At 38.3% G+C, this 49,934-nt stretch carries 46 protein-coding genes, 1 pseudogene and 2 other annotated features (1 of these 49 only partly in view); of the genes and pseudogenes, 4 read left to right on the plus strand and 43 right to left on the minus strand.

Annotated elements, in window-relative coordinates; genetic code table 11:
• The 5 genes from CWR48_RS09650 to CWR48_RS09670 form a co-directional block, all read right to left on the minus strand.
• Positions 1-334, minus strand: partial view of an adenine phosphoribosyltransferase gene (locus CWR48_RS09650; RefSeq protein WP_115773019.1) — the 5' portion only. The gene continues 182 nt to the left of window position 1, outside the view; only the first 334 of its 516 coding nucleotides appear in the window; its start codon is at positions 332-334; its stop codon lies beyond the left edge, outside the window.
• Positions 324-2,636, minus strand: coding sequence for a single-stranded-DNA-specific exonuclease RecJ (gene recJ, locus CWR48_RS09655; RefSeq protein ID WP_115773020.1), 2,313 nt, complete (start codon positions 2,634-2,636; stop codon positions 324-326). The genes CWR48_RS09650 and recJ overlap by 11 nt, the downstream gene beginning before the upstream one ends.
• Before the next feature lie 85 nt (positions 2,637-2,721).
• Positions 2,722-3,039: a LapA family protein gene (locus CWR48_RS09660; RefSeq protein WP_115773021.1), complete on the minus strand. Its 318-nt coding sequence runs from the start codon at positions 3,037-3,039 to the stop codon at positions 2,722-2,724.
• Positions 3,040-3,177: 138 nt separating this feature from the next.
• Entirely contained in the window at positions 3,178-5,433 is a 2,256-nt protein-coding gene (gene secDF / locus CWR48_RS09665) for a protein translocase subunit SecDF (protein WP_115773022.1), read from the minus strand.
• A 48-nt stretch (positions 5,434-5,481) separates the two neighbouring features.
• Positions 5,482-5,775, minus strand: coding sequence for a post-transcriptional regulator (locus CWR48_RS09670; RefSeq protein WP_115773023.1), 294 nt, complete (start codon positions 5,773-5,775; stop codon positions 5,482-5,484).
• Positions 5,776-5,885: 110 nt separating this feature from the next.
• On the opposite strand from CWR48_RS09670, the gene spoVB reads away from it, so the two are divergent.
• Together spoVB and CWR48_RS09680 are read left to right on the plus strand one after the other, a co-directional pair.
• Positions 5,886-7,439, plus strand: coding sequence for a stage V sporulation protein B (gene spoVB / locus CWR48_RS09675; protein WP_115773024.1), 1,554 nt, complete (start codon positions 5,886-5,888; stop codon positions 7,437-7,439).
• A gap of 94 nt (positions 7,440-7,533) precedes the next feature.
• A complete protein-coding gene (locus CWR48_RS09680) occupies positions 7,534-7,914 on the plus strand; it encodes a TIGR04086 family membrane protein (protein ID WP_115773025.1) in 381 nt (126 codons plus the stop codon).
• 402 nt (positions 7,915-8,316) lie between these two features.
• On the opposite strand, the gene yajC is transcribed toward CWR48_RS09680, so the two are convergent.
• From yajC to CWR48_RS09805, 25 genes and pseudogenes are all read right to left on the minus strand, one after another.
• Entirely contained in the window at positions 8,317-8,577 is a 261-nt protein-coding gene (gene yajC / locus CWR48_RS09685; protein ID WP_115773026.1) for a preprotein translocase subunit YajC, read from the minus strand.
• Between the two features lie 102 nt (positions 8,578-8,679).
• Positions 8,680-9,822: a tRNA guanosine(34) transglycosylase Tgt gene (gene tgt / locus CWR48_RS09690; RefSeq protein ID WP_115773027.1), complete on the minus strand. Its 1,143-nt coding sequence runs from the start codon at positions 9,820-9,822 to the stop codon at positions 8,680-8,682.
• A gap of 25 nt (positions 9,823-9,847) precedes the next feature.
• Positions 9,848-10,876 (minus strand): tRNA preQ1(34) S-adenosylmethionine ribosyltransferase-isomerase QueA, encoded by a 1,029-nt coding sequence (gene queA / locus CWR48_RS09695; RefSeq protein WP_115773028.1) that lies wholly within the window; start codon positions 10,874-10,876, stop codon positions 9,848-9,850.
• Between the two features lie 21 nt (positions 10,877-10,897).
• Positions 10,898-11,089 carry a DUF2905 family protein gene (locus tag CWR48_RS09700; RefSeq protein WP_170140734.1) on the minus strand — a complete coding sequence of 64 codons (192 nt, stop codon included), beginning with the start codon at positions 11,087-11,089 and terminating at the stop codon, positions 10,898-10,900.
• Positions 11,090-11,094: 5 nt separating this feature from the next.
• Positions 11,095-12,096, minus strand: a complete 1,002-nt coding sequence (ruvB, locus tag CWR48_RS09705) for a Holliday junction branch migration DNA helicase RuvB (protein ID WP_115773030.1) — start codon at positions 12,094-12,096, stop codon at positions 11,095-11,097.
• Between the two features lie 18 nt (positions 12,097-12,114).
• Positions 12,115-12,726, minus strand: a complete 612-nt coding sequence (gene ruvA, locus CWR48_RS09710) for a Holliday junction branch migration protein RuvA (RefSeq protein ID WP_115773031.1) — start codon at positions 12,724-12,726, stop codon at positions 12,115-12,117.
• Positions 12,727-12,994: 268 nt separating this feature from the next.
• Positions 12,995-13,726 carry a YebC/PmpR family DNA-binding transcriptional regulator gene (locus CWR48_RS09715; RefSeq protein ID WP_115773032.1) on the minus strand — a complete coding sequence of 244 codons (732 nt, stop codon included), beginning with the start codon at positions 13,724-13,726 and terminating at the stop codon, positions 12,995-12,997.
• A gap of 223 nt (positions 13,727-13,949) precedes the next feature.
• Positions 13,950-15,023 (minus strand): SafA/ExsA family spore coat assembly protein, encoded by a 1,074-nt coding sequence (safA, locus tag CWR48_RS09720; RefSeq protein WP_170140735.1) that lies wholly within the window; start codon positions 15,021-15,023, stop codon positions 13,950-13,952.
• Positions 15,024-15,184: 161 nt separating this feature from the next.
• A complete protein-coding gene (gene pheA / locus CWR48_RS09725; RefSeq protein WP_115773034.1) occupies positions 15,185-16,036 on the minus strand; it encodes a prephenate dehydratase in 852 nt (283 codons plus the stop codon).
• Between the two features lie 251 nt (positions 16,037-16,287).
• Positions 16,288-17,568: a GTPase ObgE gene (gene obgE, locus CWR48_RS09730; protein ID WP_115773035.1), complete on the minus strand. Its 1,281-nt coding sequence runs from the start codon at positions 17,566-17,568 to the stop codon at positions 16,288-16,290.
• 14 nt (positions 17,569-17,582) lie between these two features.
• Positions 17,583-18,110 carry a Spo0B domain-containing protein gene (locus tag CWR48_RS09735; protein WP_170140736.1) on the minus strand — a complete coding sequence of 176 codons (528 nt, stop codon included), beginning with the start codon at positions 18,108-18,110 and terminating at the stop codon, positions 17,583-17,585.
• Positions 18,111-18,290: 180 nt separating this feature from the next.
• On the minus strand, positions 18,291-18,581 hold the full coding sequence (rpmA, locus tag CWR48_RS09740) for a 50S ribosomal protein L27 (RefSeq protein ID WP_115773037.1): 291 nt from the start codon (positions 18,579-18,581) through the stop codon (positions 18,291-18,293).
• Positions 18,582-18,594: 13 nt separating this feature from the next.
• Positions 18,595-18,924 (minus strand): ribosomal-processing cysteine protease Prp, encoded by a 330-nt coding sequence (locus CWR48_RS09745; protein ID WP_115773038.1) that lies wholly within the window; start codon positions 18,922-18,924, stop codon positions 18,595-18,597.
• A gap of 11 nt (positions 18,925-18,935) precedes the next feature.
• Positions 18,936-19,244, minus strand: coding sequence for a 50S ribosomal protein L21 (gene rplU, locus CWR48_RS09750; protein ID WP_115773039.1), 309 nt, complete (start codon positions 19,242-19,244; stop codon positions 18,936-18,938).
• A 13-nt stretch (positions 19,245-19,257) separates the two neighbouring features.
• Positions 19,258-19,334 (minus strand) — a sequence feature (ribosomal protein L21 leader region).
• Between the two features lie 70 nt (positions 19,335-19,404).
• Positions 19,405-20,268: a M50 family metallopeptidase gene (locus CWR48_RS09755; protein ID WP_115773040.1), complete on the minus strand. Its 864-nt coding sequence runs from the start codon at positions 20,266-20,268 to the stop codon at positions 19,405-19,407.
• Positions 20,255-21,022 carry a M23 family metallopeptidase gene (locus CWR48_RS09760; RefSeq protein ID WP_115773041.1) on the minus strand — a complete coding sequence of 256 codons (768 nt, stop codon included), beginning with the start codon at positions 21,020-21,022 and terminating at the stop codon, positions 20,255-20,257. The genes CWR48_RS09755 and CWR48_RS09760 overlap by 14 nt, the downstream gene beginning before the upstream one ends.
• A 366-nt stretch (positions 21,023-21,388) precedes the next feature.
• Entirely contained in the window at positions 21,389-22,189 is an 801-nt protein-coding gene (minD, locus tag CWR48_RS09765; RefSeq protein ID WP_115773042.1) for a septum site-determining protein MinD, read from the minus strand.
• The gene (minC, locus tag CWR48_RS09770) at positions 22,182-22,868 is read right to left on the minus strand and encodes a septum site-determining protein MinC (RefSeq protein ID WP_115773043.1); all 687 of its coding nucleotides are present in this window, start codon (positions 22,866-22,868) and stop codon (positions 22,182-22,184) included. The genes minD and minC overlap by 8 nt, the downstream gene beginning before the upstream one ends.
• Positions 22,869-22,962: 94 nt before the next feature.
• Complete coding sequence (mreD, locus tag CWR48_RS09775) at positions 22,963-23,487, minus strand: rod shape-determining protein MreD (protein WP_115773044.1); 525 nt, start codon at positions 23,485-23,487, stop codon at positions 22,963-22,965.
• Positions 23,487-24,362, minus strand: a complete 876-nt coding sequence (gene mreC / locus CWR48_RS09780; RefSeq protein ID WP_115773045.1) for a rod shape-determining protein MreC — start codon at positions 24,360-24,362, stop codon at positions 23,487-23,489. Before mreC ends, mreD begins: the two co-directional genes overlap by 1 nt.
• 12 nt (positions 24,363-24,374) lie before the next feature.
• Positions 24,375-25,415 carry a rod shape-determining protein gene (locus CWR48_RS09785; protein WP_115773046.1) on the minus strand — a complete coding sequence of 347 codons (1,041 nt, stop codon included), beginning with the start codon at positions 25,413-25,415 and terminating at the stop codon, positions 24,375-24,377.
• 234 nt (positions 25,416-25,649) lie between these two features.
• Positions 25,650-25,796: pseudogene (locus CWR48_RS09790) on the minus strand (JAB domain-containing protein); the annotation flags it as partial.
• Positions 25,797-26,630: 834 nt separating this feature from the next.
• A complete protein-coding gene (radC, locus tag CWR48_RS09795) occupies positions 26,631-27,188 on the minus strand; it encodes a RadC family protein (RefSeq protein WP_115773048.1) in 558 nt (185 codons plus the stop codon).
• A gap of 663 nt (positions 27,189-27,851) precedes the next feature.
• Positions 27,852-28,751 carry an SPOR domain-containing protein gene (locus tag CWR48_RS09800; protein ID WP_115773049.1) on the minus strand — a complete coding sequence of 300 codons (900 nt, stop codon included), beginning with the start codon at positions 28,749-28,751 and terminating at the stop codon, positions 27,852-27,854.
• A gap of 150 nt (positions 28,752-28,901) precedes the next feature.
• Positions 28,902-31,547: a valine--tRNA ligase gene (locus tag CWR48_RS09805; protein WP_115773050.1), complete on the minus strand. Its 2,646-nt coding sequence runs from the start codon at positions 31,545-31,547 to the stop codon at positions 28,902-28,904.
• 50 nt (positions 31,548-31,597) lie between these two features.
• Positions 31,598-31,826: a binding site (T-box leader), on the minus strand.
• 153 nt (positions 31,827-31,979) lie between these two features.
• On the opposite strand from CWR48_RS09805, the gene CWR48_RS09810 reads away from it, so the two are divergent.
• Positions 31,980-32,168 carry a hypothetical protein gene (locus CWR48_RS09810; RefSeq protein ID WP_115773051.1) on the plus strand — a complete coding sequence of 63 codons (189 nt, stop codon included), beginning with the start codon at positions 31,980-31,982 and terminating at the stop codon, positions 32,166-32,168.
• Here the strand turns inward: CWR48_RS09810 and CWR48_RS09815 are convergent, their stop codons facing one another.
• The 8 genes from CWR48_RS09815 to hemA all read right to left on the minus strand — a co-directional run bounded on the left by CWR48_RS09815 (position 32,169) and on the right by hemA (position 41,083).
• Positions 32,169-33,173, minus strand: a complete 1,005-nt coding sequence (locus CWR48_RS09815; protein WP_115773052.1) for a protein kinase family protein — start codon at positions 33,171-33,173, stop codon at positions 32,169-32,171. It abuts the gene before it with no gap.
• A gap of 66 nt (positions 33,174-33,239) precedes the next feature.
• Entirely contained in the window at positions 33,240-34,439 is a 1,200-nt protein-coding gene (locus CWR48_RS09820) for a LysM peptidoglycan-binding domain-containing protein (protein ID WP_115773053.1), read from the minus strand.
• Positions 34,440-34,865: 426 nt separating this feature from the next.
• The gene (gene hemL, locus CWR48_RS09825; protein WP_115773054.1) at positions 34,866-36,155 is read right to left on the minus strand and encodes a glutamate-1-semialdehyde 2,1-aminomutase; all 1,290 of its coding nucleotides are present in this window, start codon (positions 36,153-36,155) and stop codon (positions 34,866-34,868) included.
• A gap of 18 nt (positions 36,156-36,173) precedes the next feature.
• The gene (gene hemB, locus CWR48_RS09830) at positions 36,174-37,160 is read right to left on the minus strand and encodes a porphobilinogen synthase (RefSeq protein WP_115773055.1); all 987 of its coding nucleotides are present in this window, start codon (positions 37,158-37,160) and stop codon (positions 36,174-36,176) included.
• A 14-nt stretch (positions 37,161-37,174) separates the two neighbouring features.
• The gene (locus CWR48_RS09835; protein WP_115773056.1) at positions 37,175-37,936 is read right to left on the minus strand and encodes a uroporphyrinogen-III synthase; all 762 of its coding nucleotides are present in this window, start codon (positions 37,934-37,936) and stop codon (positions 37,175-37,177) included.
• Entirely contained in the window at positions 37,936-38,865 is a 930-nt protein-coding gene (gene hemC / locus CWR48_RS09840) for a hydroxymethylbilane synthase (protein ID WP_115773057.1), read from the minus strand. Before hemC ends, CWR48_RS09835 begins: the two co-directional genes overlap by 1 nt.
• An 11-nt stretch (positions 38,866-38,876) precedes the next feature.
• Complete coding sequence (locus tag CWR48_RS09845; protein ID WP_115773058.1) at positions 38,877-39,695, minus strand: cytochrome C assembly family protein; 819 nt, start codon at positions 39,693-39,695, stop codon at positions 38,877-38,879.
• Between the two features lie 14 nt (positions 39,696-39,709).
• Positions 39,710-41,083, minus strand: coding sequence for a glutamyl-tRNA reductase (gene hemA / locus CWR48_RS09850; protein WP_115773059.1), 1,374 nt, complete (start codon positions 41,081-41,083; stop codon positions 39,710-39,712).
• A 614-nt stretch (positions 41,084-41,697) separates the two neighbouring features.
• Here hemA and CWR48_RS09855 point away from each other — a divergent pair.
• Positions 41,698-42,180: a LiaI-LiaF-like domain-containing protein gene (locus CWR48_RS09855; protein ID WP_115773060.1), complete on the plus strand. Its 483-nt coding sequence runs from the start codon at positions 41,698-41,700 to the stop codon at positions 42,178-42,180.
• 126 nt (positions 42,181-42,306) lie between these two features.
• Here the strand turns inward: CWR48_RS09855 and yihA are convergent, their stop codons facing one another.
• The 5 genes from yihA to CWR48_RS09880 all read right to left on the minus strand — a co-directional run bounded on the left by yihA (position 42,307) and on the right by CWR48_RS09880 (position 49,713).
• The gene (yihA, locus tag CWR48_RS09860; protein ID WP_115773061.1) at positions 42,307-42,888 is read right to left on the minus strand and encodes a ribosome biogenesis GTP-binding protein YihA/YsxC; all 582 of its coding nucleotides are present in this window, start codon (positions 42,886-42,888) and stop codon (positions 42,307-42,309) included.
• A gap of 7 nt (positions 42,889-42,895) precedes the next feature.
• Positions 42,896-45,211, minus strand: a complete 2,316-nt coding sequence (gene lon / locus CWR48_RS09865; RefSeq protein ID WP_115773062.1) for an endopeptidase La — start codon at positions 45,209-45,211, stop codon at positions 42,896-42,898.
• A 399-nt stretch (positions 45,212-45,610) separates the two neighbouring features.
• A complete protein-coding gene (gene clpX, locus CWR48_RS09870) occupies positions 45,611-46,885 on the minus strand; it encodes an ATP-dependent protease ATP-binding subunit ClpX (protein ID WP_115773063.1) in 1,275 nt (424 codons plus the stop codon).
• A gap of 381 nt (positions 46,886-47,266) precedes the next feature.
• Positions 47,267-48,556, minus strand: a complete 1,290-nt coding sequence (gene tig, locus CWR48_RS09875; RefSeq protein WP_115773064.1) for a trigger factor — start codon at positions 48,554-48,556, stop codon at positions 47,267-47,269.
• A gap of 176 nt (positions 48,557-48,732) precedes the next feature.
• A complete protein-coding gene (locus CWR48_RS09880) occupies positions 48,733-49,713 on the minus strand; it encodes a tetratricopeptide repeat protein (RefSeq protein WP_115773065.1) in 981 nt (326 codons plus the stop codon).
• Between the last annotated feature and the right edge of the window lie 221 nt (positions 49,714-49,934).

The raw sequence follows: 49,934 nt of genomic DNA on the forward strand, positions 1-49,934 counted from the left end.
GTCCAGGTCTAATCGCATCCTTATGAATGGTTAATACGTTCTTACCATATTCCAAGCCGTAATCGACTTTGATAACTTCACGAGGAAGTTTTCCTTCCTTTCTCACCGGCGCAAAGCCGACTCCTAATGCGTAGGAAACCGGACAGCCGACAATAAATCCACGTGCTTCTGGTCCAACAACTATATCGATTTGCTTTTCTTCCGCAAATTCAACAATCTCATCCACTGCAGATTTGAATGCTTTCCCATCATTCATTAGTGGAGTAATATCTTTAAAGCTAATTCCTTCCTTTGGATAATTTTCCACGATTTCAATATATTGATTATAATCCATTTATTTCTTCCTCCTTAGGTATTTCCACACGGTTCATACAATCCTCGAACCACGTTTTCAGTTGTTCATAATTAGAGTAATACAAGTCTTTTTCAACTTTTATTTGGTTTACACGCGCTTGATAGGAAGGGGATTCACTTAAATCCTTTTTATCTGGACTAGGGTTAACATGTACAACGCCATTTTCTATTTTAACAAATCCCAATTCGAAAAACACTTTTGAGATAAAGATGATTCGTTCCTTCGTCCAGCCTTTTGCATTCATAATCGTCTGAATTTCCTGCCTCAAATTTAACACCTTACGTTTACGCACGAGTGCATAAAACCAAATAAATTCTTCCCTCGCTGGAAAGGCGGTTAAATATGCGCTGTGATCAATATGGAAGCATGCATGTATATTGTTTGGTTCCGTTTTTTGAACAATTTGCTTTAATAACCCTACATCCACTGGTAAATCATATATATATAATACATCTGTCTTCTCAAGTTCTTCTATCTCCACTTCATAGGAGATTTGGACTGCTGATTCGTGAGCAGGCATTATTTCATTTGCAAGCACTGCAATGGTCTCATTTATATAAGGAAGAATTTCAACTTGCTTCTTGCCTCGCTGATCATGTAATTGCCATTCTTCTATCTTCATATCCTTCAAGACGAGCTGTGCTTTTCGCTTACCATTCCATTCATTTATGCCTAATTCGCCGACTAATGTCAGTGGTGTATGGGGAGTAATATAGGAATATAAGTCACCCATGCCAAAGCCAATTCCCTCAACCTGCACATCCTCTTCATTAAATAATAATTTCAGATGATTTTTCTTCGCACCAATTTGCCGTGCATCTGCTGGTATTTCCTTAATTGCAAAGTTTGGCTTCGGGTTTTTCATTCCAAATGGTGCCAAGCGATTAATTTCATCGACAAGATTATCGTTTATATCGGTTAATTTTAATATAGCATTTATTTCAATTACTTGCCTAAAATCATCTGCTGTAAGTGCATCATGAATAAATTCGTTTAAGCTTTCTTGAATAATGGGGATATTCTCAGCTGGTAAAGTCATCCCTGCAGCTTGTGCATGACCACCAAAATGCGTAAAAAAGTCGCGTACCTTCATGCAATTCTTAAACAGGTCAAATGCGGGAATACTTCTTGCAGAACCTTTTACCTCTCCAGTTCCCGCTTTTTCTGTTAAGACGATTGCTGGACGATCATACTTCCGTACTAATTTGGATGCAACGATCCCAAGCACCCCTTCATTCCAGCCCGCCTTTTGGACGATGATAACCCCATTAGGATGGCCTTGTACCATCTGCTCTGCTTCTTTTACTATTTGGTTTACAATTTCTTGTCTCTTTACATTAATTCCTTGAATTTCTATAGCCATTTCATCTGCTAGAATTGGATCATCTGTCATCAATAGCTGGACAGCAAGATCTGCGTCCTGTAATCTACCTACAGCATTTAACCGTGGTCCAATCAGAAATCCTACATCCTCTTCGGTCACATTTCCCTCGATTTTACAAACCGCCTTTAATGCACGAATTCCTGGATTTTTTGTAATGGTGAGGGCGTGGAGCCCATAATATGCGAAGATTCGATTCTCGTCTACTAGTGGTACCATATCGGCTATCGTGCCAATTGCGACAAGATCGAGTAAATGCTTGGGAAAATAGCCTAATAATTGCTCTGCAAATTTAAATGCAACCCCTACACCTGCAAGCTCGTCAAATGGATAATCTGGTGAGCATTTTGGATGAAGAATTGCATATGCATCAGGTAATTCAACTTGGACTTCATGGTGATCGGTAATGATTAAATCGATCCCGAGTTGTTTGGCGATTGTCGCTTCATCTACAGCGGCAATTCCATTGTCAACCGTTACTATAACCGAATAGCCATTTTCATGTGCATCACGGAATGCTGCCTCATTTGGCCCATATCCTTCCGTAAACCGATTTGGAATATAATAATCACAATCTGCCCCTAATTCCTCCAACGTCTTAAGCATTACAGTCGTCGAGCTGACCCCATCAGCATCATAATCACCAAAAACAAGAATCTTCTCCTTCGATGCAATTGCCTGATGCACTCGATCTGCTGCCTTTTCAATCGAAGTAATCGTTATTGGATTATGTAAATTTTTAATATCAGGTGATAGAAATTGATTCGCTGCTTCTACAGTTGTAATCCCTCTTTGAACAAGTAGTTCTCCGATTACAGGAGTTACTCCTGGCAGTTCATTTATTAATGCTTCATTATTATGAAAATCCCTATATTGCCACTTTGCTTTACTTTGTAACATATATTCACCCCTGACCAATCTATTATACTAGAGAGTATCAGGGGTAGCAAATGAATGTATTTTAAAATAATTCATGCATTCCTTCTTAGCTCATTTGATTACTATCTGCTGGATTTACATCGATTGCCTCGATTATTCCGTTTTCCTCCAACTGTTTACGCATTTGGTTATTTTCTGCTTTCAACAGCTTAATCATCTTTTGCAACTGATAAACTTTTACAATTCCCGCTGCGGCGGTTATAATGCCGCCCATCAATACAGAGAATAAGATAACTAAAATAAGTGGAGATTCTCCTGACCAAAAAATATAATCGACTTCTACTGATTCAACGTTCATCACAGCAAAAACTGCGACAATAATCACTAACACAATAGCTAGAATAACATAGGTTTGACCTTTCATCGGACTTCCTCCTCTTTCTCTGTTTTTTTAGGGTCTTTATGATTTATTAGTTATAGTAGGATGCATTCCTTTTTCTATTTTATTTAAACAAAAAGATAGCCCCTTGTCACGCTTCTATCATAACAAGGAGCTTTCTTATTAAACCTGTGGACCATCGATCCGTTTCTTCGCCTTATATACGATTGGATTACTCTCAATCGTTCTACCGCGCCATACTAGCCATATTTGTGGTGCTACCATTAGGGATGAATAGACCCCAATTACGAGCCCAATCAACATGGCAAATGCAAATCCAGTAATCGCTGGTGCTCCCGCAAATAGAAAGACAACCACACCAAATATTGTTGTAATGGCAGTATTCATCGTTCTCGTAATCGATTGGACGACACTGCGGTTGACAATCGTCTCTAATTGTTTAAATGTTGTAATCCGTTTTTCTTTTCGTAAATTCTCCCGAAGTCGGTCAAAGATTACGACGGTATTGTTAATCGTATTCCCTACAATAGTCAGAATTGCAGAAACGATGATTAAATCAAATTCCAACTGGGTAATGCTGAATACCGCTAAGATGATAAAGGCATCATGGAATAGCGTAATGACCGATGTAACTGCTGCATAAAATTCAAAACGAATCGTCACATAGATGATCATAAACACCGCTGCAATTGCAACAGCATAGACCGCATTTTTCACTAATTCCTGACCAACAATCGGTGATACAACACTAACGGTTGGCTGATTACCATATTTTTCATTAAAATACTGTTGCACATCTTTTACATCTGTGTCAGAAAGCACCGTTGAAAATCGTGTGACAGCAATATTATTATTATCACCTGATAATACGATTGATTCCGGTTCGATTGAAAGATCAAGGAATCCAGCTTCAACTTCTTCTGCAGTTAAACTAGAATCCGATACAACTTCAATTCTCGATCCACTTGTGAAGTCAACCCCAGGATTAAATTGTAAGAATAAAATAGAAATGGCACCTAGAATGACCATAATGCTAGTAATGGAAAAGAACTTCTTTCGGTGCTTCGTAATATTCCACGTACGATTAAATACTTTTGGTTCAACAATGCTTGTATCTGCAATATCTCGAATATCAGCAAGCTTCACTGCAAACCACGTTTTCCGCTTGTTTAGCCATCCACTATGCACCCATAGTCCTAATAATAATCTAGTACCATAAATATTCGTAATAAAGCTTACAAGGATACTAATGATTAACATAGTCGCAAACCCTTTGACAGAGCTTGTCCCGAAAATAAATAAAACACCCGCAGCGATTAATGATGTAATATTAGAATCTAAGATCGCGCTAAAGGAGCTTTTCGAACCTGCTGTAAAGGAAGCTTTAATTGATTTACCAAGCCTTATCTCCTCTTTGATTCTTTCAAAGGTAATAACGTTTGCATCTACAGCCATCCCTACCCCAAGGATTAACCCAGCAATTCCCGAAAGTGTTAAGACTCCGTTCATTAATTGATAAACTAGTAGAACTAAGTATACATAGAAAATCAAATTAATCACGGCGATTAAGCCTTGGAATCGGTAAACAACTAACATGAAGAGAATAATAAATGCAATTCCAATTGCACCTGCGATCATCGTTTGATCTAGTGCTTGTTCCCCAAACTGAGCACCAACGGAATTAGAATAGATTTCTGTCATATGTACTGGAAGTGATCCAGAATTAATGATATCCGCTAATTGTTTTGCCGACTCGACAGTGAAATTACCGCTAATCATGACATTCGATGTATTAAGTGTCTCCGATACACGTGGTGCGGAAACAAACTTAGGTTCTGCTTTCGCTACTTCTGTTGCAAAAGAGTCCCCCTCTTTAAAGTCCATCCAAATGACGAGAAGGTTATTCGGCTCCCCCATTGCTGCAATTTTACTTGTAACATCAGCAAATTTGGCGGCATCCTTCAATTGAAGGGAAACGATTGGTGCATTTGTATTCGGATCGAAATCCTGTGATGCAGCACCTTCCTTAATATCTGAGCCATTTAACAATTCATTATCGTTAACATCACGGAAGGAAAGCTGTGCAGAGGTTGCCAGCATATCTCTCGCATCTGCTTGGTTGTCAACGCCTGCAAGCTCGACACGAATTCGATTCTCCCCTTCGATATTGATTACCGCTTCACTGATTCCCAATCGATTGACACGGTCATTTAACGTCTGTACCGTACCTTCTAATAATGATCTGGAAATCTGCTGATTTTCATCGACTGGTGTTACTTCGTATAAAATTTCAAATCCACCTTGTAAATCCAATCCTAAATTAATATTTTTTGCTACACCTGTTACCGTTAATCCAATAGTTCCTAAAAATACAATTACGATTAGGAAAAAGGCAGTAATTCTACCTTTGCTTTTCATCTACTGATTGCCTCCCTTAAGATGTCGGGTAATATATGTATGTATTTACTATGCTTCACTTCTACCTGTTAATGCTGCAATCGAAGCCATTAAGTCCTCGTTTTGGTAGGACTGAATCGTTAAGTAACTCAAATATATTCCTGAACCTAAATGAAAAATATCCTGTACAATTTCATGAATCCGTTTTTCCGGATCTCCCTTCCAAACCTTCTCGACGAGACATGACCATACATTTCCCGCAGTTGCTTGTGAATAACCCATCATTTGGAGTTCCGTTGCTTTACTGATCAATACTGGTTCCACCATCGCTTTCCACTCATTACATCGTTGAATAATCGCCATATTCCCCCTCCTATTCTCGGAGTTTTATTTGCTTGTCATGCTTGACCCACTACTTTGCATATATATCATTGTATAGCAATTTTTATTTTTTGAGAAGGTAGTTGACAAAAATGACGAAACAAACATTTCTGCAAGGCGCACTTATCCTAATATTTGCCGGAATGATTACACGCTTTCTTGGGTTTATCAATCGAATTGTTGTCGCAAGATTGATGGGTGAAGAAGGTATTGGAATTTATATGATGGCCCTTCCGACGCTTTTCCTAGTCATTGCTCTAACCCAGCTTGGTCTACCTGTCGCCATTTCTAAACGGGTTGCAGAGGCAGACGCAATGAACAACCAAGCGAAAGTGAAACAGATACTCATTGTTTCTTTAATCCTTACAGGTATTTCAAGCGTGATATTTACCACTGCGATGATTATTGCTGTTCCATTTATCGCAACAACATTATTAAACGATGACCGTACTTTGCTTCCTTTATTAGCAATAAGTCCGATCGTCCCAATCATCGCCATTTCCTCCGTACTCCGCGGATATTTTCAAGGAAAGCAAAATATGAAGCCACAAAGCTATTCCCAGGTGCTTGAACAAATCGTTCGAATTACCTGTGTCGCCTTTTTTGTAAATCTTCTGCTTCCTTTTGGATTAGAATATGCAGCTGCCGGTGCAATGTTTAGCGTTATTCTTGGTGAATTCGCCTCATTATTATACATGATTCTGTCATTTAGACGGAACAAAAAGATAAAAATCAGGAAGAACTTTTTTGCCTATCTCAAATCGAGTCAGACAACATTAAGGGAATTGCTTTCCATTGCACTCCCAAGTACAGGGAGTCGACTCGTTGGTTCGTTTTCTAATTTCCTTGAACCGATCTTAGTCGCACAAAGCTTGAGTATTGCAGGTTTCTCAAGTATCATCGCCACAAGGCTTTACGGGGAACTCACAGGTTATGTACTTCCATTACTTTTTCTACCTACATTCATTACCCATTCCCTATCGATTGCACTCGTTCCATCGATTGCTGAAGCCGATGCAAAGAGGCAGGAACAGTTAATTCACTACCGGATCCACCAATCCATTCGCATTTCCTTTGCTTCTGGTGCGATTGCAACAATCGTCATCTTCCTATTTTCTAGCGAGTTATTAACGTACATGTATGGAACAGACAATGCGAGTAAATATTTAATTTTGATGGCGCCCTTTTATATTTTACTGTATATCCAGGCACCACTTCAAGCAACATTACAGGCACTTGACCTTGCAAGACCAGCCATGTGGAACAGCTTAATCGGAGCATTTATGAAATTATTCATCCTCTTTTTTCTAGCATCAAATGCAAGCTTCGGCATTATGGGTGTTGCAATTGCGATGATTGTAGGCGTTGTTCTCGTAACACTGCTGCATTTAGCAACATTAAAGAAAGCAATTCAATATGCTATTCCATTAAAAGATATTTGTAAAATGATCTTCTTATTAGTTTCTACATGGGGAATTGGTGTTTTCCTAAGAGATTATTACCATACTCTACAAGCTAATATTTTCATATTTCTCCTAATCTTACTCGCGCTTATTGTTATCTATATTATTATTCTACTTTTATTAAAATTTATTACGAAAGACGAATTAAAGCAGATCCCATTCCTGCAAAAATTTGTTTCTTAGTTCTGAAGTTAATATTATCTTTAAAAACCTTCTATTTTAGATGCTGATGAATAAACTGTTAATAATCATGGACAAACATAAGGGAGGAATCGCAATGCAAAAACAGCTCTTCACTGCTTTATTGTATGGATGGATTGTTGTGTTTAGCTTAATTTTACTTTCAAGCATTATTCTTGCGTTATTATTTCGGTTTACAGCATTTGATGAAAATTCTTTATCATGGATTGCACTTACCATTGGATTTATAACATTATTTATTGGTGGATTCATTGCTGGGGCAAAAGGAAAAATGAAAGGTTGGATTATTGGTGGGCTGATAGGATTAGGCTTTACCCTTTTTACATTTTTAGTGCAATATTTAGGCTACCAGCATGGATTCTCAATGGAACAAACACTCACCCACTTAGGCTACATGGTCGCAGCAGTTATCGGCAGTGTAATCGGAGTGAATATCTTTGGAGCACATAATAAATAATATGGTTACTTTCTGAAAGATTTTGCTATTATCATGGGTGGTTAACTATTATTTTATAAAAAGTGCGGACTAGAGGCGACGTTGATTTCCGCTCTGGACAGTCACTTTCCGCGGGCAACGGCCAAGAGAGAGCGAAATGTTCTCTCATCCTATTTAGAAATGATTACATGAAAATAATTGCTCATTCCCAGCGAAGTGTATTTTCGGAGCGATTGGTCTAAGAGCACTCATCTCGTCCAGGGTAGTCCGCACTTTACATCAATAGTGACTAACAATACAAAACGAACAAACAAAAAAGAAGTTAATATCGATGTATTAACTTCTTTTTCTGGTCAACTATGTACTTTATTACCTAAATAAATGACTTTAGTTAGGTAATACACACTTCCCTTTATTTCATTACTACTGTTTGTTTACGTCACGGACTGCAGAACGATCAAACGTTAGTTTTGAACCACCTTCTGTAATCAAAACGACTGTACTTTCGTCAACTGCATGTACTGTTCCGTGTAAACCACCAATCGTTACGATAGTATCGCCCTTTTGTAGGCTACTTTGCATTTCTCTTACTTGCTTTTGACGTTTTTGTTGCGGACGAATAAGCAAGAAGTAGAAAATCACAAACATCAAGATAATTGGTGCTAATGAGATTAACATTTCCATCTAAATTCACCTCCTTTTTAGAAAACGTGGCGCACGCCTTAGCTGCACTTAAGTAGTAAGAAAATTATCATTATTTCTTAACTACCAAATAAAACATATCCTTTAAAAATTCTTAGCATCGGGTTTATTCAAACCATATTGTTCAAAGAATTCCTCTTTAAAGTCGCCAAGTCGATCTTCTTTTATTGCAGCTCGAACTTGCTCCATTAATTTTACCAGAAAATGCAGGTTATGATAAGTGGTAAGTCTAAATCCGAATGTTTCATTACATCTTATTAAGTGACGGATATATGCACGCGTATAATTTTTACATACATGACAATCACAGTTTTCATCGATTGGGCTAAAATCACGTGCATATTTCGCATTACGAACAACGAGACGACCATTCGATGTCATACATGTTCCATTGCGCGCAATTCTTGTTGGCAGTACACAATCAAACATGTCAATGCCCCGAATTGCACCATCAATTAAGGAATCCGGTGAGCCAACTCCCATTAAATATCTTGGTTTATTTGTAGGAAGTAATGGTGTTGTATGCTCTAACATCCGGTTCATAATATCCTTTGGCTCACCAACAGATAATCCACCAATTGCATAGCCTGGGAAATCAAGCGATACAAGGTCTCTTGCGCTTTGCGTCCGTAAATCTTCAAACTCTCCACCTTGAACAATCCCGAATAGACCTTGGACATCTTTACGATCATGGGCTGCTAAACAGCGTTCAGCCCACCTTGATGTTCTTTCCACAGATGCTTTCATATAATCATGGGTTGCAGGGAAGGGTGGACATTCATCAAACGCCATCATAATATCAGATCCTAATGCATTTTGAATTTGCATCGCTTTTTCTGGTGATAAAAAAAGCTTATCCCCATTTAGATGATTACGGAAATGTACCCCTTCCTCTGTAATCTCGCGCATATCGCTCAAACTAAATACTTGGAAGCCACCGGAATCGGTTAAAATAGCACCATCCCAGTTCATGAATTTATGCAGACCCCCTGCTTCACGGATAATATCCTCGCCAGGCCGCAGCCATAAATGATACGTATTGGAAAGAATAATCCGTGCATCCATCGAGTGCAGATCCTCTGGACTCATTGTTTTCACGGTTGCTAAAGTTCCAACAGGCATAAATGTTGGTGTATCAAATGATCCATGGGGAGTGTGCACTCGGCCAAGTCTTGCCCCTGTCTGTTTATCTGTTTTAATTAACTCATAGGTTATTGGTATTGTCATCTTTATTTTTCCTCTGCTTTCATTTCTATATGATTAACATTGCATCGCCAAAACTAAAGAAGCGATATTTCTCGTTTACTGCTTCCTTATATGCATGTAGTATTGTTTCACGGTCTACTAACGCACTCACAAGCATAATCAGCGTTGATTTTGGTAAATGAAAATTCGTGATTAGACCATCAATTGCTTTAAATTCATATGGCGGATAAATAAAAATATTCGTCCAGCCACTGGATTCCGTGAATGTTCCTTGATTATCTCTTGCAATTGTTTCAAGGGTTCTCGTTGAAGTCGTCCCAACAGAAATAATTCTACCCCCAGATGCCTTCGTTTGATTCAGGAGCTCCGCTGTTTCCTTTGTCATTTGGTAAAATTCGGAATGCATCTCATGGTCTTCAATTGTATCGACACTAACTGGACGGAATGTTCCGAGTCCAACATGAAGCGTAATAAATGCAATGTTGACGCCCATTTCCTTTATTTCTGCTAATAATTCATTGGTGAAATGCAATCCCGCTGTTGGCGCCGCAGCTGATCCTTCTTCTCTTGCATAAACCGTTTGATATCGTTCTTTTTCTGGTAATTGTTCTTTAATATAAGGAGGTAGCGGCATTTCCCCCAATTGATCGAGTATTTCGTAAAAAATGCCTTCATAGGAAAACTCCAGCACTCGACCACCATGATCCTTGAAATCTTTACAAACCGCAGTGAGTTTCCCATCACCAAACACTAATTCTGTGCCAACCTTAACCTTCTTCGCTGGCTTGGTCAATACTTCCCATGTATCGTTTTCCTCTTGACGGAGGAGTAAAACCTCAATCTTCGCTCCTGTATCCTTCTTAACACCATACAATCTTGCTGGCAGCACACGTGTATCATTTAATACTAAAGTGTCCCCTGCCTGCAAATACTGCATTACATCAGGAAAATGCTTATTAGCAATTTCCTTTGTTTCTCTATCGATTACCATTAAACGTGATGCAGTTCGATCCTTTAATGGGGTTTGTGCAATTAGTTCCTCTGGTAAATGATAATCAAAATCTTCTATATTCATTATAAATCGCCTAACCTTTCTTTATTTAAACCTACCAATAATGGCAAAAATAATCGTTAAAATAATACTAACAATGATCGATGTCATAAGTGGAAAATGAATCGAGGCATTGCCAATTTTAAAGCTAAAATCTCCAGGTAATCTGCCAATAAACGTCCAGATAACACCAATGATTAAAAAAATAATTCCAACAATGATGAAGAGTTTTCCCATGTCCATTATTCTTCTTGCCTATTGATTCCAAAATGTGCATATGCTTTCGGTGTAACAATTCTTCCTCTTGGCGTTCGCTGGATAAAGCCAAGCTGCAGAAGAAATGGCTCATACACATCCTCAATCGTTTGCGAATCCTCACCTATTGTTGCTGCAATTGTATCAAGACCAACTGGACCACCATTAAACCCTTCGATCATCCCTAATAGTAAGCGGTGATCGGTATGATCCAGACCTGCATCATCGACTTGCAGCATTTTTAATGCAAGGCTTGTCGTTTCTAAACTAATTTCTGCCTCTCCTTTTACTTGAGAGATATCACGAATTCGTTTTAATAAACGGTTAGCGATCCTAGGGGTCCCCCTAGAACGGCGAGCAACCTCTAATGCCGCTTCTTTTGTTATAGGCATTTCAAAAATATCTGCCGTTCGTTCGACGATTGCACATAAATCCTTTGTTTCATAAAACTCGAGCCTGCTCATTACTCCGAACCGATCGCGCAGTGGCGCCGACAATAATCCGGCACGTGTTGTTGCGCCAACTAGTGTAAATGGCGGCAAATCGATTCGAACCGATCGTGCACTTGGGCCTGTACCAATAACAATATCTAGAAAAAAGTCTTCCATTGCCGGATATAATACTTCCTCAACATTACGTGGAATGCGGTGGACTTCATCGATAAACAATACATCACCAGGTTCTAACGAGGATAGAATTGCAGCTAAATCACCTGCACGTTCAATTGCTGGACCTGATGTTGAACGAAATTGCACTCCCATTTCATTGGCGATGATTGCTGCGAGCGTTGTTTTCCCTAGCCCTGGTGGTCCATATAAGAGAACATGATCCAATGGTTCTTCGCGCATTTTCGCTGCTTGAATAAAGATTTTTAAGTTTTCCTTTACCTTATGTTGTCCGATATATTGATTTAATGTTGTGGGACGAAGGCTAAGCTCAATTGTAGCATCTTCGTTTTGCAATTCTCCTGTTACCATCCGCTCATCCATTGTTAACGTCCCCTCTTCTTATTTTTTCATTAATAGTGCTAATGCGTTCTTGATGATTTCATCTGTATTTTGGATATCCATTGCTTGTAGTTTTGGAATAACTGCTTTTATTTCACGATCCATGTATCCTAAAGCTTTCAGCGCTTCCTGTGCATCAGCAATTGCGAATGTATTGTAGTGGTCAGTTGATGGTGTATTATCTTGATTCTGGTCCATCGAGATTGATAGCTCCATCACTAATTTACCTTTTAAATCTAAAATAATTTGTCTCGCTGTCTTTTTACCAACACCAGGGAAGCTCGTAAGGAATTTATCATCTTCCCGTTCTACAGCCGAAACAAAGCCTGGAATATCAACAGATGCTAATATTGCTAGCGCACCCTTTGGCCCAATTCCAGAAACAGAGATCAATTTTTTAAATAAATATTTTTCATCCTCGTTCTTGAAACCGTATAAAACCAAGGTATCTTCTCGAACGTATTGATATGTATTTATCAAAACTTCCTCATTTAATTTTGATTGAAATGCAAAGGGATTTGCACAAATCAGTTCATAGCCAACGCCATGAACGTCTAGGATTAAGGATTCATCTTGAATGTTTGTAAGAATTCCTTTTATATACGCAATCATGTAAATAATACCTCCCATAGTTTAACATATTTTAGGTGAAAATAATAAAGTGAGCCATTATTTCTATTATCAAAGCTTGTCTGAAGTAATCAATGGTAATACAGCCAAGCAACTGCCCCAAAAAGTACACTTTACTTTCCGTGGTTTTTGGGGCGGTTGACTTCAAGCCCTACATTCAATAGCCAATCTGATTCTAAAGCGGGAAAACTTCTATTTCTACAGAAATAGAAGTTTCGATTTTGCAATATCTAATCCCCTTTGAATCAACTCATAAAGTAGATTCTAAATTATGATGGATGTCCTGAACATCTTCATTCTCTTCAAGTGTATCAATTAGCTGCTGCATTTTCTCTTCATCATCTTCAGAAACGGTATTATAATTTTGTGGAATTAACGTTACTTCACTTTCTTCGATTGAATAACCATCTTCTGTTAGTTGGTCAACCGCTTCTTGGAAAGCATCTGGTGTTGTGAAAATTTCATAAACACCAGTATCGGCTGTAATGTCCTCTGCTCCTGCTTCTAATGCTGCAAGTGTAAGCTCCTCTTCATCGATTAAGCCTTCTTCGTCTGTAATGACAATATACCCTTTCCGATCGAACATAAAAGATACACTGCCGTTTTCTCCTAAATTGCCATCATTTTTCTTGAATGCGTGTCTTACTTCCGCTGCTGTCCGATTCTTATTATCGGTTAAAACATTCACGATTACTGCAACCCCACCAGGTCCATATCCTTCATACGTTAGCTCCTCATAGTTTGCACCATCTAATGTTCCGGTTGCTTTCTTTATTGCACGCTCAATATTATCATTTGGCATATTATCTGCCTTCGCTTTATCAATTACCAGGCGGAGAGTAGCATTCGTTGTCGCATCCCCTCCACTCTCCTTTGCTGCTTTAAATATTGCTTTTGCATGACGCATAAAGATCTTCCCTCGTTTTGCATCCTGTGCGCCTTTTCTTTTTTGGATATTATGCCATTTAGAATGACCAGCCACAAAACATTCTCCTTTTTAATAAACTTAGTTGCATGTGAATAGCTAAAAATCTCCTACACTACTATATCAAATCCCATACGTTTAGAAAACCTTACTGTTACCAAGATGTTATATGGGAATTTCCGTCACATTTATTTGAAGTACACTACCCTTTATCATACCATAAGTTGTCCTCATTAAGGATAGAAAAAGAGACGATTCAAGTATCGTCTCCTTTTCCTTACTATTGCTCTTCCATTTCATCTTCATCTTCACGCATTGACATTGCTCCAGGATATGAAGGTGGTGTTGGATAAGAAAAATTTGCATCTCGCTGCATGCCAAATTGACCAGGGAACATTTGCTGTGTATTTAATACCGGCTGGTGATGAAACTCTGGATATGGCATTTGTCCTTGATACATTTGTTGTTCTGCTGCATAAGGGCTAACAGGTGTATTTGAACCACCACAGCCACAATCATTATCTTGCGGCATTTGCATTGCTGGCATTTGCATCGCTGGGAACATGTGATGATGCATCGGATGTGGTTGCATACACCCTTCAAGCATTATAGGATATGGGAAACATGGGTTAAAGTTTTGAACGCAGCAAGGATTCATTGGTTGATGATAAATCGGCATTGGCATTGGCATTGGCATCTGTGCTGGCATCGGCATTGGTATCGGCGCTGGCATTGGCATCGGCTTTGGCATCGGCGCTGGCATTGGCATCGGCGCTGGCATTGGCATCGGCGCTGGCATCGGCTTTGCTACTGGTGGTTGAACGGCTGGCTGAACCGCCTTCTCAACTGGTTTCGGCACTGGCTTTGGCACTGGTTTTGGTGCAGGCTTTGCTACGGGTTTTTCCTTCACATGTTCCTTTTTCTTCTCTTCTTTTGGATGATAATGATGAACAGGCATTGGTGGAAAATTAATCGTCGTATAGTTTTGGAAATCCTGCTCCATCACTGGCATTTGAATGATTGGTTGTAGTGGCATCTGCGGTACATGTTGAACTGGAACTTCGTGCTTGACTACGACATGTTCCTTATTATCATCCTCATGTATCACTGGCATTGCTTTTGGAGATGTTTCCTTGTATGGATGTTTCACCGTTTCTTTCGGTGTTTCCTTTACGTGCACTGTTTCTTTTTTTACAGTCTTCGTTGTACCCGGAATTTTTATTTTCATTCCTGGCATAATCATATCTGGACTGGCCAATTGTGAATTAAGATGTTTCAATTCTTCAAAATTTACATCATATTTTTTGGAAAGTTCCCATAGTGTGTCACCTTTTTGAACGATGTGTATTTTCAAAACGAACCGAACTCCTTTCATTACAAATTACTGGGCTAATTACTCTATATCAACATATGCAACGAAAAGATAAAAGTTGCCCGATTCGTAAAACAAACGTCACGACAGGTTAAAATATGGACATGAAAAACCGGCTCTAATTTAAACTAGAGCCGGTTTCCTTAAATATTTAAATGATATACGGGATATGTACCAAGAATGTCAACACTGCATCCCAATGCTTCTAACTCCTGCTTAACGCCCGGGAATAGTACATCATCATAGGTCTGGTCAACATCAATAATAAAGAAGTAATTTCCCAATCCCGTTTTCGTTGGTCGGGATTCAATCTTAGATAGGTTCATTTTCCGCCATGCAAATGCCGAGAGAATCTGATGCAGTGCACCAGACTTATCGCTTGGTAATGTAATCATCATGGTTGTTCGTTCTAATTTTGCTGGATGATTTATCGAAACAACTGATCGATCCTGTGCAAGTACTAGAAACCTTGTATGATTATTTGGATAGTCATGGATATTTTCCTTAACAATTTGCAACCCATATTCTTTCGCTGCAATAATATTGCCAATTGCAGCAATTGGCTCCTTGCTTTCACTTACTAATTCGGCAGCTTTCCCAGTTGAAGATGAAAATTGAATGTTTGCATCTGGCAAATGCTGATGAATAAATTGATGGCATTGTGCAATTGCATGGCTGTGCGAATGAACCTCTTTCAACGTACTTAATTCGCCAGAGAAATCTTTTCGAACTAATAAATGCTGTTGAATTGGTACAACAATTTCAGCTACTACTGGTAGTCGCACTTGATGCACAAGATAATCAACCGTTAGCTGTACGGTACCTTCGATCGCATTCTCCAATGGAACGACACCAATCTCAATTTTCCCTTGATCTACCGCGTCAATACATTCTGGAATTGTTGTAAAACTTCGTCTTTCCTCATCATTAAAAGCAGTATCAACCGCAAGTTTTGTAAATGTTCCTTTTGGTCCTAGATAGCCTATTGTTTTCATCATGTCTCCCCCTGTTGTACCTATACAAAAGCACTTTATATTTATAAGAATTAGGAAAGTATAAAAATTTCCAATTTAAATTTTTGTGAAAAGAGAAGCCACGTCCAGCTCCAGTGCCCCTAGCGAGACTTCCCTCACCTTCGTACGATATGTCTACATCGATTTGCTTACGCTCATCGTGTTTCCTTTATCTCCTTTGGTTCAGTCGAGTCCGTCCACAGCTCAAATGGCATTTACGCCTTTGTTCTCGATTATTCAACAAATTCAAACTCATATTCTAATAGTCGAACGGTGTCTCCATCCTTCGCACCGCGTTTTCGTAATTCGTCATCTATACCCATGCCACGGAGTTGACGTGAGAAACGACGGATTGCACCGTCACTGGAGAAGTTTGTCATCTTAAATAGTTTTTCTACTTTGGCACCATAAATCACAAACGCACCATCTGGGTCTCTTGTAATATCAAAAGGAGCGTCCTCTTTTTGGTAACGATAAACAACTTCTTCATCCGTATCTTCAATCTCTGGAGCAATTTTTGGTATGGCATCTAATAAATCCGCAATCGCAAATAAAATGTCGCGTAACCCTTCTCTTGTTAGAGCAGAAATTTCATAAACAGGGATATCCTCTGTTAATTTTTCTTTAAATGCTACCAAGTTTTCTTCTGCACCAGGCATATCCATCTTATTTGCCGCAATGATTTGCGGACGTTTCAATAGCATTGGATCGAATTCCTCTAGTTCCTTATTGATTTTTTGAAAATCATCATAAGGATCCCTAGCTTCCATGCTTGCCATATCTATCACATGCACAATTACTCTTGTTCGTTCTACATGTCGTAAAAATTGATGTCCTAGCCCAACACCTTCAGATGCACCTTCAATTAATCCTGGAAGGTCTGCCATTACAAAGCTTCGATGGTCACTTGTATCGATCACACCTAAATTCGGCGCTAAGGTTGTAAAATGATAATCCGCGATTTTTGGTTTCGCAGCACTTACAACGGAAAGTAATGTAGACTTACCAACACTCGGAAATCCAACGAGACCTACATCTGCAATTAATTTTAGTTCTACTCTAATATTTCTTTCCTTACCAGGCTCCCCGTTTTCTGCAACATCTGGAGCGGGGTTTCGTGGTGTAACAAATCGCGTATTCCCTCGTCCGCCACGTCCACCTTTAACGATAACGGCTTGCTGCCCTTGCGACGTTAAATCCGCAATGACCTCTTCCGTATCCTCATCAATAACCGTTGTCCCTGGTGGAACAGATATAATTAACGGTGCGGCGTTTTTACCGTGCTGAGATTTACTCATTCCATTCTCTCCACGCTTCGCTTTAAAATGGCGATTATATCGGAAATCCATTAAGGTATTCAAGCCTTCATCCACTTCAAAAATGATATCCGCACCATCTCCACCATCACCTCCAGCAGGACCGCCTAATGGAACATACTTTTCTCTTCGGTAGGCAACAAGTCCGTTCCCACCGTCACCAGCTTTAACATATACACTAGCTTGATCTACAAACATTATGATTCACCTCATCAATCAATTGGAATCAAAAAATAAGACTCCAGACGATTTTCTCTTTTATACACATGGAATTCATTTTCTAGGTTGCTATTAATCGTCTCGCTATTTGCTAATTCGACATGCCCATCAATTGAAAATTTTACTTCAATCTGTGAAGTTTCTCTTTTCTTTATTAAATCTAAGTTTACTTCATAAAGTGTCGATAAATTAGTAATCCTAGAAAAAAAATCCATAACTTTTTTACTTCGTTTTATTAATATATCATCAATCATGGATAATTGCGTGTTTTCTAAGTGAATATTGTATGTTAAACGAAAATTATCGTAGAGATTATTGAATCGAATAATCCATAAAATGAACTTTGGCGCTTTTAAACTCATTAATTTCCGTTCTTCTTCATAAAAGGAGAGTAATTCCTCAAACTTCTGCTCTACCTTTTCTATTTTTCCCATACTAACATAACCACTAATAATTTGTAAGTCGTTCATGATATCATGACGATAAAATTGTAAAACCTCAACAACTTCTTTTTCCTCCATTATTATTCCCCCCATTGCTATAAGAATTATAGCAGAAAATAATGGAAAATTCATTTTAATCCGGAATCACATCTTAATATGGGGATTTTTATATCACTATCAACACAAAATCCTGAATGAGAGTTAAATAGAAAAAAACTCCAACCAAAATGATTGATTGGAGTTTTAAATATACCGTTATTATGCTTCTTGTGCAACTGGGTACACACTTACTTTTTTACGATCTCGACCAAGACGTTCGAATTTCACGATACCATCTGCTTTTGCATAAAGCGTATCGTCTCCACCGCGTCCTACGTTCTCACCTGGATAAATCTTCGTTCCACGTTGGCGGTAAAGGATAGATCCTCCAGTAACAAACTGTCCATCAGCACGTTTAGCGCCTAGGCGTTTAGAATGGGAATCACGACCGTTCTTTGTACTACCAGCACCTTTTTTCGTAGAGAAAAATTGTAAATCTAGACGTAGCATAGTTTTGCACCTCCTAGTTATGTTCTACTTTAATAAACTTGCTATACTCAAGTTCAATCGATTTTAAGGAAACAAGCATCCCTTCAAATAGAAGCTGTACTTTAGCCATTATCTCTGGTTCAAGTGACGGTGGGACGATTACATGTAAATAACCACCCTTAGCACCTTGCTCTATTTGCAGGTCTACAAGACACAATTCCAGCACTGCATTCACGGTGCCAATCGATACGGCAGAAACACCGGCACATACTAAATCATAGCCATATGGACCACTTTCTGCATGTCCAGTTAGTTTAAATGCTGTAATTTGATTTTCTGACCTTGATACAGTGACACGAATCATGTTAATTATCCTTATAAATTAATTTTTTCAATAACTAATTTCGTATATGGTTGACGGTGACCTTGTTTACGATGATAGTTTTTCTTCGCTTTGAATTTAACAACAGTTACTTTCTTTTGACGACCTTGTTTTTCAACTTTAGCCGTTACTGTAGCACCTTCAACGTAAGGAGCACCGACTTTAACGTCATCTCCACCAACGAAAAGAACTTTATCAAATGTTACAGAGTCATTTGCTTCAGCAGAAATTTTTTCAACGAAAATTTCTTGACCTTCTACAACTTTAACTTGCTTACCACCTGTTTCAATAATTGCGTACATACTTGCACCTCCTTAATAAACTCAGACTCGCCATGCAGGTACTCAAAAAATCAAGTTTCTTTCACCTGGTCTGTGCGGTTGTAGCACTGGTGCTACGATGAATAACGTATTGATGTTACCATGTTTTAGGTATTGTTGTCAAGCATTGTTCCTGATTTTTCTATTCATGATATCGGAATGCTTCTCCTATCGTTTGATTATGCTGATCATCATAAAAATAACTTCTTAAACAATCATTTTCATCGATAACAATCCGCCGTTCATCTGGGTAGGTAATATAGATTGGATGTTTCTTTTCTCGTTTAAAATAAGAAAACACATCCATAAATGTGCTATTTGCCGAGGCTTTAATGGGCTGAATCATCTGAACCGACGAAATTCCTTCATATCGGTTCAATAAAAATCGGATAAAAATATAATAACGCTGCTTCCATTCTGTTCGATTTTCTAGAAAAATAAAGACCATAATAAAGAGCGCACTTAGAGTAAATGGAAAGAATAAAAGCTGAACGGCGATGATCGCAAACGTTAATCCTATTGAAACAAGTATAATGGATTGATGTGCCTGTTTATATGGCATCCTTGCAGAAAAAACAAGAAATAAGAGTTTTCCACCATCTAGTGGCCAAATCGGTAATAAATTAAATAAAAAAATTGTCGAGTTGTAATAAAAGGCTATTTCCAATACAGATGCTGGAGCTAAATGAAACGTTGACAAAAGAAAAAGCATGAGGTAAACAATGATATGCTGACTTGGTCCTGCAAGCGTGACAAGGATTTCTTCCTTTATCGGCTTAGTGCCATGTTCATCCGTATCCATTACACCACCAAATACCCAGAGCATGATTCCCCTTATCCGCCAATTTAAGCTACTTGCCATTGCATAGTGACCGAGCTCATGAAATAACACGAGTGCGAGGATAATCGTTAACTCTGTAAATGTACCAGTAAGCAGTGAAATAATAATAAATAGATATAGAATAGGATGGATTTTAATCTTTGGTAAACCCTTAACGAAGGTCATCAACTTGAATCACCTGAACCGGATCGACATAATGATTATCCTTCTCAATTGAAAAATAAACAGTCGCACTCTCCTCTGTTGGTGCAAATTGTCCGATTTTTTGGTTGCTGGCAACATATTGGTATACATGAACATCAATTTTACTTAAAAATCCATAGCTAGAAATACTATTATCGGCATGCTGGACGACAACGGTTTTGTTCGTATCACGGTCATTACCTGCAAAAACGACGATACCTTCATGCATTGCAGACACATCTGCCACTGTACCAGGCTCAATCCTTATTCCCTCGCCACTAAATGTTTCTGTAATATTTCCACTCACAGGAAGTGCCATTAATTCTTGTTCATTAGGATTGTCCACATTTTCTGGAGAAAACGCTAACGGTGCCCCAAATGTATCCCTATACCATACATTCACTTTTGCAAACGGAAATTCTTCTTTTAATACACTACTTGTCCATTCTTTTGGAGCTTGGAGGCTTGATGCGTCAATTTGCCATAGTAAGGCAATGCCGAAGAAAAGCATCGTTGAAAGAAGCGCCCTTAAGATAATACCCGAAGAAATCGGCTTTTCACTCACTCGCCCCTCGCTATTACTTGTATTAGGAAAAGTTGGGTAATAGCCATGTTTCTCTTCCTCTTCAGGAATAATAGGAAAAATCTGCCCTTGTTCTTTTTCCCTTGGAATTACACCACGAAGCTTCTTGCGTTGTTCGATTGATTTACGAACCTTATTAACTCCTTTATCCATTCATCTCATCCTTCATATACATTTGTACAAGTATATGATTGAGATATAAACATATGATTAAAAAAGATGTAATGCTTGAATATCATTACATCTTTCATTTGTCGTCTAGGTATTTATAAAATTTGAATGCTGTAGATAACTTAATTACTGAGAATAGCCACGTCAAGCGCAAGCGCTAAAGCCGTAGCGAGACTTTCCTCACCTCCGTAATCTAAGTCAACCGCTTACGCTCCCAAAGAGTTTCCTTTATATCAAAAGGCAAGGAGAAGTTCGACTAAGGTCGCCACGTCCTGTGGCAACCAAACCACCTCATGTCCGTGAGGCGCAGTCCGTACACAGCTCAAACTAGCTTTAAGCTTTTGTTCCTTATGATCCTATTTTGAAAAACTTTTTCACACGTTGGAACATTCCTTTTTCATCCTCAAGTGATTGCAATGGAACGGATTCCCCAAGTATTCTTCTTGCAATATTCCGGTAAGCTATCGATGCTTTCGAATTTGGTGTTAAGGCAACAGGCTCACCTTTATTCGATGCCTTGATGACCTCTTCATCATCGATAACAATGCCGATCAGTTCAATTGATAAAAGTTGAACGATATCATCGACATCAATCATGTCACCGCTCTTAATCATATGATTGCGAATTCGATTGATTATTAAACGAGGTGACTCTATCATTTCTTCCTTTTCTAGTAAACCAATAATTCGATCTGCATCTCTTACACTAGCTTTTTCAGGCGTAGTGACCACTATCGCTCGATCAGCACCTGCAACCGCATTTTGGAAACCTTGTTCAATTCCTGCTGGACAATCGATGATAATATAATCATATTCCTGTTTTAATTCTGCAATAATTTCCTTCATGCCCTCTGAGGTTACTGCAGTCTTATCACTGGTTTGTGCTGCTGGGAGTAAGGATAAGCATTCAAATCGTTTATCCCTTATGAGTGCTTGTTTTAATTTACAACGTCCTTCAATTACGTCAACAATATCATAAATAATTCGATTTTCAAGCCCCATCACGACATCTAAATTTCGGAGTCCAATATCGGTATCTATTAAACATACTTTCTTCTCCATTAATGCAAGTGCAGTACCAATATTAGCTGATGTTGTTGTTTTACCAACTCCACCTTTACCAGAAGTAATTACAATTGCTTCACCCATTTTGTATTCTCCTTTCGAATCCATTTAATTCTAGACGTTTACGTGCGAGTACTTGTAGTCGATCAATAATGATTTTGTCTTGTTCATCATCGATTACACCACATTCCATATACACACCTTCAGATTCATAATCTGGAGCACGACTAATATAATTTGCTATCCGAAGTTGAGTGGGCTTCATATAGGATGCAATAATAAAAGCATTTTGGTCACCATTCACACCTGCATGAGCAATTCCGTAAAGATTACCCATGATGTAAACATTACCAGTAGCAATTACTTTTCCACCTGGATTCACATCACCAATTAATAATAAATCCCCACTAATATTTAACACTTGTCCAGATCGAATGATCCGATTCACGATTTTTACGTCACTATTTTCTTTCCAGCGTAATGCATCCTCTTTAAGAATAACATCTGATTCGATGGCATATATTTCAAAACGATTTTCGATACTAATGATTTCTCTCAATCGTTCTTCATGTTCGGTTTTCAAATAGCGATTTCCTAATTTGACGGTAACCGAAACAATCGGTTCGTCATGCTTAGGCTTACTAGAATTTATTTTGTCATGAAGTTCTGTAATTGCTTCATTAAATGAACAGGTTTCATCAATAAAAAGTATCAGCCCTTCACGAGTACCCTTAATCGTTACCAATTGTTTCTTATCAAGCAAAATAAAGTCACCTCATTACATCGTTAACGCATCATTAGCATTAAATAAAGTCAATTATGTAGCTATGATCCTAATTTTTCCCTTTAAAAGGGTATTAATTTAGTTGTTCATTCCTCCATTGTTTCAAACGTTTCGAAAACAGTGGATATAAAATAAAAATAAATAGTAGATTGAGTAATACCGTTGGCAGTAATCGATTTAATAAATAATCTTGCCAAAACATATCCGTCATGCCAACGATTAAATAGATAAGATATATCGAGAAGTCAGCAACAATAATACCTATTACACCTAATAATACCACGACAAAGAAATTTCCGTGTAGCATTTTTTTGAAATTTTTAATAATATAGATTGAAAATGCATAAGAAAACATATACACACCTAAAATTCCTGTATATACAGCATCTAAAAGCAAACCAAAAATAAGTGCATATACTACCGCAACATATGTATCGTCATTATCATAAAAAACTGCGACGAGCACTAAAAATGCTACCACCCAATGTGGAATAAATAATTGATTTCCCATTACGATACTTGCAGGCAAGAATTCGATGGCAACCCCTTCAAGTATGAGAAAGAGAAACAGAAAGAGCGGGATATATAACCGTTTCATTACTGTTCCCCCTCTGTTGCACTTGCTTCTACACCCGCAATACTTCGGTCCAGCACAATTACTTGATTTATTTCATACATTTCTGCTGCCGGTTCGACTAAGGCAGTACGAGTTAAACCGTATTGATCGGAGACAACATCCTTAACGGTTCCAATTTTAAGCCCAGCGGGGAATACGCCGCCCATACCAGAAGAAACAATCAACTCACCCACTTCGACATCGGTATCCGATTCCTCAATGATTCGAAACAATAGGGAGTTAGTTTCTTTATCAAATCCTTCAATCATTCCGTTGATATTATTTCCTTCCTTCCGCGAAATCATGGCGGATATCCGGTTATATTCGTCAAATCCAGACAATAATTGTACTTTAGAAGTGAATTCATTGGCAATTTTTATTTTCCCTACCATTCCTTCTGCAGTAATTACTACCATATTCGGCATAACCCCGTGCTGTTTTCCTCTATTAATTGTAACCTCATTGAGCCACTGCTCAGGTGACCTTGCGATGACGGTTGCTTGAATTGGATTATAGTCACGGATGGTTTCTGTAATCTCTAAGTTGTTCCGGAGCTGTTCATTTTCTTTTTCTAGCTCTTGAACTTGATACACAAGCCCTTTATTTTGAGAAATTTGTTCTCTTAATACTTGGTTCTCTTCATACGTATTTTTGAAATCACGGATGTTCGCAACAATATCCGTTACAAAATTAACTGGTGTATGAATAACATTTTGACCCCAGCCAACAACATCATTTAAAAACTTCTCTGCTGTTGTCGTGCTATCGCGATTATTTAATGAATAGCCAATTAAAATAACAAGTACAATGAACCCGATAAAAAATACAAATAATTTTTTGTTTCGAAAAAATGGCATAACAACACCCTCTTAATTGATAGAAGAACGAGAAGAAACATTTGGATTGGAACGGAATTGCCCGATATATTCCAATGATTTACCTGTTCCAGTCGCAACACTGTCTAGCGGATCCTCTGTAACAAATACAGGTATATTAGTCTCATCACTGATAACTTTATCTAAATTCTTTAATAATGCACCACCGCCAGATAAGACAATACCACGGTCCATAATATCTGCTGCAAGTTCTGGTGGTGTTTTTTCTAATGTGTTTTTCACACTGTCTACAATCGCGTCGACAGTATCATTAATCGATGTAGCAATTTCAGATGCTGTTACGGTAACGGTTTTCGGTAATCCGGTTAAAAGATCGCGTCCACGTACTTCCATTTCTACATCTTCTTCAACTTCTCCTGCACTACCAATATCCATTTTAAGCGATTCAGCAGATCTTTCACCAATCAATAGACTATAATTTTTACGGATATAATTAATTATTGCCTCATCCATATCATCCCCAGCAATTCGGATCGATTGACTTGTGACAATGCCCCCTAAGGAAATAACCGCAACTTCAGTCGTTCCACCACCAATGTCAACAATCATGCTTCCAGTTGGTTCCCAAACAGGTAAGCCAGCACCAATTGCAGCAGCAAATGGTTCAGCAATCGGATATGCTTCCTTCGCACCTGCTTGTTTTGCTGCGTCAATCACAGCACGCTCTTCTACCATTGTAATACCAGATGGAACACAAATGATGACGCTTGGTTTTCTCGCAAAGGAAGATCGTTTCCGCATTGCTTTTTTAATATAATATTTCATCATCGATGCCGTCGTATCATAATCTGCAATGACCCCGTCCTTCATCGGTCTGATAACTTGAATATTCCCGGGTGTTCTACCAATCATATTTCTTGCAGCACTTCCAACTGCCTCGATTTCCCCTGTGTGTGCATTTTTTGCGACGACAGATGGTTCTCTTACAACAATCCCTTTTCCATTAACATATACAAGGGTATTCGCTGTCCCCAAGTCGATACCAATATCTTGCGAAAAACTAAATCTAGCCAAAACAATCTCCCTCTCCACATCACAATTCTTATATGTAGTTTTACTATATAGATTAATGTTACCTGGTGCAAACAAACATTAATTATGACATTTTCCATTATTTTTGTAAAATCCTAAATATACCCTATCAAGCTTAATAAGCGCCACTTTCCTATAAACAATAACGAAAATGGCGCCACATACGAATCCTTAATTAATTATACGAAATTATTGCCAAAATTGATAGTATTAGTATTACAAGTATCCTTTTTCTTTTAATGATACAAACTTACGATCACCAATAATCAAATGATCTAGCAAATCAATACCGATGATTTTTCCTGATTCAACGAGTCTTCTTGTAACATGAATATCTTCTTGTGATGGGGAGGGATCCCCGCTTGATAGCAATAGGTAAGACTTTGAGTTGATCGCCGCCTTTTCCCTTGCTCCACACCGTGCATGCGACTTTCATCGCACACGGCGCTCCATCGTTTACCGTCTATTCCGTTTTCGCTTGCATTATTGATTTTTTAAGAGATGGGGGAATTTCATGGAACATCTACCCGTAGACTCAGTACATGTATAAAGGGGAATTTAACCACTTGAAACAGACGGAACCAAACGACTTGAGGCTATTGCTCGGCTTCCATTACAGAAACGTCCTTGCTCATGCCTCTACTCTCACTACCATAAAAGTAAGTTATAGGAAAACCTTTTCCTTACTAACACTTCGCCCGAGTGTGTATCTCTCCATGTTGGTAGCTTTCCACGTTCACTTAACTCTATCAGTACTTAACGTAGGTGCCAGCTCTTGCCTAGTGTCCACTCCATCCGCTTAAACGGTGCATGGAACTTTCAATACCATCATTTTACTCGCCCACGGAACACACTTGCGCAGTTCTCAAGTCCATTCATTTCTAAATGGTCCCATTCTTAGGCATTCCATTCGCTAGTTCGTCAGTGTTTTTCCACATTCTCACCCTATTAAGTTTTTTACGACTCCCGGCCTATCCGTTGCACCAACCACCTCTGGTTAGCTTTCAGTTACTATACAGCACTACGACAACGTTCAGCCGACTTCACCGAGCTTCATACCAGATTCTTTTACACATCGATTCCAGCATGTCGGAGGATTAGAGTAGGCATTTTTAGAAGTTATTCTATCATTCTACCTATCAAGTTAAGCGTTCACACTCTTCTTATTATTTCAGAAAGCGTGCGTAACCTTTTCCGTTACGAACGTGTCGCACGATGGTTATGGGCAACGATTATTGATGCTGCTGAGCGTTTTACTGCCTCGCGATACACTTCTCTTGGATGAACGATCGAGGCATTGAGGCTGCCAATGAAAATGGTTTGCCGGTGAACGATTTGATTCTTGGTATCGAGGAAAAGAACAACAAAATGCTCCTGTTTCAAATGGCGCATTTCCTCCATGACATAACTCGCGCCATCATCTGGTGAACGGATAACATACTTCTCATTTGGTTTGTATTGATTCATTCTTTTTCCTAACTCAATTGCTGCTAAAATCAACACTCCCTTAGCCTCGCCAATCCCTTTAATAGCGATTAACTCCTCAATCGTTGCTTCTTTCAACAGCTTTAAACCTTCGAAATGCATTAAAATTCGATTTGAGAGCGCCATAACAGACTCTTCCCTCGTTCCACTTCCTAACAGAATTGCTAGAATTTCTTGGTTCGATAGATGTCCCGATCCTAAACTTAATAATCTTTCACGTGGGCGTTCCTCTTTTGGGACATCTTTTATTGTAATCATTGGGAGTGACATCTTTTCTCCTCCTTTCGCAAGATACAATCATCATACTCAGAGTAGGAGGTGAATACAAATTACTAAAACCTCATTTTCCAATAGAAAATGAGGTTGAAAACACGAATATGCGCTAGGAGAAAATTAAATTATCAACAGTAATTCTTTCTCTAAAATTGAAAGTTGATAAAAATTAACATGGCGGATTTTTAGATAAACTGCTGATAACTTTAATTCAGAATTTCTTTGCCGAGGTCCGCAGCCCCCATACACCTTCGCTTTTCGCGGGCGGCTGATGAGCCTCCTCCGTGCTAACGCACTACTTAGTCTCACCTAGGCCTCTGCTCCCGCAGGAGTCTTCGGTGTATGGGGTCTGCTCCCAGGAAACTCTACAGTTAAACTACCTATTTATAGATAGAGTTATGGTTTAATGATTTTTATATTGCATTCATTAATATTAACATCAGAAAGCTATATCAGTCCGGGTGAGCGAAGGGCGGTGACTCCTGCGAGAACAGCACGAGTCCGAAGACCCCGCAGGAAGTGCTTTTCTTCCGAGGAGGCTGAGGCCGTGCCCGCGGAAAGTATCCGCCCGTAGCGAACTCGGACGGCGGATTAGCACATACTATTTGTAATTCAGTTAGTCCGCACTTTACATCAAAATAACAATAGAGGAGAGGCATACTATTTGAATAACAAATCATACTGACTCATAAGTCGTAATAAGCTTAAGTTCGCTTCTGTTCCCGTTAAATCAACTATTTTCGAAAATTCCGAAGTTAGCGGTCCTAGTTTTTTAGAATCAACAACGGCCTGTTCACCAGGTGCTGCAAATATGTTTTCCGGTAAAGTTGGTAGCGGTTCACTTAAAACCGGTAATGCTGTCTGAAAATCTTCCGTAAATTGTTGGATAAACTGATATTCTGCGTCAGTAAGTTCAACTTCTCCTTCAGCCGTTGACCATTCCTTAATAAAAATATCAAATTCCGTCGTTAGCGCCGCCGCAACTGTTTTTGCCTGTTCTTTTGTTGCAGCTACTCCCAAAAATAAAAAGTATTGCGAATCCTTTTCCCAAACGATTGTATCTAAACCCGCATCCGCAAAAGTGTTGACCCATTCGTCGGCATTCGTTTTATTTGAAAATACACCTGCTTGTAAAACAAATGCTTTTAAAGATGTAAGTGAATGTGCTGATGTATGTATATTCTGAGTTTCTGACTGATTGAGTGATGGTGTTGTTGCAAGACTAGATTGTGCCCCTTGGTTGCCATCTACATTAACAAATATTTGAAACATCACGAAGCTTAAAACGGAACCGATGATGATTGCCGAGCCAATCGCAATGAGGAGTTTTCTTATGGAACGAGATTGTCCATTTTGTTTCTCTATTTGCTTAATATTCGTTTGCTTATGTGTAGTAAACGTTGGGATTTCTTTATCCCCTTCACGATCTGATTCCTGAACAGTGGCGGCATGCTCGCTTTGATAAAAATTAGTATTGACAGCATTATGTGCTGATTGATGTTTATTTCGGTTAATAACTTTGCCATTTTGTTTGATGATGAGTTGTTTTTTCTTGGCCATGCTTTTCCCCCGCTTTGCTATAGTAATTTATTCAACTCTAGCACAGCTGCTATAAGAAGTAAGACGAACGGTGTCAGATGATTTAATAAATAATGTGACATATAATATGAAAAACAGCGGAAATTCTTCATGAATTTCCGCTGCCTATCATTAACCCTTTAATTCCACTAGTCTTGCTTTTACTTTTGCTTGTTTATCAAGATAATCTTGTTCTTTTCGTTTTTCTTCATCAACAACGGTCTGTGGTGCCTTGCTAACAAAGCCTTGATTGCCAAGCTTCTTCTGAACACGATCCACTTCTTTTGTCCATTTCTCTAATTCTTTTTCCAAGCGTTCAATTTCTTTGTCAAAATCAATTAATCCTTCAAGTGGCAAGAATAATTCTGCACCTGTCACAACTGCTGACATTGCTTTTTCCGGAACATCAATTTTAGCAGCAATCGTTAATTCACTAGGATTACAGAAGCGTTCTAAGTACTCACGCTCTTGCTCTAGTTCCTTTACAACCGCATCATCCTGCGCTTGGATCAGTAAGCTAATTTGCTTCGACATTGGAGTATCTACTTCTGCGCGAATATTCCGTACTGACTTGATAATTGCAACTAAACGTTTCATTTCCTTAGCAGCTGTATCATCATGAAATTCGCTACGCACTTCCGGCCATTTGGCAACTGTAATAGAATCCCCTTGATGTGGCAATTGCTGCCAGATTTCTTCCGTAATAAATGGCATGTATGGATGTAGCATGCGCATCGTTTGATCAAGTACATGTGCTAGTACAGAGCGAGTTGTTTTCTTCTTCGCTTCATCATCGCCATATAACGGCAGTTTCGCCATTTCGATATACCAATCACATAACTCATCCCAAATAAAGTTATAAAGATGACGACCAGCTTCACCAAATTCATATTTATCGGTATTTTTCGTTACATGTTCAATTGTTTCATTTAGTCTAGTCAAAATCCATTTATCTGCAAGTGACAACTCACCAGTTAGATCAATGTCATCATACGTAAATCCTTCCATGTTCATCAGTGAGAAACGGGAAGCATTCCATACTTTATTAGCAAAATTCCATGTGGATTCTACTTTTTCCCAATAGAAACGTAAATCCTGTCCTGGAGTTGATCCAGTCAGTAAGAAATAGCGAAGGGAATCTGCACCATATTTATCGATTACATCCATTGGATCGACACCATTTCCAAGTGATTTACTCATCTTCCGACCTTGTTCATCACGAATCAGCCCATGAATTAGAACATCCTTGAACGGTCGTTCTCCAGTAAATTCTTTTGATTGGAAAATCATCCGAGCAACCCAGAAGAAGATAATGTCGTACCCAGTTACAAGTACATCGGTTGGGAAGTATCGTTTGAAATCTTCCGCTTCCGTATCAGGCCAACCCATTGTTGAAAACGGCCATAACGCAGAAGAGAACCATGTATCTAATACATCTTCATCCTGCTTCCAGTTTTCGATATCCTGTGGTGCAACTTTACCAACATATACTTCCCCAGTTTCTTTATGGTACCAAGCAGGAATTCGGTGTCCCCACCATAACTGACGAGAAATACACCAATCACGGATATTCTCCATCCAGCCTAAATACGTATTTTCAAAGCGCTCAGGAACAAAGTTTACTTTGTTTTCGCTCTTCTGCAATTCAATTACTTCATCTGCGAGTGGCTGCATTTTCACAAACCATTGCGTTGATAGATAAGGTTCTACTACAGCACCGCTTCGTTCAGAATGTCCAACCTGATGGATTCTTTCCTCAATATTAAAGAGGACACCCATTTCCTGAAGATCTGCAACGATTTGTTTGCGGCACTCAAAACGGTCAAGTCCTTGGTATTTCCCTGCATTTTCATTCATTGACCCATCTTCATTCATCACAAGGATTCGTTCCAGATTGTGACGATTTCCTACTTCGAAGTCGTTTGGATCATGTGCTGGTGTAATTTTAACCGCTCCTGAACCTAGTTCCATATCAACATATTCATCCGCAACAATTTGAATTTCTCGACCAACAATTGGTAAGATTACCGTTTTACCGATTAAATGCTGATAGCGCTCATCTTTCGGATGGACAGCAACCGCTGTGTCGCCGAGCATTGTTTCTGGACGAGTTGTTGCAATTTCAATTGTTTCTTCGCTATCCTTAATTGGATAGTTCATATGATAAAACTTACCATGAACCTCTTCATAAATTACTTCAATATCTGAAAGTGCAGTTTGAGTTCGTGGATCCCAGTTAATAATGTATTCTCCGCGATAGATAAGCCCTTTTTCATAAAGCTTCACAAACACTTCCTTAACCGCTTCCGATAATCCTTCGTCAAGTGTAAAACGTTCACGAGAGTAATCAAGTCCAAGACCCATTTTTTCCCATTGCGAGCGAATGAAATCGGCATACTCTTCCTTCCATTCCCATGCAGTATCAAGGAATTTCTCGCGCCCTAATTCATAACGGTTCGTGCCCTGCTCTTTTAATTTTGCTTCTACTTTTGCCTGGGTCGCAATTCCCGCATGGTCCATTCCGGGCAACCATAGAACATCGTAGCCCTGCATTCGTTTCATCCGGGAAATCGTATCCTGCATCGTTGTATCCCATGCATGCCCTAAATGTAGTTTTCCTGTTACATTTGGCGGTGGAATAACGATCGAATACGGCTCTTTCTCTGGATCTCCAGTTGCTTCAAAATATTTACCCTCTAACCAAAATTGATAACGACCCTTTTCTACATCCTGTGGATTATATTTCGACGGAAGTGATGTTTTTTCATGCTCACTCATTTTTTTGCCTCCTAATCTAATTAAACCAAAAAACCCTTTTCATCCTAAAAATAAAGGACGAAAAGGGTTAGCTTCCGTGGTACCACCTTTGTTTACAAACCAAATAACGGTTCATACACTCAAATTATATAACGGCATATTCCCGGCATCTCCTACTGTTACTTCAAAGACGCTGCATTAAGGGCGACCTTCCAATATAAATGATCCTAGGAAATTCTCAGCTAACATTTCCCTCTCTTTAGGCATTTATCTTGTACTCTTCCCTATCCTCGCATTTACGTATTAAACTTGATGGTAATTTACTTCTCATTTTATAGCTTCAAACAGCAATCGTCAACTATTATTATAGCTATTGCACAAAACCAGGCTATGTATACATATTATATTGTAAACAATAGAAAAATGATCAACCAATTCAAAGGAGGATGAAAAATGGGGCGCTATTATCGATATAAACTGCCACCTTGGGCCAGGAGATGCATCTTTATATTAGAAAGTATTACATTGCCAATCTTGATTTTTCAATTAATACGTACGATATTTTTCGTTACGACATTCGATTTAATCTTATTAGGCTTATTAATCGGCTTACTGATTGCATTTTATTTAGAATGGATTTAGCTAGCTTTCAAGGTCCTCGAAGCTGATTGTTTCAAACTCTTTTGCAATATATGCCGACCATTTCAGACCAAATATAAGCTTTCGATATTCCTTTTGCAGTGACTGGACTTGATGAACCATTGGATGCTTTGTCGTCTTATCATGATAACTGCGAACAAGTGTAATGTAATTCGTTGGGTCTAATAAATAAATAATAAGTAATTGATGTTCCGACATGTTTAACGGATTAATTCCATTATATGTTGGAAACAATTCGATTATCTTTTCACCTGGTCCATCATAACTACCTACCTCCGATTGGAAAAGGGTAACCAAATCATTTACCGCATTATCATATGCAGCCCGCTCCCAATTAATAATAAAAGAACTCGGTAGATGTGATTGATTTAAATTACGGTGGCAAAGTGACGTATTCCAGAGAAGTTCTGCATCATCTGACTGAATAAATTGATCAATCCGCTTATTTGATTCATTCAAAGCATACTCTAGATTACGATACTGCGTGCAAACCTGCAATTCAAATGGCGACATGTATCTGCTTTTTTCAAATTCTACTACCATTTCAAGCAAGTTTTCCTTTACCTTCAAACAATACGTTTGGTAGTTCAAAAAATTATTCTTAAGATTTTCCTTTGAAATGGACTGTGTCTGTTTGGTTTTTTCATGGATGGTTGCAAGATTAATAAATACATTTTCCAACCATTGCTTTGTCATCGCTTGGTTGGATGCATCAATCCAAGGGGATAAATAATAATAGACTTCATTCAATTCCATAAATAAATTCCCATCGATCGTTAAATAAACAGGTACAATCCCAGTTAAATGTTGGATGTTTGCTTGTTTATAGACAAATTCCCATTGTGAAATCGTTTGGACGGTTAAGGAACTCTTCTTTAATGCATAGGTATGTTTACCGTCACTTATTCGATATAATTGAGGTGTTACTTCTTCAATTTCTTCTGGATAAATACCATATGCATGCAGCACCCTTTTTACCGTATCCATTTTTTCACCGCCATTTTAAAATAGATGCTACCCCTTGAACGTTTAGTCAAGGGGTAGTTTAAAGTATTATTTTTTCTCTGCAGGAATATACAGTAATTGTCCTTCTGATACATCAAAATCATCATCTAATTGGTTTTGCTTGATTAATTGGATGGCACTGACATGAAATCGTTCAGCAATTGTGTCAATCGTATCTTCCTTTTGTACGATGCAAAGTCGCATTTTTATAAATTTATCTTCCTCAGAATTACGAAATACATCCGATAAATAACTAACATCCTCTACTTCTCTATCCTCTTCTTTTTCTACTTCTTTTTTCACTTCTTTTTTCACTTCTTGAATCACTTCTCTATCACTATCCACATACGTTTCTTCTTCCACTTCAACTTCAAACCAATCATCATCGTCCAGATCGTCATCATCGACGACTTCCTCTTGTACCTCGTCAACTATCTTATTGAAAAATTCAGCAAATGATTGTGATTTAATTTTTACTCTCCCAGCTTCATTTTCTTCTACCTCTTCTGTATCAGATATGATCGGTACTTGCTCTTGATCGAAATGATCCGCTTCGTCAGTTACATCCAGCTCCTGCTTTTCCTTAATTTCAAATTCAAATGTATCTTCTTCTCTAGCTGCTGGTTCAAATTCCACTTCAACTTCTAGTTCCAATTCCTCTTGTTCCTGCTCTACTTGTTTCCGTGCTTCTAGTCTTACCTCTTCTTGTTTTAACTCTTCAAGTTCCAGCCTTTCTTGTTTTAGCTCTTCACGTTCCAGCCTTTCTTGTTTTAACTTTTCTTCCTTTAATTGTGGATGATTGACCTCGCGATCGATACCGTGGATTGCAATCGTGGAATAAAGCTTTAACTGACTTTCCTCCGGTATTTCATAATCAAACGCTTCAATACTAACGGATACATCATTCAAATCTGTAACACGATACGTCGGTACAGATATTTCAATTGGAAAATGATGCGTAAATTCAGCTATATCGTCATCAACATTTATTACTTTTTCAATATAACGTTTGGCATGTAAATCAACAAAATCTATTAGTGAATCTGTTTGCTCGTCATCTTCCGGTACGACCCTAACATATTCCCCGCGTAGTTCAATAACCCCTTTTATCGAAATATATTCCGTATAGGCTTGAATCGAAATTTCAGGATCTAAAGCAATTCCTCTAAGTTCCGCAACTTCCTGCCCTTTTTCAAAAAACAAGGACTCATTAAGTTCAAAAGTAAAGACTGATGAATCGGTAGTCAACTGATTTCCTCCCTTCCGGCATACAACTAGCTAATATGCTCGATATGTCTTAATTATCTATATGAAGCAAATTTTTCAGATATGCGTAGAAAACTGAGGTTTGTCAATTACTCTCAGGCCAGTCGCTCCAGAAATACACTTTGCTTTCCACGGGGAGCTGGTGAGCCTACTCGCGCTGTCGCGCCTCGTAGTCTCACCTAAGCTCTTCTTCCCGTAGGAGTATTCGTGTATTCCTTCCGCTGGGGATGGAGTAAAAATCTAAAGATACAGTTACGCTATTTCTAGTAATTATCGACATTGAATTTATTAAAGAAATGGACACTCTGGCAAAACGCTGACATTCAAGTTCCAAAAACATAGTTGAATTTATTTCGCACTAAAACATTGAAAAGAGGTATTCCTTTTAAGAATACCTCTTTTCTTAATTTATTTTTCTATTTTACTAAATGCGGTTCGTACTGCCGCGATGGTTCTCTCTATATCTTCATCGGTATGTGCAGTCGATAGGAACAACCCTTCAAACTGTGAAGGTGGTAAAAATACCCCTTCTTCAATCATTGCACGATAATATTGTGAAAAATAGTCAAGATTAGCAGATTTAGCTGTTTCAAAGTTTATGACTTTTTCGTTTGTAAAGAATACACCAACCATGGAGCCCGCTCGGTTTACATGCAGTGGGATATCATAATCCGCTGCAGCCTGTTCGAAGCCAGCAACTAATTTATCTACTTTTTGATTAATTGATTCATAGGCTGCTTCATCAAGTGCTGCCAACGTTTCATACCCAGCAGTCATTGCTAAAGGATTTCCAGATAATGTACCTGCTTGATAGATCGTTCCTGCTGGTGCAATGTTCTCCATAATTTCACGTTTTCCACCAAATGCACCTACTGGTAGACCTCCTCCGATTACTTTCCCAAGGCAAGTTAAATCTGGTGCTACACCATAGTGTCCTTGTGCAGAATAATAGCCAACACGGAAGCCTGTCATTACTTCATCAAAGATAAGTAATGTTCCGTGGTCTTCTGTTATTTTCCGTAATTCCTGCAAGAAGTTATCCTGTGGCGGGATGACACCCATATTTCCACAAACAGGCTCAGCGATAACGGCAGCAATCTCCTTGCCATATTTTTCAAATGCAATTCGAACACTCTCTGGATCATTGTATGGAACTGTTATTGTGTTTTGCGCGATTGATTTAGGAACACCAGGGCTGTCAGGTAAACCAAGCGTAGCAACTCCAGAACCGGCTTTAATTAATAATGAGTCACCATGACCATGATAGCTTCCTTCGAATTTTAAAATAAGATCTCTGCCAGTATATCCTCTTGCAAGTCGAATAGCACTCATCGTTGCTTCTGTTCCTGAGTTGACCATCCGGACCATTTCAATGGATGGGACACGCTCAATCACAAGCTTTGCAAGTTGATTTTCCAACAATGTTCCTGCACCAAAGCTTGTCCCTTTTTCAATGACTTCTTTTAATTTTGTAACCACACGATCATCTGCATGACCGATAATAAGTGGTCCCCAGCTTAATACATAATCGATATATTCATTGCCATCGATGTCTGTAATCTTTGAACCCTTGCCAGATGCCATAAAAACCGGCGACATACCGACTGATTTAAAAGCACGTACTGGTGAGTTAACCCCACCAGGCATTAAATCTACCGCTTCTTTATATGCATCAACTGAATGATTAAATTGTTTCATCTTTATCCACCTCTAGTCCTATTGTTCTTCTCTTAACCATTTTGCGACATCCTTCGCAAAGTAAGTTAAGATAATATCCGCGCCAGCACGTTTCATCGACGTTAACATTTCCATTACGATTGCCCTTTCGTCGATCCAACCATTTTGCGCTGCTGCTTTAACCATGGAATATTCACCACTCACATTATATGCAACAACTGGAACATTACAATTATTTCGTACATCACGAACAATGTCGAGATAGGATAGTGCTGGTTTAACCATGATGAAATCAGCACCCTCTTCAATATCTGATTCCGCTTCACGAAGGGCATCTAAACGGTTTGCAGGGTCCATTTGATATGTCTTGCGGTCCCCGAATTGTGGTGCACTATCTGCCGCATCACGGAATGGACCATAAAATGCAGAAGAATATTTCACTGCATAAGACATGATTGGAATATTTGTAAATCCTGCTTCATCAAGGGCCGCACGAATATATACAACAAAACCATCCATCATATTCGACGGTGCAATAATATCCGCACCAGCTTTTGCTTGAGATACTGCTGTTTTTGCTAGAATTTCTAATGACTCATCATTCGCGACATCATGATCGTGAATGACGCCACAGTGGCCATGTGACGTATATTCGCAAAGGCATGTATCCGCGACGATCAATAAATCAGGAAGTGCTTCTTTTACTAATCTTGTTGCCGATTGAATAATCCCATCATCGATAAATGCTCCAGTACCGATCTCATCCTTCGCCGTGATAACACCGAAGAACATGATTGCTTTAATACCAAGCGCATATACCTCACGCACTTCATCGAGTAATAAATCTAAAGATAATTGATAAACTCCAGACATGGAAGGGATCTCATTTTTTACCTTCTCCCCTTCAATTACAAACATAGGATAAATGAAGTCATCCGTACGCAAATGATTTTCTCGTACTAATGATCGCATTGCATTGGAGGATCTTAATCGTCTGTGTCGTTTAAATGTTATTTCTTTTGTCATGTTCATTACTCCTTCTAATTCTCGGCAAGATATTGGCACATTGCTGTAATCATGCCATCAATTGTAAATTGTTCAGCTGTTAAAATATCAGTAAAACCGAGTTCAACTGCTCGCTTTTCCGTTGTCGTACCAATACAAACACATTTTTGCTTCATGCTTTCCGTAGCCATTTCCTGAAATGCCTCAACACAGGATGGACTTGTAAAGGTGATAAAATCATAATCATTATCCAATAAAAGCCGGTTTAATGCTCCCTTACTTTCCGCATTAAAGACCGTTTCATACGCTTCTATCGTGGCAAATAAAACACCATGCCTTAACAACTCCGTTGGCAGTGTTGGTAGCGAGCGATTCCCGCGAACGAGAAGAATAGCATGCAGCGTACCTACTGCAGTTAAAAATTCATCCGCCATCGTTTCTGCATTGTAGACGGTTGGAAGAAAATCTGCTGTAAAGCCGTATGTGTTTAATACATCTTCCGTTTTATGACCAACGACTGCAAACTTTTTCGTATGCAGCTTCTCGAAATCCACTTTATAGTGAGATGCTAATGTAAAAAAGGCTTTAACACCATTTGCACTCGTGAAGAAAATCCATTCAAAGTCTGCAATACGATTTATCAGTTCCACATTTTTTGGGTTTTGTTTAACCGAAATTTTCAACAGCGGGATTTCAATCGGGATGCCACCATATTGCAAAATCTTTTCTGTAAATAAATTCGCTTGTGTCGCTTCTCTCGTGACCACGATTTTCTTATTTTGAAGAGAGAACGTCATTATTGATCAAGCCCTAATTTCACTTCTTCAACAATCTTCTTCGCACCTTTGGCTATTAATTTCGTTGCCGCTTGTTCACCGATTGCTTCCGCATCTGTACCACGAACAACTTCCTTCAAAATTGTTTTCCCATCAGGTGTACCAACCAATGCCGTTAGGACGATTTCATCCTTCTCCAAATATGCGTAACCACCGATTGGCACCTGACAGCCACCATCTAGTAATCGTAGGAATGTTCTTTCTGCTGTTACGGTCTTTGTTGTCCAATCATCATTTATTTTTGCCAAAATCGTTCGTATTTCCATATCATCTTCTCGGCATTCAATAGCGAGCGCACCTTGTCCAACCGCTGGAACGACTAAATCTGGCTCTAAATATTCGGTAATTAATTCCTCACTTAACCCTACACGCTTTAACCCTGAAACTGCAAGAATAATGGCGTCATAGTCTTCTTCTTGTAATTTGCGTATTCTTGTTTCGATGTTGCCACGGATCCATTTAATTGTGATATCGGGTCTATCCGCAAGCAGCTGTGCTGCGCGCCTTAAACTGCTTGTTCCAATAATCGCACCTGCTGGAAGATCTTTAAATAGACGATTTCCCTTCGCAATATAAGCATCCCTATGATCTTCTCGAACGGGAATGGAGCTAATCACCAGACCTTCCGGAAGTTCAGACGGCATATCCTTCATACTATGTACAGCGAAATCGATGGTTTTATCGTACATCGCCTGTTCGATTTCTTTTACAAACAAGCCTTTTCCACCAACTTTTGAAAGGGTAACATCAAGAATTTTATCCCCTTTTGTTACGATTTTTTTTACTTCAAATTCATTTTCTACGCCTGCTTGCTTCAATTGGTCAATTACCCAATTGGTTTGTGTCACTGCTAAATTACTTTGTCTTGAACCGACGATAACTTTTCGCAAACTATTTCCTCCTAGAAATGAAAATTAGATAAGGTGCTAAATAAAAAGAAATTGATGATTAGCACGAAAAATGCAGATGTATGATAAAGCGATAGAAACTTACCGCGATACCCTTTTACCATTCGTAATAAAAGGTAGATGATATAGACTACTAACACTAGTATAGAGCCGATCGTCTTCATGTCAATCCAATAGAATGTTGTAGATGATATATATGCCCAAACAATACCAAGAATTATCGCAAGCAATAGAAGCGGGACACCAATCGTTACCATAATAAAAGCAGATGTATCCAATTGATGCAAATCACCAAAGCGCCACATCCATTTTAAACCTTTCTTCGCTTTTAGAAAATGATATTGAATCAAATACATGAAGGAAAACAGAAAACCTATCGTGAAAAAGCCATACGAAACAATGGCCAATGTAATGTGTGCCGCAAGTAGTTCATCTGCAAATGGCCTTTCAATAAACGTTGAATGGACAGGACCATTAGCTGAAAAGCTGAGCAGCAAAATGAAAAAGCCAAAGACATTAATAAAAAACACGATAAAATTAACCGGGAATAATCGATTGATTATTAATGAGAATGTGATTAGTACCCAAGAATAAAAGAATAGGCTGTCAAGAAAGCTTGTCACAGGAAAGCTATGAGCAATAAACAATTGGTAAATCAAAAAAAGGCTCTGCATAGCCCAAACGATACCAAGCAACCAGAAGGCAAGTTTATTTGCTTTCTGGTTGTTAAGAATGAAATCTATAAAATAGCCGATGACACTTAACGCATAAATGATAAGAATGATTTCAAAGTATTCTTTAGTCTCCACCATATACTATTCCTTCCTTAAGTGGTTTGGATGTTCTCAACTTGTGGGAAGGCAATCTTATTCTCTTTTGTTAACGCTAATAGCGATTGGTTCTTATTTGCTTGGTTCTCAAAATTAGTCTTTACTTCCGCTTCAATTCCAAAGATATCAACGAATAATTGCAAGGATTCTTCTGCATTGTCTTTCCCTGCCAGTTCCTTTGCTTGTATGATTGGTTCCTTTAATAATTGATTTATAATGCTTTTCGTATGCTTGTTTAATACCTTTTTCTCTCTTGTCGTAAGATCAGGCATTTTTCGTTCAATGCTCTTCATTGTTTCTTCTTGAATGGTTTGTGCTTTATTACGCAATGCAGCAATCACAGGAACTACTCCCAATGTTTTTAACCATTCTTTGAATGTAACGATTTCTCCCTCAACCATTAGCTCAATTTCTGCTGCAGCTGCTTTTCTTGCTTCGAGATTGCTGTCAACAATATGCTGTAAATCATCAATATCATATAAGAAAACATTATCCAGTTCGCTAATCATTGGATCAATATCTCTCGGTACAGCAATATCGACTAAGAATAAGGGTCTTCCTTTTCTTTCCTTCTGTACCGCTTCTATCATATCTTTTTTCAATACGAGTGACTCCGAACCTGTCGAACTTATTAAAATATCTGCAGAAACTAATACATCTGACAATTGGTCAATTGATACGGCATTCGCATTGAATTTCGCTGCAAGCCCTTCTGCCTTCTCTAGTGTCCGATTAACGACTGTAATCCTAGTTGCTCCGGATCCTTGCAGGTTCTTCGCAGAAAGCTCGCCCATTTTACCTGCACCAAGAATAGCAACATGCTTATTTTTCAAATCACCGAAGATTTTCTTTGCTAATTCAACGGCTGCATAGCTAATTGATACAGCATGCTCGCCAATCGACGTTTCACTGTGTGCGCGTTTACCGAATGTAATTGCTTGTTTGAATAATTCGTTAAACACGGTACCAGTCGTTTTGGCCTCTTGTGACGCTAAAAACGCTTCTTTTACTTGCCCAAGAATTTGTGTTTCCCCTAGCACCATCGAATCAAGTCCTGTTGACACTCGGAATAAATGCTCCATTGCACCATCATCTTCCGTAATTCGTAAATAAGGGGAAAACGTTTCCTTATCGAGATTAAACCACTTTGCTAAAAAGTTTTTTATATAATATCTTCCTGTATGAAGCTGATCAACAACCGCATAAACTTCCGTACGGTTGCAAGTTGATACGATTACGTTCTCTAAAATACTCTTTTGATTTTTTAATTCAATCATTGCATCCATAAGAGAAGAATCCTGAAATGTAAGCTTCTCTCGAATTTCTACAGGAGCTGATTTATAGTTAAATCCAACTTTAAGAATATGCAATTTCCTACCCCCATATAATGTAAATCATCTTCTCAAACCAATTTATAATAATTATTATTTAGTATTTTTTAGTAAAATAGAATTCCTATATATTATACCATAAAATTCGATAAAATATGGCTTAAAATGTGAACAAGATTTGAAACAACATGGTAAGATAGAATGTAGAGTATATGGCACGTTTGTACTTTATCATACAATAAATGCTTAATCAAGAAATGTAGCCCAGAGCAAAGACCTAAGCACCCGTTAAGCTGTGATGTGCTTGTACTTTTATATTAAAGGATTTGAACAAGTATGTTGGAATTTAGATAAAGTGCAGATTACTTTAATTCAGAATTTCTTTGCCGAGGTCCGCAGCCCCCATACACCTTCGCTTTCCGCGGGCGGGTGAGCGAAGGGCGGTGACTCCTGCGGGAACAGCACGAGTCCGAAGACCCCGCAGGAAGTGCTTTTCATCACCATTCATTACTTGGTAAATATGAAAGTACAAAGGCTACTCGATAGATTAATACAGCTAACATTGTCACTGTAATCGTCGTGACGATCCAGTTATGTTACAACCAACAATCATTTAAGAAATACCCTTATTCTAATAGTAAAGGAATGATCTTTTGAAAAGGCAAAACGCATTACTCGCATATATTCTGATTGGAATTGGGCTATTTTATCTGCTTAGGCAGCTAAAAATACCGATATTGACTGATTTTTATTCGTGGCAGACCCTTTTAATTATCATTGGGCTTGCGTTGTTAATTCACGGATATTCCGCAAAGCATTACCAAAATCTATTTAACGGTACTATCGTTCTAGGGATTGGTATTCATCTCCATGGATTACAGCATTATGCTTTTTGGATTGACCACTGGGCCGTTTACATATTAATCGTCGGTATTGCCTTTATCATTCAATACTCGAAGACAAAGAAAGGCTTATTCCCTGGACTACTACTAATTTTACTAAGTGTGCTGCTAATCTTCTCGAACCAGCTTGCACTTAATTTGACATGGCTTTACGACATCATTCATATTGTTGAACGATTTTGGCCGATTATCCTCATCATCATCGGGTTTTACTTACTAAAAAAGAAACAATAAACAAAACCAGCTAGTTGTAAGTGGAAATTTTCCTATTACAACTAGCTGGTTTATTTATCTATTGTATTGTTATCTAGATTAGATGCGGAAATCAATTTGACCCAACTTCTAGCATACCATTTTTGCTTACAAATACTTGCTTAATATTCCCCATGCCTCATCTTTTCCTTCTCCGGTTTCTGATGAGAATGGTAAGACGATATCATCTGCTTCCACATTTAAAGTTTCCTTCGTCCGTTTAATATAGCTTGCACGCTTGCTCTTCGGAATTTTATCAAGCTTCGTTGCAACGACGACGACTGGAAGTTCATGATATTTTAGGAATTCGTACATTTGAATATCATCCTTCGTCGGTTCATGCCTAATATCCGTGATTAATAGCACAACTTGGAGTGTATCTCTCGTCCCAAAATACTCCTCCATCATTCCGCCCCATTTTTCACGTTCAGACTTTGAAACCTTTGCATAGCCGTATCCAGGGACATCAACAAAATAAAAGCTTTCATTAATTTTATAAAAGTTTAATGTTTGTGTTTTTCCCGGTTTAGATGATGTTCGTGCTAATGCCTTACGATTTATTAATTTATTAATAAAAGAAGACTTGCCGACATTGGAACGACCTGCAAGGGCAATCTCTGGTAGCTGATCGCCCGGATATTGCTTCTTGCTTACTGCACTTATGACAATTTCTGCATGATTTACTTTCATGTTTTGTTTACTCCCCCACTAACGCATGCTTCAGTACTTCATCAAGATGACTAACTGGAATATACGTTATATCGTTTCGAACACTTTCTGGTATACTATCGAGGTCTTTTACATTATCCTTTGGAATAATTAAGGTGGTCAACCCGGCACGATGCGCGCCAAGTGATTTTTCTTTTAAGCCACCAATTGGAAGAACTCGTCCTCGAAGTGTAATTTCGCCTGTCATTCCGACCTCTTTCTTCACTGCTCTCCCCGTTAATGCCGAGACAAGCGCCGTTGCCATCGTAATTCCGGCAGATGGGCCATCTTTTGGTGTTGCTCCTTCAGGCACATGGATGTGGATATCATATTTCTCATAGAAATTTGGTTCGATATGAAGCTCGTCCGCACGAGAGCGAATATAACTGAAAGCAGCTTGCGCAGATTCCTGCATCACATCACCTAATTTTCCTGTTAACGTTAGTTTACCCTTTCCAGGATAATGCGTCACCTCTATTGATAAAATATCTCCACCAACACTGGTATACGCAAGTCCTGTTGCTGTACCAATCTGGTCATCCTTTTCCATTAATCCATAATGGAAAACAGGTTTACCTAGTAATTCCTCGATGCTCTTTTCCGTTACAACGACACGCTTCTTATCTTCAGAAATAATAATTTTTGCCGTTTTCCTGCACAATTTTGCTAATTGACGCTCTAATCCACGTACACCAGCTTCTCTCGTATACATCCGAATTAACTTCAACAAGCTCGCATCACGGACCTGTAACTGACTTTTCTTCAGTCCATTCTCCTTAATTTGCTTCGGTAGGAGATGTTCTTTTGCAATGTGCAATTTTTCGATTTCCGTATAACCTGCAAGCGAAATTAATTCCATCCGATCAAGTAGTGGTCCTGGTATACTATTCACATTATTTGCCGTTGCAATAAATAATACATTCGATAAATCGTATGTCTCTTCAATAAAATGGTCACTAAATGTACTATTTTGCTCTGGATCAAGTACCTCCAGCATTGCTGATGATGGATCCCCACGAAAATCATTCGACATTTTATCGATTTCATCAAGCAAAAATACAGGATTCACTGTACCCGCCTTTTTCATTCCTTGAATAATTCGTCCAGGCATTGCACCGATGTATGTTCTGCGATGGCCTCTAATTTCCGCTTCATCTCGAACCCCGCCAAGGGAAATACGAACAAAATTACGATTTACTGCGCGGGCAATTGATTTTGCTAAGGATGTCTTCCCTACACCAGGCGGCCCTACGAGACAAAGGATTGGTCCTTTAATCGTATTCGTAAGCTTTTGAACTGCTAGATATTCAAGGATCCGCTCCTTCACTTTATCAAGACCATAATGATCTTGATTCAATACCTTTTCCGCAAAATCAATTTTAATTGTGTCTTGGGTTTTATTGGTCCATGGCAACACAATCAGCCACTCTAGGTAATTGCGGATAACAGAGCTTTCTGCTGAACTTTGCGGTACTTTTTCGTAACGCCCTAGTTCTTTTAAAGCAACTTCCATAATATGCTCTGGCATATCCGATTGCTCAATCTTCTCTTTTAATTGTTCAATTTCGCTTGATTTACTATCTCTTTCACCAAGCTCTTTTTGGATTGCTTTTAATTGTTCACGCAAATAAAATTCCTTCTGTGTCTTTTCCATTGAAGTACGGACACGCAGACCAATTTTCTTTTCTAAATCCAATACTTTCTTCTCATTGGAAAGAAGCTTTAATAAATGCTGCATTCGCTCTAGTACGTCTTGCTTTTCAAGTAGTTCCTGTTTATCTTGAAGCTTTAAGGATAAATGAGAGGCAATGATATCCGCAAGTCTGCCTGGTTCTTCAATATCGGCAACCGTTGCAACTGTTTCCTTTGTTATCTTTCTAGAAACTTTTATGTATTGTTCAAACTGTGCAAGGAGTGAACGCATCAACGCTTCTTCCTCCGCTGCGTCTCCATGAACATCTTCTAATTCTGCGATTTCCGCAATGAATGTGTCCTCTGTCTCCATGTATTGCACAATTTCCGCTCGGTATAATCCTTCTACAAGCACACGTAAGGTACCATTTGGTAATTTCAACATCTGTTTAACCATTGCCACGGTCCCTACACGATTGATATCCTCTGGTTCTGGCTCATCCATGCTCACTTTTTTCTGTGCAGCTAGAATGATGGTTTGGTCCCCCATCATCGCTTTTTCTAATGCAGCGATCGATTTATCTCTTCCTACATCAAGGTGCAGGACCATTGAAGGAAATACAAGTAATCCACGTAATGGAAGGAGGGGCATTTGTATATTGTCTTTAGTCATAATATGGAGACCTCCATTTTCTTTTTATGTATTCATTTTGTTATCAAATAAATAAATAAATAAGTAAATAATGAATGAAATTTTTCTCTTAACAATTCACATGATAACTTAAGCTACTTTTCTATAAGCGAACTATCCAACGTCATTGCGCTGCATTCTTATTTTTCCACGTTCTTAAAGTCTATAGAAAACTTTGTTCTTTGTAAATCTTAATCGTTCAATATTTATTTATTTCTATCGATACCAATTAGTATTTACGCATCCGTTAAAACTAAACAGAGAAAAGAGACTGACAAGAAGACGCGCCCGAATATATCTAAGGGCTCGCAAACAAAAGTCAGTCTCTAATCTTTAACTTTATTAATAAAGATCGCTTGTACTACCGTTCGTGCTTTTTACTTAGGCACTCTCTTTAGGAAGTTTCGCATTTCCAGCTTGGATTGTTCCATCCCTAAATACGAGTGTAGGACTGCCATCTTCTTCAGATACGGTTTCTTTCGTAATGATACATTTATCAATATCATCTCGTGACGGTAATTCAAACATTACTTCAAGCATGATTCCTTCAATAATTGAACGTAATCCACGTGCACCGGTTTTACGCTCAATCGCCTTCTTCGCGATTTCAGTTAAGGAGTCCTCTTCGAATTCCAGTTCAACATTATCCATTTCGAATAACTTTTGATATTGTTTTACTAAGGCATTCTTCGGTTTCGTAAGAATTTGGATTAGCGCATTTTCATCCAATGGCATTAAGCTACCGATGATCGGAATTCTCCCGATAAATTCAGGAATTAAACCATAGCGTAATAAATCTTCTGGAAGTACTTTTGAAAGTAATTCATCCATGCCCAGCTCTTGTTGTTCATTTGAACCAAAGCCAATCACCTTTTTACCTAAACGACGCTTAATTACTTGGTCAATCCCATCAAACGCCCCACCAACGATGAATAAAATATTGGTTGTGTCAATTTGAATGAATTCTTGATGCGGGTGCTTACGACCACCTTGTGGAGGTACACTTGCAACCGTTCCTTCAAGAATTTTCAGTAATGCTTGCTGTACCCCTTCGCCAGATACATCACGTGTAATCGATGGATTCTCTGATTTACGAGCTACTTTATCGATTTCATCAATATAAATAATTCCCTTTTCTGCTTTTTCTACATCATAGTCTGCAGCTTGAATTAACTTCAAGAGAATGTTTTCAACATCTTCCCCAACATATCCTGCTTCTGTTAAAGAAGTTGCATCTGCCATTGCAAATGGCACATTAATGATTCGTGCTAAAGTTTGCGCAAGCAATGTTTTCCCACTCCCTGTTGGTCCAATCATTGCAATATTACTCTTCGAAAGCTCTACATCATTTGTAGTCTTCGGTGAATTAATCCGTTTGTAGTGATTATATACCGCGACAGATAGGCTCTTCTTCGCCTGTTCTTGTCCAATGACATAATCATCAAGAATGTCGCAGATTTCCTTAGGTTTTGGAATTTCCTTTAATTCCATTTCTTCTTCCGTACCAAGCTCTTCTTCCACAATTTCCGTACAGAGTTCAATACATTCATCACATATATAAACACCAGGTCCGGCAACTAGCTTACGAACTTGATCTTGGCTCTTACCACAAAACGAGCATTTCAATTGTCCTTTTTCTTCATTAAATTTAAACATTCCATTTCACCCCTACGAAACCAATTAATATATCTAGGTTTCAACTTTTATAGTTATCATATCAGAACAAAAATAAAAAACAAAATATTAAACATTGGATACATGCTTTTTTAAGCCGCATTTATATTCTGATTTGTTAACATTCTTCTTTCCATTATCAATAAAATATGCAGAAAGTCAAATCATATTACTTATACTATATGTTGATTTTATGAATTAAGTCGAGTTTAAACGATTTATTAGCATGCTATGTGTTGAAGATACTATGTAGTTGAACTATTTTCTAGTCCGATTGATAAATAATAAAGAAACAAGGTGCGGGTAAACACACCTTGTTTCTTTATGCTATGTTTTGTCGCAATTAAAGATACAATGAATCAATTAGTTACTTGCTTTACTATTTTCAACTAAAAATTCAATCGCTTTTCTCATTTGTAGATCACTCTTAATTGTTTCTGTGCTTCCACCTAGCATTGGAACTAACTGTTCAGCATCAATGCCATACATTTCAGCCATTTTCGCCAATTCTTCGTTTACATCTTCATCTGTTGCATCTAAATTTTCTGCTTTTGTAATTGCTTCTAATGTAAGGTTCGTTTTCACGCGTTTTGCAGCATCTTCTTTCATTTGATCTTTAAGTGCTGCTTCGTCTTGACCAGAGAATTGTGTGTACATCTCTAATGTCATGCCTTGCATTTGCAAGCGTTGTTCAAATTCTCTTACCATCTGTTCTAATTCTGTTTCTACCATCGCATCTGGAATATCTACTTGCGCATTTGCAGAAGCTTTTTCGATTAAATCTTCACGTTTTTGGTTTTCAACGTCTTGCTTTAATTCTGCTTCTAATTGCTCTTTTTTCTTCTTTTTCAATTCATCAAGTGATTCCACTTCTTCATCAACGTCTTTAGCGAATTCATCGTCTAATTCTGGAAGTTCTTTGAATTTTACTTCATGAATTTTCACTTTAAATGTTGCTTCTTTACCTGCAAGTTCTTCTGCATGGTAGTCTTCTGGGAATGTCACATTGATTTCTGCATCTTCGTCAAGTGCTTTACCAATTAATTGCTCTTCGAATCCTGGAATAAATTGACCTGAACCGATTTCTAGTGAATGGTTCTCACCTTTTCCACCGTCAAATGCAACACCATCTGAGAATCCTTCGAAGTCCATTACAACTGTGTCGCCTTCTTCTACTGTGCCTTCCTCTTTTACAACAAGTTCAGCATGACGCTCACGTAATTGTTTGATTTCTTTATTAACATCTTCATCTGTTACTTCTACAGAAGGAATATCTACTTCTAATCCTTTATAATCACCTAATGTAACTTCTGGCTTAACTTCTACTTCAGCAGTGAAAACTAATGTGCTGCCTTTTTCAATTTTCTCAATATCAACTTGCGGTTGAACAATTGGGAAGATATCTGTTTCATCAATTGCATTTCTGTATGCTTCTGGAAGTACGATATCTACTGCATCCTGGTATAAAGATTCTACACCAAAACGTTTTTCAAACATTCCACGAGGCATTTTCCCTTTACGGAATCCAGGTACCTGTACTTCTTTTACAACTTTCTTGAAAGCCTGATCCAATGCTTTATCAAATTCTTCTGCTGGAACTTCAAATGTTAACGTTCCTTTATTTCCTTCTTGTTTTTCCCATTTAGCTGTCATTACAATTCCCTCCAAAATCTATTATATCCATTCATTAATCATATTTTTAGAATAAATGTTAGCGAATGCTCAGATTTACAACCATTTTATTATACCATAATTCGCATGGCATTCAACTATTATTAGAAACCAAACGATTACATTGACTGGAAGTGACTATTTTTAAGTTTATCCGCCTATTCCTCAATGATACTCATATACAAGGTTTCACACATTTTTATTTCATCAACATAATGCAAAACGGTTGGCTCTAAGTTTTCATGTGACTCTATATGTATGTTTAAATATTCCATTCCGATAAGCTTTAACGCCTCTGCTATCGGATACGCCACTTCTTGATGCGGTGCAATCGGATAAAGTACAAATAAGTAGTGCTGCAAAATTTGTTTGATGACTGCATATAATGTCGGATTTTCGAATTCAATATCCTTTACTAAGAATAGTATCTCATTAAATGCTGCGCTTTCAGTAATCTCCACAGCCTCAATTGGAATTACATCTGTATTGATATCAAATTTCTGAACAGCTACGCTTTCTGCAACATGATTGTCCTTTAGTAAATAAACGATTGCCGTTTTGATCACAGGATGTATCGCTTTATTTACTAATAATGCAGCGATTTCATCGTTAGCTCTTGCGTTCATTCGTCGCAGGTTCTCCATAATCCGCCATTGTTCCTGATGATCCTCTTGTTCAATCGCCACTGTTAATTCATCTTGTAGGAGCACTGACTTTTCAATCATGATATCTACTTTCATCTTTTTGCTAATATCATATAACTGCGTAAATTGCTCACGAAAGATTTCTGGCAACTGCTTATTGGCAAGCTCTGACGCGGCATGTTCCATTAATACTTCATATTGATTCGTTTGGAACAAGATTGTTAAATACATATGTACGTAATGGTAATAATTTTCATCCTTATGTTCAATTAGCGTCTCACAAAGTGATTGGGCTTCTTCATATCTTGCAAGCTCCATTAAACACATCAACTTTGCAATTATTATTTCATAATTATCTACTTGAAAGCTTAATAATTTATTTAACTTCTGCAATGCTTCTTCATAGCGTTTTTCCTGTAATGCGTATAAACTCTCTTCTTCAAGTGTTTTCTTCCACTTTGGAAAGAGGATCACATTATTCGGCTCGGTGTACATTTATTCACCCCCTATTTTTAGTATTGATGATTTAGATATAAGCTATACATACCCCAAAGAATGGAGGGGTAAACATAATATATAATAGAAAAAGAGAAACCTAATAAATGGATAGGTTTCTCTTCAAATAGCGTCCCAGGCAGACGTATATAATAGGAAGAAACACGTTATCATATAGGGTTTTCTATCTATCATGTGTAAAATATGTGTAAAAGGTTATG

It is taken from the genome of Oceanobacillus arenosus, assembly GCF_003369575.1.
Classification (GTDB): Bacteria; Bacillota; Bacilli; order Bacillales; family Amphibacillaceae; genus Oceanobacillus; species Oceanobacillus arenosus.

Excerpts from the sequence above, each read along its gene's own strand:
- recJ (WP_115773020.1), bottom strand. The coding sequence starts at position 2,636 with ATGTTACAAAGTAAAGCAAAGTGGCAATATAGGGATTTTCATAATAAT.
- CWR48_RS09660 (WP_115773021.1), bottom strand. The coding sequence starts at position 3,039 with ATGAAAGGTCAAACCTATGTTATTCTAGCTATTGTGTTAGTGATTATT.
- secDF (WP_115773022.1), bottom strand. The coding sequence starts at position 5,433 with ATGAAAAGCAAAGGTAGAATTACTGCCTTTTTCCTAATCGTAATTGTA.
- CWR48_RS09670 (WP_115773023.1), bottom strand. The coding sequence starts at position 5,775 with ATGGCGATTATTCAACGATGTAATGAGTGGAAAGCGATGGTGGAACCA.
- spoVB (WP_115773024.1), top strand. The coding sequence starts at position 5,886 with ATGACGAAACAAACATTTCTGCAAGGCGCACTTATCCTAATATTTGCC.
- CWR48_RS09680 (WP_115773025.1), top strand. The coding sequence starts at position 7,534 with ATGCAAAAACAGCTCTTCACTGCTTTATTGTATGGATGGATTGTTGTG.
- yajC (WP_115773026.1), bottom strand. The coding sequence starts at position 8,577 with ATGGAAATGTTAATCTCATTAGCACCAATTATCTTGATGTTTGTGATT.
- tgt (WP_115773027.1), bottom strand. The coding sequence starts at position 9,822 with ATGACAATACCAATAACCTATGAGTTAATTAAAACAGATAAACAGACA.
- queA (WP_115773028.1), bottom strand. The coding sequence starts at position 10,876 with ATGAATATAGAAGATTTTGATTATCATTTACCAGAGGAACTAATTGCA.
- CWR48_RS09700 (WP_170140734.1), bottom strand. The coding sequence starts at position 11,089 with ATGGGAAAACTCTTCATCATTGTTGGAATTATTTTTTTAATCATTGGT.
- ruvB (WP_115773030.1), bottom strand. The coding sequence starts at position 12,096 with ATGGATGAGCGGATGGTAACAGGAGAATTGCAAAACGAAGATGCTACA.
- ruvA (WP_115773031.1), bottom strand. The coding sequence starts at position 12,726 with ATGATTGCGTATATAAAAGGAATTCTTACAAACATTCAAGATGAATCC.
- pheA (WP_115773034.1), bottom strand. The coding sequence starts at position 16,036 with ATGAAAACAATAGGCTATCTAGGACCAAAAGGAACATTTACAAAACTT.
- obgE (WP_115773035.1), bottom strand. The coding sequence starts at position 17,568 with ATGTTTGTAGATCAAGCTAGTGTATATGTTAAAGCTGGTGACGGTGGG.
- CWR48_RS09735 (WP_170140736.1), bottom strand. The coding sequence starts at position 18,110 with ATGGAGGAAAAAGAAGTTGTTGAGGTTTTACAATTTTATCGTCATGAT.
- rpmA (WP_115773037.1), bottom strand. The coding sequence starts at position 18,581 with ATGCTACGTCTAGATTTACAATTTTTCTCTACGAAAAAAGGTGCTGGT.
- CWR48_RS09745 (WP_115773038.1), bottom strand. The coding sequence starts at position 18,924 with ATGATTCGTGTCACTGTATCAAGGTCAGAAAATCAAATTACAGCATTT.
- rplU (WP_115773039.1), bottom strand. The coding sequence starts at position 19,244 with ATGTACGCAATTATTGAAACAGGTGGTAAGCAAGTTAAAGTTGTAGAA.
- CWR48_RS09755 (WP_115773040.1), bottom strand. The coding sequence starts at position 20,268 with ATGACCTTCGTTAAGGGTTTACCAAAGATTAAAATCCATCCTATTCTA.
- CWR48_RS09760 (WP_115773041.1), bottom strand. The coding sequence starts at position 21,022 with ATGGATAAAGGAGTTAATAAGGTTCGTAAATCAATCGAACAACGCAAG.
- minD (WP_115773042.1), bottom strand. The coding sequence starts at position 22,189 with ATGGGTGAAGCAATTGTAATTACTTCTGGTAAAGGTGGAGTTGGTAAA.
- mreD (WP_115773044.1), bottom strand. The coding sequence starts at position 23,487 with ATGAAACGGTTATATATCCCGCTCTTTCTGTTTCTCTTTCTCATACTT.
- mreC (WP_115773045.1), bottom strand. The coding sequence starts at position 24,362 with ATGCCATTTTTTCGAAACAAAAAATTATTTGTATTTTTTATCGGGTTC.
- radC (WP_115773048.1), bottom strand. The coding sequence starts at position 27,188 with ATGTCACTCCCAATGATTACAATAAAAGATGTCCCAAAAGAGGAACGC.
- CWR48_RS09800 (WP_115773049.1), bottom strand. The coding sequence starts at position 28,751 with ATGGCCAAGAAAAAACAACTCATCATCAAACAAAATGGCAAAGTTATT.
- CWR48_RS09805 (WP_115773050.1), bottom strand. The coding sequence starts at position 31,547 with ATGAGTGAGCATGAAAAAACATCACTTCCGTCGAAATATAATCCACAG.
- CWR48_RS09810 (WP_115773051.1), top strand. The coding sequence starts at position 31,980 with ATGGGGCGCTATTATCGATATAAACTGCCACCTTGGGCCAGGAGATGC.
- CWR48_RS09815 (WP_115773052.1), bottom strand. The coding sequence starts at position 33,173 with ATGGATACGGTAAAAAGGGTGCTGCATGCATATGGTATTTATCCAGAA.
- hemL (WP_115773054.1), bottom strand. The coding sequence starts at position 36,155 with ATGAAACAATTTAATCATTCAGTTGATGCATATAAAGAAGCGGTAGAT.
- hemB (WP_115773055.1), bottom strand. The coding sequence starts at position 37,160 with ATGACAAAAGAAATAACATTTAAACGACACAGACGATTAAGATCCTCC.
- CWR48_RS09835 (WP_115773056.1), bottom strand. The coding sequence starts at position 37,936 with ATGACGTTCTCTCTTCAAAATAAGAAAATCGTGGTCACGAGAGAAGCG.
- CWR48_RS09845 (WP_115773058.1), bottom strand. The coding sequence starts at position 39,695 with ATGGTGGAGACTAAAGAATACTTTGAAATCATTCTTATCATTTATGCG.
- yihA (WP_115773061.1), bottom strand. The coding sequence starts at position 42,888 with ATGAAAGTAAATCATGCAGAAATTGTCATAAGTGCAGTAAGCAAGAAG.
- lon (WP_115773062.1), bottom strand. The coding sequence starts at position 45,211 with ATGACTAAAGACAATATACAAATGCCCCTCCTTCCATTACGTGGATTA.
- clpX (WP_115773063.1), bottom strand. The coding sequence starts at position 46,885 with ATGTTTAAATTTAATGAAGAAAAAGGACAATTGAAATGCTCGTTTTGT.
- tig (WP_115773064.1), bottom strand. The coding sequence starts at position 48,556 with ATGACAGCTAAATGGGAAAAACAAGAAGGAAATAAAGGAACGTTAACA.
- CWR48_RS09880 (WP_115773065.1), bottom strand. The coding sequence starts at position 49,713 with ATGTACACCGAGCCGAATAATGTGATCCTCTTTCCAAAGTGGAAGAAA.